At 67.3% G+C, this 57,671-nt stretch carries 49 protein-coding genes and 1 riboswitch (2 of these 50 cut by a window edge); of the genes, 24 read left to right on the top strand and 25 right to left on the bottom strand.

Going from position 1 to position 57,671, the window contains the following annotated elements; genetic code table 11:
- Nucleotides 1–88 carry the final stretch of a TetR/AcrR family transcriptional regulator gene (locus tag IT779_RS26440; RefSeq protein ID WP_196152132.1) on the top strand. It extends 659 nt beyond the left edge of the window, so the window shows 88 of its 747 coding nt (coding positions 660–747); the start codon falls outside the window, past its left edge; its stop codon occupies nt 86–88.
- A 153-nt stretch (nt 89–241) separates the two neighbouring features.
- Here IT779_RS26440 and IT779_RS26435 read toward each other — a convergent pair whose 3' ends face one another.
- From IT779_RS26435 to IT779_RS26415, 5 genes are all read right to left on the bottom strand, one after another.
- Entirely contained in the window at nt 242–4,156 is a 3,915-nt protein-coding gene (locus IT779_RS26435) for a P-loop domain-containing protein (RefSeq protein ID WP_196152131.1), read from the bottom strand.
- 107 nt (nt 4,157–4,263) lie between these two features.
- Entirely contained in the window at nt 4,264–5,235 is a 972-nt protein-coding gene (locus tag IT779_RS26430; RefSeq protein WP_196152130.1) for a glycine betaine ABC transporter substrate-binding protein, read from the bottom strand.
- A complete protein-coding gene (locus tag IT779_RS26425) occupies nt 5,232–6,017 on the bottom strand; it encodes an ABC transporter permease (protein WP_196152129.1) in 786 nt (261 codons plus the stop codon). The genes IT779_RS26430 and IT779_RS26425 overlap by 4 nt, the downstream gene beginning before the upstream one ends.
- A complete protein-coding gene (locus tag IT779_RS26420) occupies nt 6,014–7,234 on the bottom strand; it encodes an ABC transporter ATP-binding protein (RefSeq protein WP_196152128.1) in 1,221 nt (406 codons plus the stop codon). Before IT779_RS26420 ends, IT779_RS26425 begins: the two co-directional genes overlap by 4 nt.
- On the bottom strand, nt 7,221–7,877 hold the full coding sequence (locus IT779_RS26415) for an ABC transporter permease (RefSeq protein WP_196152233.1): 657 nt from the start codon (nt 7,875–7,877) through the stop codon (nt 7,221–7,223). The genes IT779_RS26420 and IT779_RS26415 overlap by 14 nt, the downstream gene beginning before the upstream one ends.
- Nucleotides 7,878–8,025: 148 nt before the next feature.
- Between IT779_RS26415 and IT779_RS26410 the strand changes: the two genes are divergently transcribed.
- Entirely contained in the window at nt 8,026–9,522 is a 1,497-nt protein-coding gene (locus IT779_RS26410) for a glycosyltransferase 87 family protein (RefSeq protein ID WP_332838971.1), read from the top strand.
- Here IT779_RS26410 and cobN read toward each other — a convergent pair.
- On the bottom strand, nt 9,486–13,337 hold the full coding sequence (cobN, locus tag IT779_RS26405) for a cobaltochelatase subunit CobN (RefSeq protein WP_196152126.1): 3,852 nt from the start codon (nt 13,335–13,337) through the stop codon (nt 9,486–9,488). The two genes, IT779_RS26410 and cobN, sit on opposite strands and share 37 nt — an antisense overlap.
- A gap of 32 nt (nt 13,338–13,369) precedes the next feature.
- Nucleotides 13,370–13,491: riboswitch (cobalamin riboswitch) on the bottom strand.
- Complete coding sequence (locus tag IT779_RS26400; RefSeq protein WP_196152125.1) at nt 13,468–14,121, bottom strand: TetR/AcrR family transcriptional regulator; 654 nt, start codon at nt 14,119–14,121, stop codon at nt 13,468–13,470. Its footprint overlaps the riboswitch before it by 24 nt.
- A 201-nt stretch (nt 14,122–14,322) precedes the next feature.
- On the opposite strand from IT779_RS26400, the gene IT779_RS26395 reads away from it, so the two are divergent.
- Complete coding sequence (locus IT779_RS26395) at nt 14,323–15,888, top strand: MFS transporter (protein WP_196152124.1); 1,566 nt, start codon at nt 14,323–14,325, stop codon at nt 15,886–15,888.
- A gap of 25 nt (nt 15,889–15,913) precedes the next feature.
- Nucleotides 15,914–17,086: a precorrin-3B synthase gene (gene cobG / locus IT779_RS26390; protein WP_196152123.1), complete on the top strand. Its 1,173-nt coding sequence runs from the start codon at nt 15,914–15,916 to the stop codon at nt 17,084–17,086.
- Between the two features lie 260 nt (nt 17,087–17,346).
- On the opposite strand, the gene IT779_RS26385 is transcribed toward cobG, so the two are convergent.
- Complete coding sequence (locus tag IT779_RS26385) at nt 17,347–17,925, bottom strand: TetR/AcrR family transcriptional regulator (RefSeq protein ID WP_196152122.1); 579 nt, start codon at nt 17,923–17,925, stop codon at nt 17,347–17,349.
- Between the two features lie 596 nt (nt 17,926–18,521).
- Here IT779_RS26385 and IT779_RS26380 point away from each other — a divergent pair.
- On the top strand, nt 18,522–18,740 hold the full coding sequence (locus tag IT779_RS26380) for a hypothetical protein (RefSeq protein ID WP_196152121.1): 219 nt from the start codon (nt 18,522–18,524) through the stop codon (nt 18,738–18,740).
- A gap of 112 nt (nt 18,741–18,852) precedes the next feature.
- Nucleotides 18,853–19,335 (top strand): MarR family winged helix-turn-helix transcriptional regulator, encoded by a 483-nt coding sequence (locus IT779_RS26375; protein WP_196152120.1) that lies wholly within the window; start codon nt 18,853–18,855, stop codon nt 19,333–19,335.
- 117 nt (nt 19,336–19,452) lie between these two features.
- Here the strand turns inward: IT779_RS26375 and IT779_RS26370 are convergent, their stop codons facing one another.
- The gene (locus IT779_RS26370; protein WP_196152119.1) at nt 19,453–20,628 is read right to left on the bottom strand and encodes a TetR/AcrR family transcriptional regulator; all 1,176 of its coding nucleotides are present in this window, start codon (nt 20,626–20,628) and stop codon (nt 19,453–19,455) included.
- Between the two features lie 676 nt (nt 20,629–21,304).
- On the opposite strand from IT779_RS26370, the gene IT779_RS26365 reads away from it, so the two are divergent.
- Both IT779_RS26365 and IT779_RS26360 read left to right on the top strand, forming a co-directional pair.
- Entirely contained in the window at nt 21,305–22,555 is a 1,251-nt protein-coding gene (locus tag IT779_RS26365) for a cytochrome P450 (protein WP_196152118.1), read from the top strand.
- A 44-nt stretch (nt 22,556–22,599) separates the two neighbouring features.
- A complete protein-coding gene (locus IT779_RS26360) occupies nt 22,600–23,694 on the top strand; it encodes an NAD(P)-dependent alcohol dehydrogenase (protein ID WP_196152117.1) in 1,095 nt (364 codons plus the stop codon).
- A 126-nt stretch (nt 23,695–23,820) separates the two neighbouring features.
- On the opposite strand, the gene IT779_RS26355 is transcribed toward IT779_RS26360, so the two are convergent.
- The 3 genes from IT779_RS26355 to IT779_RS26345 are packed head-to-tail and all read right to left on the bottom strand — an operon-like array spanning nt 23,821 to nt 28,855.
- Complete coding sequence (locus IT779_RS26355; protein WP_196152116.1) at nt 23,821–25,413, bottom strand: AMP-binding protein; 1,593 nt, start codon at nt 25,411–25,413, stop codon at nt 23,821–23,823.
- On the bottom strand, nt 25,410–27,623 hold the full coding sequence (locus IT779_RS26350; RefSeq protein WP_196152115.1) for a 3-hydroxyacyl-CoA dehydrogenase NAD-binding domain-containing protein: 2,214 nt from the start codon (nt 27,621–27,623) through the stop codon (nt 25,410–25,412). Before IT779_RS26350 ends, IT779_RS26355 begins: the two co-directional genes overlap by 4 nt.
- 20 nt (nt 27,624–27,643) lie before the next feature.
- Nucleotides 27,644–28,855, bottom strand: coding sequence for an acetyl-CoA C-acetyltransferase (locus IT779_RS26345; RefSeq protein ID WP_196152114.1), 1,212 nt, complete (start codon nt 28,853–28,855; stop codon nt 27,644–27,646).
- A gap of 226 nt (nt 28,856–29,081) precedes the next feature.
- Here IT779_RS26345 and IT779_RS26340 point away from each other — a divergent pair, with 226 nt between their 5' ends.
- Nucleotides 29,082–29,726, top strand: a complete 645-nt coding sequence (locus IT779_RS26340) for a TetR/AcrR family transcriptional regulator (protein ID WP_196152113.1) — start codon at nt 29,082–29,084, stop codon at nt 29,724–29,726.
- 221 nt (nt 29,727–29,947) lie between these two features.
- Here the strand turns inward: IT779_RS26340 and IT779_RS26335 are convergent, their stop codons facing one another.
- From IT779_RS26335 to IT779_RS26325, 3 genes are all read right to left on the bottom strand, one after another.
- The gene (locus IT779_RS26335) at nt 29,948–30,919 is read right to left on the bottom strand and encodes a zinc-binding dehydrogenase (RefSeq protein WP_196152112.1); all 972 of its coding nucleotides are present in this window, start codon (nt 30,917–30,919) and stop codon (nt 29,948–29,950) included.
- A gap of 74 nt (nt 30,920–30,993) precedes the next feature.
- Nucleotides 30,994–31,185: a ferredoxin gene (locus tag IT779_RS26330; RefSeq protein ID WP_196152111.1), complete on the bottom strand. Its 192-nt coding sequence runs from the start codon at nt 31,183–31,185 to the stop codon at nt 30,994–30,996.
- A 12-nt stretch (nt 31,186–31,197) separates the two neighbouring features.
- A complete protein-coding gene (locus tag IT779_RS26325; protein WP_196152110.1) occupies nt 31,198–32,136 on the bottom strand; it encodes an HpcH/HpaI aldolase family protein in 939 nt (312 codons plus the stop codon).
- A 228-nt stretch (nt 32,137–32,364) separates the two neighbouring features.
- Between IT779_RS26325 and IT779_RS38895 the strand changes: the two genes are divergently transcribed.
- Both IT779_RS38895 and IT779_RS26315 read left to right on the top strand, forming a co-directional pair.
- Nucleotides 32,365–33,603, top strand: coding sequence for a cytochrome P450 (locus IT779_RS38895; RefSeq protein WP_196152109.1), 1,239 nt, complete (start codon nt 32,365–32,367; stop codon nt 33,601–33,603).
- A gap of 57 nt (nt 33,604–33,660) precedes the next feature.
- Nucleotides 33,661–34,128, top strand: coding sequence for an SRPBCC family protein (locus IT779_RS26315; protein WP_196152108.1), 468 nt, complete (start codon nt 33,661–33,663; stop codon nt 34,126–34,128).
- A gap of 6 nt (nt 34,129–34,134) precedes the next feature.
- Here the strand turns inward: IT779_RS26315 and IT779_RS26310 are convergent, their stop codons facing one another.
- The 5 genes from IT779_RS26310 to IT779_RS26290 form a co-directional block, all read right to left on the bottom strand.
- Entirely contained in the window at nt 34,135–35,028 is an 894-nt protein-coding gene (locus IT779_RS26310; protein ID WP_196152107.1) for a LysR family transcriptional regulator, read from the bottom strand.
- A gap of 233 nt (nt 35,029–35,261) precedes the next feature.
- Nucleotides 35,262–36,623: a cytochrome P450 gene (locus IT779_RS26305; protein ID WP_196152106.1), complete on the bottom strand. Its 1,362-nt coding sequence runs from the start codon at nt 36,621–36,623 to the stop codon at nt 35,262–35,264.
- A gap of 156 nt (nt 36,624–36,779) precedes the next feature.
- Nucleotides 36,780–37,652 (bottom strand): NAD(P)-dependent oxidoreductase, encoded by an 873-nt coding sequence (locus tag IT779_RS26300; protein WP_196152105.1) that lies wholly within the window; start codon nt 37,650–37,652, stop codon nt 36,780–36,782.
- Between the two features lie 273 nt (nt 37,653–37,925).
- Nucleotides 37,926–38,483 (bottom strand): TetR/AcrR family transcriptional regulator, encoded by a 558-nt coding sequence (locus IT779_RS37255; protein WP_332838982.1) that lies wholly within the window; start codon nt 38,481–38,483, stop codon nt 37,926–37,928.
- 56 nt (nt 38,484–38,539) lie between these two features.
- A complete protein-coding gene (locus tag IT779_RS26290) occupies nt 38,540–38,791 on the bottom strand; it encodes a hypothetical protein (protein WP_196152104.1) in 252 nt (83 codons plus the stop codon).
- Between the two features lie 300 nt (nt 38,792–39,091).
- Between IT779_RS26290 and IT779_RS26285 the strand changes: the two genes are divergently transcribed.
- The gene (locus tag IT779_RS26285; RefSeq protein WP_332838970.1) at nt 39,092–40,453 is read left to right on the top strand and encodes an aldehyde dehydrogenase family protein; all 1,362 of its coding nucleotides are present in this window, start codon (nt 39,092–39,094) and stop codon (nt 40,451–40,453) included.
- On the opposite strand, the gene IT779_RS26280 is transcribed toward IT779_RS26285, so the two are convergent.
- Complete coding sequence (locus IT779_RS26280) at nt 40,419–40,757, bottom strand: phytanoyl-CoA dioxygenase family protein (protein WP_196152102.1); 339 nt, start codon at nt 40,755–40,757, stop codon at nt 40,419–40,421. The two genes, IT779_RS26285 and IT779_RS26280, sit on opposite strands and share 35 nt — an antisense overlap.
- A gap of 239 nt (nt 40,758–40,996) precedes the next feature.
- On the opposite strand from IT779_RS26280, the gene IT779_RS26275 reads away from it, so the two are divergent.
- The 8 genes from IT779_RS26275 (at nt 40,997) to IT779_RS26240 (ending at nt 50,689) form a co-directional block, all read left to right on the top strand.
- A complete protein-coding gene (locus IT779_RS26275) occupies nt 40,997–42,082 on the top strand; it encodes a phosphotransferase family protein (RefSeq protein WP_196152101.1) in 1,086 nt (361 codons plus the stop codon).
- Nucleotides 42,079–42,900, top strand: coding sequence for a phytanoyl-CoA dioxygenase family protein (locus IT779_RS26270; protein ID WP_196152100.1), 822 nt, complete (start codon nt 42,079–42,081; stop codon nt 42,898–42,900). Before IT779_RS26275 ends, IT779_RS26270 begins: the two co-directional genes overlap by 4 nt.
- Before the next feature lie 643 nt (nt 42,901–43,543).
- Entirely contained in the window at nt 43,544–45,949 is a 2,406-nt protein-coding gene (locus tag IT779_RS26265) for a sensor histidine kinase (protein WP_196152099.1), read from the top strand.
- Nucleotides 45,927–46,352 carry a roadblock/LC7 domain-containing protein gene (locus IT779_RS26260; protein ID WP_196152098.1) on the top strand — a complete coding sequence of 142 codons (426 nt, stop codon included), beginning with the start codon at nt 45,927–45,929 and terminating at the stop codon, nt 46,350–46,352. Before IT779_RS26265 ends, IT779_RS26260 begins: the two co-directional genes overlap by 23 nt.
- Nucleotides 46,349–46,723, top strand: a complete 375-nt coding sequence (locus IT779_RS26255) for a DUF742 domain-containing protein (protein ID WP_196152097.1) — start codon at nt 46,349–46,351, stop codon at nt 46,721–46,723. The genes IT779_RS26260 and IT779_RS26255 overlap by 4 nt, the downstream gene beginning before the upstream one ends.
- A 316-nt stretch (nt 46,724–47,039) precedes the next feature.
- Nucleotides 47,040–48,782: an N-acyl-D-amino-acid deacylase family protein gene (locus tag IT779_RS26250; protein ID WP_196152096.1), complete on the top strand. Its 1,743-nt coding sequence runs from the start codon at nt 47,040–47,042 to the stop codon at nt 48,780–48,782.
- A 4-nt stretch (nt 48,783–48,786) separates the two neighbouring features.
- Nucleotides 48,787–49,455 carry a TetR/AcrR family transcriptional regulator gene (locus IT779_RS26245; RefSeq protein ID WP_196152095.1) on the top strand — a complete coding sequence of 223 codons (669 nt, stop codon included), beginning with the start codon at nt 48,787–48,789 and terminating at the stop codon, nt 49,453–49,455.
- 253 nt (nt 49,456–49,708) lie between these two features.
- The gene (locus tag IT779_RS26240) at nt 49,709–50,689 is read left to right on the top strand and encodes a PaaI family thioesterase (RefSeq protein ID WP_232542107.1); all 981 of its coding nucleotides are present in this window, start codon (nt 49,709–49,711) and stop codon (nt 50,687–50,689) included.
- Nucleotides 50,690–50,993: 304 nt separating this feature from the next.
- Here the strand turns inward: IT779_RS26240 and IT779_RS26235 are convergent, their stop codons facing one another.
- Both IT779_RS26235 and IT779_RS38065 read right to left on the bottom strand, forming a co-directional pair.
- Nucleotides 50,994–51,323 carry a hypothetical protein gene (locus IT779_RS26235; RefSeq protein WP_196152094.1) on the bottom strand — a complete coding sequence of 110 codons (330 nt, stop codon included), beginning with the start codon at nt 51,321–51,323 and terminating at the stop codon, nt 50,994–50,996.
- A 44-nt stretch (nt 51,324–51,367) separates the two neighbouring features.
- Nucleotides 51,368–51,538 carry a hypothetical protein gene (locus IT779_RS38065; protein WP_232542106.1) on the bottom strand — a complete coding sequence of 57 codons (171 nt, stop codon included), beginning with the start codon at nt 51,536–51,538 and terminating at the stop codon, nt 51,368–51,370.
- A gap of 449 nt (nt 51,539–51,987) precedes the next feature.
- On the opposite strand from IT779_RS38065, the gene IT779_RS26230 reads away from it, so the two are divergent.
- On the top strand, nt 51,988–52,401 hold the full coding sequence (locus IT779_RS26230) for a nuclear transport factor 2 family protein (RefSeq protein WP_196152093.1): 414 nt from the start codon (nt 51,988–51,990) through the stop codon (nt 52,399–52,401).
- Between the two features lie 70 nt (nt 52,402–52,471).
- Here the strand turns inward: IT779_RS26230 and IT779_RS26225 are convergent, their stop codons facing one another.
- Entirely contained in the window at nt 52,472–53,689 is a 1,218-nt protein-coding gene (locus tag IT779_RS26225; protein ID WP_196152092.1) for an ABC transporter substrate-binding protein, read from the bottom strand.
- Between the two features lie 316 nt (nt 53,690–54,005).
- Between IT779_RS26225 and IT779_RS26220 the strand changes: the two genes are divergently transcribed.
- The 3 genes from IT779_RS26220 to IT779_RS26210 are packed head-to-tail and all read left to right on the top strand — an operon-like array spanning nt 54,006 to nt 57,552.
- Nucleotides 54,006–56,009 (top strand): ABC transporter permease, encoded by a 2,004-nt coding sequence (locus IT779_RS26220; protein ID WP_196152091.1) that lies wholly within the window; start codon nt 54,006–54,008, stop codon nt 56,007–56,009.
- A complete protein-coding gene (locus IT779_RS26215; protein ID WP_196152090.1) occupies nt 56,006–56,839 on the top strand; it encodes an ABC transporter ATP-binding protein in 834 nt (277 codons plus the stop codon). Before IT779_RS26220 ends, IT779_RS26215 begins: the two co-directional genes overlap by 4 nt.
- Complete coding sequence (locus tag IT779_RS26210; RefSeq protein ID WP_196152089.1) at nt 56,836–57,552, top strand: ABC transporter ATP-binding protein; 717 nt, start codon at nt 56,836–56,838, stop codon at nt 57,550–57,552. Before IT779_RS26215 ends, IT779_RS26210 begins: the two co-directional genes overlap by 4 nt.
- 18 nt (nt 57,553–57,570) lie before the next feature.
- Here IT779_RS26210 and IT779_RS26205 read toward each other — a convergent pair whose 3' ends face one another.
- A protein-coding gene (locus IT779_RS26205; RefSeq protein WP_196152088.1) for an enoyl-CoA hydratase/isomerase family protein crosses the window boundary here: on the bottom strand, nt 57,571–57,671 show its final stretch. 697 nt of this gene lie beyond the right edge of the window; the window shows 101 of its 798 coding nt (coding positions 698–798); its start codon lies beyond the right edge, outside the window; it ends in the stop codon at nt 57,571–57,573.

Genomic DNA, 57,671 nt, shown 5'->3' with positions numbered 1-57,671 from the left:
CTGCGCGCTCGACGGACTCGCCGCACGCCTGCGCCAACCGGGCGAGAATTATGGCGCGAGTACCGAATCCACGTCACACCACGGCTGATCCGGCGCTGTTCGTCGACCGACCCGGCTGGACCTACAGCGGGAGTGACGAATTCACGCCACATCGCGGGGCGAACCCACGCTCGTCGCCGACTGTCCGACGAGAACTACAGCGCAAGTCGCGAATCCACATCGCGCTACCGCTCGGCCTGCGCTATTCGTCGAGCAACTCGGTGACCAATTCGTGCAGCAGTGGCGCGTCGATGAGCGGCAGAACCTTCAGTGGGACATCCCATCGGTCGAGCGACCATGCGCGCGCCAGGAAGCGCCTGCTTCGGCTTCCCTCGGCGCCGTCGGACGGTGCCGTCGAACGTCGGCTCACGATGCCCTGCTCGATGGATTCGTCGGCACCGGACTCGAGCACAGCCGCGACCGCGGCGAGGTCGGTGAAGACGTGCGCTTGCAGCAGCTGGCTCCGCATGTCGCGGGCGAGAGCGGCGGCGCGGTCGACGAGTCCGATCGCCCTCTCGGGTTCGATACCGGCCACGACCACGGCCAGGCGAAGCAGATCCTCGGGTTGGTGATACGACGTGGCGCGGTCGAGGATGAGGGCTTCGGCGCGCACGCTGAGCCGAGCAGCCCGGTCCCGGTCGAGCGGGGCCACCGCCGCCGCGAGGTTCGTGAACGCCGAGGCCCGCGCGTTCGAATGGACGAACCCTTCGACGATGCTGTCGGCGAGGATTTCGGCGCGATCGGGATCGCGGGCAGACAGCGCGACGGCCAGGTTCGCGAGCGCTGGCGTGCGGTCTTCGGGGATGAAGATGCTCGCGACGAGAGCCTCGGCGCGGGCCGGATCGAAATTCGCCAGCACGGGGACCACTCGAGCGACGGCATTCGGGTATTCGATCCGGTGGACACCACTTCGGAGGTCGGCCTCCGCGCGGTCGATGAGCCCGGCGGCCCGGTCGGAATCGGAGGGCCACAACGACATCGCCCGGTGGGCCAGCGCCTCGGACCGGTACAGCCCGGGAAGGTCCTGGATCAGCGACTCGGCTCGGTTCGGATTCACTCGCGCCATCGCGCTCGCCACATCGGCGAAAGCGAACGCTCGCTTGTCCGGCTCGCGAATGCGCTCGGAAACCTTCGCCGCGCGGTCGATGATCCGCTCGGCGCGGTCGGGGTCGACATCGATGGCATGGCGGGCCAGAAAGTTCAGCGCGGCGCATCGGTCCGCTGGATCGGGAATATCGTCGGCGACGACCTCGGCGCGGTCGAGGACTCGGTGAGCGCGCTCGACATCCATCCCGGCCAGTATCGCGGCCGTGCGGGCAAGTGCGTTGATCCGTGGCCGCGAGTCGAGGATGGCGTCGGTGCACGGATCGGCGCGATCGATGAGCCGCCGAGCGAGCGGGGCGTTCGTCCCGACCACCGTCCTCGCCAGGGCGATAAGGGATTCGGCCGCGAGGGCGGCCGGGCGGGATTCTCGGGTGAGCTTCTCGGCGTGATCCGCGAGCCGAACCGCACGGTTCGTATCCGTGCCCACCATCGCGACCGCGAGCCGCGCGAGGGTATCGGCGCGCTGTGCCGGACTGAGGACCTCTGCGGTCAAGGCTTCGGCGCGGTCGATGTCGAACCCCGCCACGGCGACGGCCAACCGCGCGAAGGCTGTCGAACGCTGCCACCAGACAGACAAGGCGCGCGCCAGAATTTCGGCGCGGTCGCTGTAGCGAACGGCACGGTCGCGATCCGACTCCACCGTCGCATCGACGAGCTGGGTCAACATCTCGACCAGATCCGACGGGTCTCGCAGGCTCCCGAGATGGGATTCCGTCTCCTCGACCAGGCGACCCGCGCGCTCAGGATCCGTTCGCGCGATCACCGCAGCGAGCCGAGGGAGGACACCGTACCGCGCTTTCCAATCGTAGAGATTGCCCACGAGGGCCTCCGCGCGGTCCGCGAGATCCATGGCTCGCTCGGGGTCCGCACTCACCACCGCCGCGCAGAGCTCGACGTAAGCCCTCGCACGCCACTGCCGGGGATCGGTGCGCTCGGCGATGACTTCCCCACGATCCGGATTCGCGCGTGCCACCACCGCCACCAGCTGATCGAACACGTCCGCGCGGCGGCCCGGCAGCGAGACCTTCGGGACGAGAGTCACGGCACGCTCTACGAATTCGAGTGCGCGCTCAGTGTTCGTCGTCATCAGCACCGCCGCCAGGCAGACGAGAACCTCGATCTCCACCTCCGGCCGCATATATCGGTCCATGAGGGTTTCGGTCCGATCGGCGAGTCGGACCGCGCTCGCGGGATCGGTATCGCGCACTTCTTCGGCCAGATGCGCGAATGCCTTCGCCTGACGTTCGGGATCGCGAATGCCGTAGGCGAGGGCTTCAGCGCGGTCGAGTCGGCCGAGCCGGGCGAACAGCGTCAGCAACTCGGTGGGAATGTACTCGTTGCGGTTGTGCAGGTCGTCGCGATGGCGAGCGAGGCGCGCGGTGGCGAACAGGTCGGGATCGGGTTGTTCACGGATGTGGTGCTGCACGGTGCGGATCTCGTCGAGCGCGATCGCGTCGCCGCCGGTGTGCGCGCGCATCCGGTCGTGCCGGGCAGCATCGACGGCCGCGGCCGTCATGCGCGGAAGGTCGTCGTGCTTGTCCAAGACCGTGAAATAGCGGCGGAGCAGGAAGTCGGGGGTGCGGTCGGGCCAGGCGAGGTTGCGGTAGCGATCGGCCCAGGCGTGGAACTCTTCGAGGCATGTGCCGATGTAGGCGACGCCGAGCTCGGATTCGGCGGTGCGCTGCAAGGTCTCGTGGGCGAGCGCGTACACCGGGTCACCCTCGTCGGGACCGGAATAGGCGGACAGGGTGCGCAGGCTGCGGCCCGCGACCACGTGCAGCAGTTCATGGATCCGGAACGGCGCCGTACCGGTGAGATCGGCGAGTTCGGAGGCGGTCAGGCCGTTGGCGGCGGTGATCAACGCGAGCAGGTCACGGTGCTCGACCGGGCCGCGCAGCAGAGCCCTGAGTTCCGCGAGGGCCTTGGCCCGGATATCGGCGGCGAACGGCGATGCGGCGAGTGGGTGCGGCGCGGTATCGGCCAAGGGGTGGCCGTGCGGGATGGGCAGGGGCGGACCGTGGCGGCTGGACACGATGACCCGCAGGTTCGGATCCGGTCGCGACGGCAGCAGAGTCACGATCGGTGGTGTGCCGGTGTCCTCGTCCAGTCCGTCCACGACCAGCACCAACCGGCGACCCGCGGCGGCTTCGCGGCGCGCCGCGAGGGTGAGCAGTTCGGCGCGCAGACCGTCGCGGTCGATGGTCGCCGCGGCGATCGATGCGTGGTGATCAGGAAGCAGAACGGCGAGTTGCCCGAGAACCGCGGCGGTGAAAGCGGTGTGGGTGTTCTGATCGGCGAGCCGATCGGTGACGAAGAATCCGATCACCGTCACCTTCGACGGCGGGGACAGGGTGAACCACGACAGTAGCGCGGTCTTTCCCGCCCACGGCTCCGCTTCGATCCACAGGTAAGGCTGTTCCCCACGACAGAAATCGGTGAGTTCGCCGAGTTCGTGTTCCCGGTCGAGGAGTCCGTTCACCGGGGCGAGGAACTCACGTACCTGAGAGATGTAGTGCGATCTGCCGTCGTGGAATCCGCCGGATGGCACCACGCCGACGTGGAGATGGTGCGTGATCCGCAAATCGCCTCCGACGGTGACGCGTTCGAAGTCGTAGATCGACGCGGCGGACCCCGACGTACCGCTCACCGGAGGGTGTGCGGCATCACCCGCGGTGATGCCGTCGACTTCGATATTCCCGCCGAAACGACCTCCATCCACCTCGACCGCGGTCCCCGAAGAATGGATCCCGTGAACCAGAAGCCCGCCACGGGCCTCGACCTTTCGCAGCAGGATTCCCCGTGCCCGCCCGCCGCCGGCGGCTGCGGATCGCAGCGATCGCGTCCACCACGCCACCGCGAACACCCCGATGATCAGCACCGCGACGCTCGCCCATATCCACAGCGAAAAATCTCCGTTGGTCACGTAATTCACCGCCGCCGCGGGCCCCGTCGAGATCACGGCGGTTACCGCCGTCGGCACGGCTGCGCGAGCCAGTACCCGTCCTGAAGCCACACCGACCTCCCACCCGAAACAGTGGGATCCATCCTCACCGCCGCACGGCTGGAAAACCAGCGGAAGCCACCCGCAGGCAACCGATCTCTACATCGCGACGGGCGGAGTCAGGGCTTCGTCACGAATCCGCGGGCGATCATCCAGTCGCGCGCCACTTCCGCGGGCTCGCGGCCCTCGACGTCGACCTGGCGGTTGAGTTCGGTCGCGACCTCGTTGGTGAGCAGTCGTGAGATCGGTGTCATGATCTCGGCGACGGACGGGTACGCCTCGGCGAAGTCGCGGCGCATCACCAGTGCCGCATTGTATTTCGGGAAGAAGGAGCGGTCGTCGGTCAGCAGTACGAGGTCGAGGGCGGGGATTCGGCCGTCGGTGGCGGCGACCGAGCCGAAGCGGCACTGTTTGCCGTCGGCGGTGGCCTGGTAAACGACCGCGTCCTGGACGATCTGGCGGCGGGCCGCGCCCACGTCGATGCCGTAGGTGCGCGCCATGCCGGGATATCCGTCCTGGCGGACGTTGAATTCGGTGCCGACGCAGGTGGTCGCCGCGCCCGGGTCGGTCGCGATCAGGCGGGCGTAGTCCGAGAGGGTGCGGATGCCGTTCTGGTCGGCGACGCGGCGACTGGTGGCGAGGGCGTAGGTGTTGTTCATCGGGGCCATCGCCGTCCACACCATGTCGTAGCGGTCCAGGTCCTCGGCGCGCACGGCCTCGAACTGACCCGCCTCGTCGGCCACCGGAATCTCCTTGCCCAAGTAGTTGATCCAGCCGGTGCCGGTGTAGTCGTAGGCGATATCGATCTGGCCGTGCACCTGGGCGTCGCGCAAGCTGTTGGAGCCCTGGATATTCGTGAGGTCGCGCACCTCGGCGCCCGCGGCCAGCAGTGCGAATTCGATGATGTAGCCGAGGATGTTCTGTTCGGTGAAATCCTTGGAACCCACCGTGATCGGGACGCCATCGAGGTCGGGCACCGGGGCGATGCTGCCCGGGCCGACGCGCAGCGGCACCGCGCCGCCCGATTGCAGTCCGCACGCCGCGATCAACGCGAGTCCGAGGGTGGCCGCCAGTGCGCGCAGTGTTCTCATCGCAGTCCCCTCGGTCCGAGGAATGCCTCGGCGAGGGCGCCGAACCAGTCCACGAGCAGCGCCAGCGCGACCGCGAGCACCGCGCCGACCACGAGGGTGACGTTGTCGCGCAGCTTGTATCCGGTGTCGATGAGGATGCCCAGACCGCCCGCGCTCACCAGGAACGACAAGGTCGCGGTGCCGACGGCGAGCACAAGGGCGGTGCGCAGGCCCGCGAGGATGTAGGGGACGGCCAGTGGGAATTCGATGCGCCGCAATACCGTCGCGGGCGACATGCCCTGGCCGCGACCCGCGTCGACCAGAACCGGGTCGACCTGCTGATAGCCCAGGATCGTGTTGCGCAGCACCGGAAGCAGTGCGTAGAAGGCGATGGGTGCGACGCCGATCCAGAATCCGGTGGTGCGGGTCAGCAGATAGAACAGCACGATCAGGCCGATGGCGGGTGCGGCGGCGCCCACGTTGGCGATGCCGACGAACAGCGGTGCGAGGCGGCGGAATCCGGGGCGGGTGAGCGCGGTGCCGAGCGGGACTCCGATCGCTACGACGATCAGCACCACCGCCGCGGTGATGAGGATGTGTTCCCTGGTGACCGTCGCGATGGTGTTCGCGTTCAGGCTCGCCTTCTGGGTCGCGGTGAGGTCCCGATCGAACGCCCACACCAGGACGCCGACCGTCAGCAGGGCCACCACGGCGGGTTGCACAAGCAGTCGCGTGAATTCGCTTTTCGTACGCGCGGTATCGCGCGTGGCCGGGGCGCCACGGGTAGCGGTCACGCCGGTCATGCCTTGGCCTCCGATGGCCTCTCGGCCTGGTCGGGCGCCGGACTCTCGACTTCGTCACGCGTCGATCCCCGGACTGAATCTCGCAGTGTCGACAGATGCGCGACGAGGGTCTCGACGGTGATCAGCCCGACATAGGCTCCGTCAGGCGCGACTACCACGGCGGTCGCCGACGCCTCGGCCAGCAGCGCGGCGAGCGCGGCCTGCAAAGTCGCCTCCGTCGACACGGTCGCCTCGACAGCCGTGCCCGCCGCGTCGAGCGTCGATGCCGTGTGCGCCTCGGCGGCGGTGACGCGTCGCAGCGGCCTACCGCGTTCGTCGAGCACGATCACCGTCGACCGATCACCCGAGGCCGTGCGCAAGGTTTCCACGGAATCGGTGGTGCCGACGGTTGCCCCGCGTTCGAGGGGGACCTCCCCGACGCGAGTCAGGGTGAGCTGTTTGAGCGAGGCGTCCGTACCGACGAAACCCGCGACGGTCTCGTCGGCGGGTCGGGCCAGGATCGCGGCGGGGGTGTCGTATTGGAGAATGCGGGAGCGGTCGCCGAGAACCGCGATGCGGTCGCCCAATTTCACGGCCTCGGCGAAATCGTGGGTGACGAAGACGATCGTCTTGCCGAGTTCCGCTTGCAGGCTCAGCAATTCGTCCTGGAGCGCGCCTCGGGTTATCGGGTCGAGCGCGCCGAAGGGTTCGTCCATGAGCAGGACCGGCGGGTCGGCGGCCAGTGCGCGCGCCACCCCGACGCGCTGCTGCTGCCCGCCGGAGAGTTTGCGCGGATACCGGCCGCGATACTCGGCGGGATCCAGGCCGACCAGTTCGAGCATGGCGTCGACGCGCGCCGCGATCCTGCGGCGGTCCCAGCCGAGCAGTCCCGGCACGGTCGCGATGTTCTTGGCGACCGTGAGGTGCGGGAACAACCCGGCCTGTTGGATGGAATAGCCGACGCCGCGGCGCAGCCGGTCGGGGTCCATGGCGGTGACGTCCGCGCCGCCGATGGTGATGGTGCCCGAGGTCGGTTCGACGAGACGGTTGATCATGCGCATGGTTGTGGTCTTGCCGCAGCCGGAAGGGCCGACCAGCACCACGATTTCGCCGGCGGGTATGCGCAGCGACACTCGGTCGACGGCCGGATCGCGCTGTCCCGGGTAATGTTTGGTGACGGCGTCGAGCACGATCTCCGCCCCGGATACCGCCGGGGCGCCGGGTTCAGTGTCGGTCACGGATTCCCCTCGAGGTGGTGAGGCGCCCGACGAGTACCAGTACACCGTCCAACGCCAGGGCGAGCAGGATGACGAGGACGGTGCCGGTCAGCGCCTGCGGCACGGCGTTCGGACTGCCGACGCGCGACAGTCCGGAGAAGATCACATTGCCAAGTCCAGGCCCCTTGGCGTAGGCGGCGAGCGCGAGGATGCCCATGCTCATCTGGGCGCTGACCCGCATGCCCGCCAGGATGGACGGCCACGCCAGCGGGAGTTCGATCGCGGTCAGCACCCGCAGCCGGTTCATGCCGACACCGCGCGCGGCGTCGGTCACCGACGGGTCGACCGAGTCGAGTCCGACGATGGTGTTGCGCAGGATCGGCAGCAGTGCGTAGACGACGAGTGCGATGATGGTCGGCCCGACCCCGAGCCCGAAGATCGGGATCAGCAGGCCGAGCAGCGCGAACGAGGGCACCGTCAGGGCCGCGCTCGCCGCCGCGGTGGCCGCCGAGGAGCCGAGCGGACTGCGGTACACCGCGATCCCGATCAGCACGGCGACGACGGTGGCCAGGAGCAGGGACTGCACCACCGCCGACACGTGCAGATACGAGTCGACGGCCAGTTGATGCCTGCGCGTGACGACGAAATTCCACAGTGTGTCCAGGACCGCACCTCCCCGTCGCCCGGCGGGCGGAAGACTTTCTCGCCGAGAATGCCCGCACCGCCGCGAACGAAACCTACCCGATCCCGACCGTGCGGGATAGCCTCCCCCACCGAGGATTTCGGCGTAGCGGCGGCTAGGCTGCGGCGTTGTGCGCGGGCTGTCGTTGGTAGCGAAGGTGTGGGCGGTGTGGGCGGTCACGCGTCTGCTCATCGTGGTGTTCACCGGGGTGACGGCGCTGCCGCACAGCGTGTGGGACGCCTCGGCCGCCGACATCACGCTGTATCGGACCTGGGCCGGGGACATGGTGTCCGGGCACGGGTTCCCCCTCACGGACGAGCGGTGGCAGTATCCGCCGCTGACCGGCGCGCTGCTGGTCGCGCCGTGGCTGCTCGGCGGCGGGCACGCCTACAACTGGTTCTTCTTCGCAGTGGTCGCCGCGGCCGACGCGGGGGCATTGGCGCTGCTGATCCGGGCGGCACGCCGCGAAGGCAGCGCATCGGCACCGCGCGAAGGCAGCGCATCGGCACCGCGCGAAGGCAGCGCATCGGCACAGCGGGGGCCGTGGATGTGGGTGCTCGGCGTGGCGCTGGTCGGTCGAGTCTGTTACGGGCGAATCGATCTCGTGGTCGCGGTCGCGGCGATCGCGGCGCTGCTGTGGGTAACGCGCAGGCCGCTGGCGGCGGGGGCGGCCGTCGCGGCGGGGGCGTTGCTGAAGCTGTGGCCGGTGCTGGTGCTGCTCGGCCTGCGCGGGCGTGCGCTGCGGCCGGTGAGTGCGGCGGCGGCCGGTATCGGAGCCGTGACGGCGGCGGCGCTGACGGCGTGGAGTCCGGGGGCGTGGTCGTTCCTGCGGTTCCAGTCCGAACGCGGCCTGCAGATCGAATCACCCGCCGCCACACCGCTGCTGATCGCGCGGTGGATCCACGGCGGCTGGACCATCACGCACCGCTACGGCGCCGAGGAACTGTCGGGTCCGCTGGTGTCGGCGGTGGCGCGCGGATGCGTGCTCGCCACCCTCGTCGGCGGCGCGGCGCTGCTCGTGGTGCGCCTGCGATATCGGCCGCCCGTCGCGGATCTGGCGTTGTGCGCGGTGCTGCTCGTCATGGTGACCAGTCGCGTGCTCAGCCCGCAGTACGTCGTGTGGGCGGTCGCGGTCGCCGCGGTGTGCGCCCTCGATCCCCGCACGACCCAACGCCCCGTCTTCGCGGTACTGCTCGCTGCCGCGTTCGCGACCCAGGTCGAATTCCCGTTCGTCTACGACCGGGTCGCCACCGGAAGCCTGCCCGGCGTAATCGTGCTGACGCTGCGCAACGGCCTGCTGCTGTGGGCCGCAGGGTGGTCGGCGCTGCTACTGTGCCGCAGGTCCGCACCGGAGTCGCCCGACACATCGGCGATCGCCGACGAAAGCCGCAGCGGCGGGCAGGCATCGGACAGCGCACCCGTGCGCTCCGGTGCCGTGGTGGACACCGGCACCCCCGCACCGGATCGCCGGACGTCTCCACCGCACGCCGGTAGCGGGCGACACGACGCAGGCCCCCGCACGTATGGCGGTCGACGCGAACCCACGACCCGACGCGGCTACTTACGGCACCCCGCATCGCAGACGTTCGCCTACTCGAGTTCGCCTTCTGTCTCCAGGTACACCTGACGCAGCCGATCCAGAGTCTCGGCTTCCGGGGCCGACCACATGCCGCGTTCGGCCGCCTCGAGGAGGCGTTCCGCGATGCCGTGCAGCGCCCACGGGTTCGACTGCTCCATGAACTTGCGGTTCACGTCGTCGAAAACGTAGCTCTCGGTGAGCTTCTCGTACATCCAGTCGGCGACCACGTCGGTGGTGGCGTCGTAGCCGAACAGGTAGTCGACGGTGGCGGCCATTTCGAAGGCGCCCTTGTAGCCGTGCCTGCGCATGGCCTCGAGCCAACGCGGGTTGACCACGCGCGCGCGGAACACCCGCGAGGTCTCCTCCGACAGGGTGCGGGTGCGCACGGCGTCGGGGCGGGTGCTGTCGCCGATGTAGGCCTCGGGGTTGCGGCCGGTGAGCGCGCGCACGGTGGCGACCATGCCGCCGTGGTACTGGAAGTAGTCGTCGGAGTCGGCGATGTCGTGTTCGCGGGTGTCGGTGTTCTTGGCGGCCACAGTGATTCGGCGGTAGGCGGTGCGCATGTCGTCGGCGGCGGGCGCGCCGTCGAGGTCGCGGCCGTAGGCGAATCCGCCCCACGCGGTGTAGACCTGCGCGAGGTCGTCGTCGGTGCGCCAGCTCTTGGAGTCGATCAGCTGGAGCAGGCCCGCGCCGTAGGTGCCGGGTTTCGAACCGAAGATCCGCGTGGTCGCGCGGCGCCGGTCGCCGTGTTCGGCCTGATCGGCGTCGGCGTGCGCGCGAACGTAATTGGATTCGGCGGGTTCGTCGAGGTCGGCGACCAAGCGCACCGCGTCGTCGAGCATGGCGAGCACGTGCGGGAAGGCGTCGCGGAAGAAGCCGCTGATGCGGACCGTCACGTCGATGCGCGGGCGGTCCATTTCGGCGAGCGGGATCGCCTCGAGGGTGGTGACGCGGCGGCTGGCCTCGTCCCACACCGGCCGCACGCCGAGCAGCGCGAGCACCTCGGCGATATCGTCGCCTGAGGTGCGCATGGCCGAGGTGCCCCACACCGACAGGCCCACCGAGCGCGGGTACTCGCCGTGGTCGTCGCGATAGCGGCGCAGCAGCGAATCCGCCATGGCCTGACCGGTTTCCCAGGCCAGCCGCGACGGCACCGCCTTGGGGTCGACGGAGTAGAAGTTGCGACCCGTCGGCAGCACGTTGATCAAGCCGCGCAACGGCGACCCGCTCGGCCCCGCGGGCACGAAGCCGCCGTTCAGGGCGTGCAGCACCCGCTCGATCTCGATCCCGGTCTGACGCACTCGAGGCGCTACCTCCGCAGCGGCGAAGCGCAGCACCGTGCCGACCGCGGCGAGCCGCGAATCGGACTCGACAGCACCGAGGGCAGATTCGGCAGCGAACCGCAACTCGGATTCCACAGCAGGCCGGACCTCGGACTCCGCGACGGACCGAACCTCGGATTCAGCAGCACCGGGAACGGATTCGGCAGCAAGCCGCAACTCGGATTCCACAGCAGGCCGGACCTCGGAGCCTGCGGCGGGCCGGACCTCGGAGCCTACGACACCAGAGGCAGATTCGGTGACGCCGAGGGCGGATTCGGTGATGGCGGCGCTGAAATCGCGCAGAATCCCGTCCACCGCGTCCACCGACCACCCGGTGGCCTGCAACGCGCCGACCAGCGCACGCGCGGTGGCCTCGGCGGTGTCCACCGAAACGCGTGCGGCGGCGCCGGATTCGTCCAGTCCGAGCGCTTCGCGCAGGCCGGGCACATTGCGCTCGCCGCCCCACAGTTGACGCGCGCGCAGCATGGCGAGCACGAGGTCGAGTTCGGTCTCGCCGGACGGCGCCTGACCGAGAATGTGCAGGCCGTCGCGGATCTGCACGTCCTTGATCTCGCACAGCCAGCCGTCGACGTGCAGGAGCATGTCGTCGAAGGATTCTTCGTCGGGCCGCTCGGTGAGGCCGAGGTCGTGGTCCATTTCGGCGGCGCGCATGAGGGTCCAGATCTGCTGCCGGATGGCGGGCAGTTTCGCGGGGTCGAGCGCGGAGATGTTGGCGTGTTCGTCGAGCAGCTGTTCGAGGCGGGAGATGTCGCCGTAGCTCTCGGCCCGCGCCATCGGCGGAATCAGGTGGTCGACCAGGGTGGCGTGCGCGCGGCGCTTGGCCTGGGTGCCCTCACCGGGGTCGTTCACCAGGAACGGATAGATCAGCGGCAGGTCGCCGAGCGCGGCGTCGGTGCCGCAGGAGGCGGACATGCCGAGGGTCTTGCCTGGCAGCCATTCCAGGTTTCCGTGCTTGCCGAGGTGCACCATGGCGTCGGCGCCGAAGCCGCCATCGGCCTCGGGCGCGCGCAGCCAGCGGTAGGCGGCCAGGTAGTGGTGGCTCGGCGGCAGATCGGGATCGTGGTAGATCGCCACCGGATTCTCGCCGAAGCCGCGCGGCGGCTGCACCATCAGCACGAGATTGCCGAAACGCAGTGCGGCGATGACGATCTCGCCCGCCGGATCGCCGGAGCGGTCGACGTAGAGTTCGCCCGGCGGCGGACCCCACGCCTGCACCACGGCCTCGCGCAGATCCTGCGGCAGAGTGTCGAACCAGCGCGCGTAGGTAGCCGCGCCCAGACGAATCGGGTTGCCGGCCAACTGTTCCGCGCTCAGCCAGTCGGGATCCTGGCCGCCCGCGGCGATCAGCGCGTGGATCAGCGCGTCGCCGTCACCCTCGGCCAGACCCGGGATCTCCCCCGGCGCGCCGAGATCGTAACCGGCCGAACGCATCGCGTCGAGCAGCCGGATCGCGCTGGCCGGGGTGTCGAGGCCGACCGCGTTGCCGATGCGGGCGTGCTTGGTCGGATAGGCCGACAGCATCAGCGCGATCCGCTTGTCCGCCGCGGGAATTCGGCGCAGTCGCGCGTAGCGCACGGCGATACCAGCCACTCGCGCCGCGCGTTCGGCGTCGGGAACGTAGGTGGACAGGCCGTCGGCGTCGAATTCCTTGAAGGAGAACGGCACCGTGATGATGCGGCCGTCGAATTCCGGCACAGCGACCTGGGTCGCGACATCCAGCGGCGACAGGCCGTCGTCGTTGGCCTCCCACTGGGAGCGGCCGCTGGTCAGGCACAGTCCCTGCAGGATCGGCACGTCGAGTTCGGCCAACGCGGCGACATCCCATGCCTCGTCCTCGCCGCCCGCCGACGCGGTGGCCGGTTTGGTGCCGCCCGCGGCGAGCACCGTCACCACCAGCGCGTCGGCGCGGCGCAGGGTGTCGAGCAGTGCGGGTTCGGCGGTGCGCAGCGAGGCGCAGTACAGCGGCAGCGGCCTGGCGCCCGCGTCCTCGACGGCGGCGCACAGCGCGTCGATGTAGCCGGTGTTGCCCGCCAGATGCTGGGCCCGGTAGTAGATCACCGCGACGGTGGGCGCGGATTCGTCGGCGGGGCGCGCGGCGCGGTCGAGTTCGCCCCAGTTCGGCAGGTGCACGGGCGGTTCGAAGCCGTGTCCGGTGAGCAGCACCGTGTCGGAGAGGAAGTTGTGGAGTTGGCGCAGGTTCTCCGCGCCGCCCGCGGCCAGGTAGTTGTGCGCGTCGGCGGCCACACCGCCCGGCACGGTGGAACATTCCATGAGTTCGGCGTCGGGGGCGATCTCACCGCCGAGGGCGACCAGCGGGATTCCGTGGGCGCGCAGCGCGTCGAGCCCGTCCTCCCAGGCCCGCTTGCCGCCGAGGATGCGCACGATCACCAGGTCGACCCCGTCGAGCAGCGCGGGCAGGTCCGCCACCAGCAACCTGGCCGGATTGCCCCAGCGGTACTCGGCGCCGCTGGCGCGCGCGCTCAACAGGTCGGTGTCGGACGTGGACAGCAGCAGGATCACGGGTGACCTTCCTCGGGTGACGCGCCCATCGGGGGTTGCGGTGCTCGCCGGAGAGGGTCTGGCTGTTCACAGTGGCGCGACCGCACCGGAATTCCACCGGTTTCCTCGTCGCCCGCCGAGCAACCAGATGCTACCCGGCGGCGAATCCCGGAATTCTCGGGTGTCCCGCGTCCGATTCGGCGACCGTGCGGGCGGCGGCGCGCGCGGCGAGGAAGTCGTCGACGATCTGGGCGCACTGGGCGTGCGTCGGCGCGCCGAGGCCGATGAGTTTGGTGAACACCAGCGGCCCGACCAACTGGGAGAGCGCGAAGAAGATGTCGAAGTCGCCGAGTTGCGCGCGCGCCTCGGCGGTGTCGAGGACCAGGTCGAACGGCACCCGGTACTGGTCGATGAGGCGGCGGCTCAGGGAGGTGAGTTCGGGGCTGTCGGCGCCGCGCTCGGCGCCGGTGGCGAGCCAGGCCAGGGTGGAGATCTGCAGCGGCGCGTCGTGGATCGCGTCGGCTTGACGTTCCAGCAGGGCGATGAGACGGTCGCGCAGCGGTCCCGGCGGCGGGGTCTCCAGCACCGGCGGCAGCAGTCGCTCGATCGTGGCCGCCCGCAACTGCACGGCGTTGTCGAAATGTCGATACAACGTGGTCTTGGCGACCTTCGAGAGCTTGGTCACACCTTCGACGGTGACCGCTTCCAGCCCACCGGATTTCAGGAGCGCGACCGACGCGTCGAGCAGCCGGTTGCGCGAGCGCACGCGACGGGGGTCGATTGCGGCCTCATCCTCACCGTTCATACCGACCCCTCACCGTTCATATCGACAACAGCCTTCCGCACCGCCGCTCCATTGTCATTGTCCTCGTCCGGCGGGCGAATACGGCGGGCAGGCCGAGCCGCGACCGGGCCGGGACGTGGCCGAGGTCACGCGGGCTATCGGTGCACGGCGAACTTATGCTACTGCTAGTAGCGCAGCGATACCGAGAGTTTCGGAGACCCGATGGATGTCAACCGACGCGGTGGCCTGACCGGCGTGCATCGCTGGCTGCTCACCCTGTCCTGCCTGGCCGTGACCTTGGTGATCGCCTCGATGGCGGCCCTCTACACGGCACTGCCGGAGATCGCCGCCGACACCGGCGCCAGCCAGGTCCAACTGACCTGGATCGTGGACGGATACACCCTCGCGCTGGCTTGTCTCGTACTGCCCGCGGGCGCCCTCGGCGACCGCTACGGACGCCGAGCGGCCCTCATCGCGGGCCTGATCGTGTTCGCGCTGGCATCCGCGCTGCCGCTGCTGCTCGACAGCCCCACCTGGCTGATCACCGCGCGCGGCCTGGCGGGCGTCGGCGCGGCCCTGGTCATGCCGTCCACCCTGTCGCTGATCACCGCGAGCTTCCCCCCGGAGCGCCGCAACGGGGCCATCGGGCTGTGGGCGGGCGTCGCGGGCGTCGGCGCCATCCTCGGCATCCTCGGCTCGGGAATCCTGCTGGAGTACTGGTCCTGGATTTCGGTGTTCGTCGGCATGACCGCCGCGGGCGTCGTCCTGTCGATCGCCGCGTTCACCGTCCCCGAATCAACCGACAGCGCAAGGCCCGCGTTCGACCCCTTCGGCGCGGTGACCGGCGCGCTGGCCGTCGGCGCGATCGTGGTGGCGGCGATCGAGGTGCCCGCGCGCGGCTGGCTCGCCCCCGTGGTGCTCGTCGCCGCCGCCGTCGCGGTGGTCTCGGCGATCGCGTTCGTCATGATCGAACTGCGCGTCGCCTACCCGCTGCTCGACGTGCGCCTGTTCGCCGACCGCGGCTTCGGCAGCGGCACCGCCATCGTGGCGCTGCAGTTCCTGGTCGGGTTCGGCATGTTCATGCTGATCGTGCAGTATTTCCAGCTGATCTTCGGCTACCGCCCGCTGGTGTCGGCGCTGGCCATGGCGCCGATGATGCTGCCGATGGTCACCATCTCGGCGTTCGCGCCCCGGCTCAGCGAACGGATCGGACTGCGCCTGCCCGCCGCGGGCGGTCTGGTCTTGATCGGCATCGCGCTGATCGCCCTCGGCGGGGTCGGCGTCGACGCTTCCTACGTCGACATCCTGTGGCCGCTGCTCATCATGAGCACCGGCATCGGCTTGTGCACCGCACCCGCCACCGCCGCGATCATCGCGGGCACTCCGGTGGCGAAACACGGCGTCGCCGCCGCGGTCAACGACGCGGCGCGCGAAGTCGGCGCGGCCATCGGCATCGCCGTCGGCGGCAGCGTGCTCGCCGCCGGATACAGCGACCGCATCGCGCCCGCGCTGCCCCGCCTGCCCGAGGAGGCCAGGGGCCCGGTCGAGGATTCGCTGGCCGCCGCGCTACAGGTCGCCGAACGCGCGGGGCCGACGGGGCAACCGCTGGCCGACTTCGCCCGCGAAGCGTTCGTGTACGGCATGCACCACTCCGCCGTGGCACTGGGCTGCCTGACCCTGGTCGGCGCGGTCGGCATCGCGATCTGGGCGCCGGGCCGTCGCCGGACCCCCGAACCGGCCGCAGCCGTCCCCACCTCGGAACGGCAGGAGCAGACCGTCGCGAGTTAACGGCGCGCCGTAGGCTGGCGGTGCCATGACCCGACGCGCTCCCGACTCCTGCCCCGGCGTGCTGCGGCTGCACCGAGCGGCCGACGGCCCGCTGGCCCGCATCCGCCTGCCCGGCGGGCAGCTGACTCCCGCGCGGCTGGCCGAACTCGCCGCGATCACCACCGACCTGGCCGACGGGAACATCGAACTCACCTCGCGCGGCAACCTCCAGCTGCGCCGGGTCCGAGACGCCGCCGCGCTCACCGATCGGCTCACCGCCGCCGGGTTGCTGCCGAGCCGCACCCATGAACGGGTGCGCAATATCGTCGCCTCACCGCTGTCGGGACGTCTCGGCGGACTGGCCGACATGCGTGATCTGGTCGTCGCACTGGACGAGGGTCTGTGTGCCGCACCGGAACTCGCCGAGCTGCCGGGGCGGGTGCTGATCACCTTGGACGACGGGCGCGGCGATGTGAGCGCGCTGTCCGGCGACATCGGAGTGCACGCCGTCGGGGCCGACGAATTCGCGCTGGTGCTCGCGGGCCGCGACAGCGGGGTGCGGATCGGCGCGGCCACCGCGGTCGACGTGCTCCTGACCGCCGCCCGCGGATTTCTCGCGCTCGACTCCGGTCAGTGGCGGCTGCACGACATCACCGACGGTCCCGCCCGCGTACTCGACCACCTCGGCCTGACACCCGCCGTCGAACCCCTCGAGTTTACTGCGGCACAAGATGATCCGATCGGCTGGTTGACCCAGGACGACGGCGCGGTCACGCTCGGCGCGGGCGTGCGACTCGGCACGCTGCCCGCGCGCACCGCCGAATTCGTCGCCGCGGTCGACCATCCGATTCTCGTCACCCCGTGGCGCGGTCTACTCGTCACCGATCTCGACGAATGGGCCGCCGAACAGGTGGTGCGCGTGCTGGCTCCGATGGGGTTGATCTTCGATGCCGAATCCCCGTGGCTGCGGGTCAGCGCGTGTGCGGGCCTGCCCGGATGCGCGAAATCGCACACCGATGTCCGGGCCGACGCCTCCGACGCCGTCACCTCCGGCCGCGTCCTCGATGGGGAGACCGCCCACCCCACCGAGCCGATATCCGCCGGCAAGATCACGGTGGGCGGCCGTCAGCACTGGTCGGGATGCGAGCGCCGGTGCGGTCGTCCGCGCGGCGAAGTCACCGATGTCACCGCCACGCCCGATGGGTACCGGATCGACTGATTCCATCTCGGCCTGCCAACGGGCATGGACATGGTTCCGCCGCGGACTCCGACCACGAACGGGTGGTCGGTGTGGACCCACAGCGGACCACCCGACCAGCCGGGCCCGAGGTCTTCGCGCAGCCTGCTGACGGAGGTGCCGCGCGCGACACTCCGGGCCGAGCCGCTCCGAGCGGACCTCCCGTGCCGGTTCGCGACCGGATTGTTCGATCATCCTGTGCACAGCGCGATTTCGAGGTGCGTCCGGCGCCGAAGGCGCCGTCACCGGATGATGCCGCGCAGGAGCAGATCGATGACCTGCCCGGCGGGCTGATGCGTGACCCTGGTGAGCACGCGATAGAGCAGTCCGCCGAAGAGGGTCTCGGACAGGGCATCCAGAGATACATCCGAACGGATCTGGCCGAGTTCGACCGCGACGGCGAACCGCCGGGCCAGCGCCTGCCGTAGCGGGCCGGTGATCAAGGCGTAGAGGCGATCCGCCTCCTCGTTGCTCTCCGCCGAGGCGGCGGTCCAGCCTCGCAGGATCGCAGCCGCCCTCGGATCGCGCAGCAGTCGCAACCGACCTTCCCACCATGTGGCCAGGTCCGCCGCGAAGTCTCCGGTGTCCGGCGGGGCGAGAACCTCACTGTCCATCAACCCCTCGGTCACCGCCTCGGCGACCACAGCGGCTTTCGACGACCACCAGCGATACAGTGTCGGGCGACCGACCCCGGCACGGGCCGCGATGGCTTCGATGGTCAGCGCCTCGTAGCCACTCTCGGCCAGCAGATCACGCGTCGCCTGCAGGATCGCCCGGTGCGCCCGGTCGCTTCTGGGCCGACCACCTCGATTGGTCGTCATGACCGCAGGCTGACAGGCCACGAAACAACACCCGATACAACGCCGTTCGCATGACGCACCACGTCCGTTGAGACCTCCACATGCCGACGCCCACACCACAGCCGATCGCCGTCGATGACCTCCGATACAAAAAAGGTTTCACAACGTATTGAAACCTGGGGTTCGTGCCGGCGAGGCTCTGCGCCGGAACTTCTCGAATACGACGCTGTCCGCGGTCGCGACGCTCGGTCGGACATTGCGAACTCACCGGGCACGATCCACCTCGGGTTCGGGAATGTGGAAACTGTTCGCGGCCCTCGCCGCGCGCGGCTACCTCGTGGTCCGGTAGTGGCGGTCGATACCCGATTGCCCGAATCCGCTGCTTCGGTACTGTTGGCGGACAACGGGATTCAGATGGCGCGCAAATGCGGCAGTCGCTGCCGTATCTGATTCCATATCGGCGAGCAATGGACTGTTCAGACGAAGGCCCTTCGAATCGGTGCGTAATCCGAGTCATAACCATCGGTTGTCGCCGCAGTTGTTGGACTTACCTCGGCAGAAGTCACAAGCTGGAACAGTCGACCTGTTGTGAGTCGATTGGTGCAGGAGGACGAAGTATGCGCGCACGAGTCGAGGACGTGGTCGACTTCTTCGCGAAGTGTCCGCGATGCGGCTATCACGCCACCGCCACCCGGACCGTCCGTGAACTGGATTCGGGTCGGATCGAGACCGAGATGCGGGCCACCTGCGGGCTGCCATGTGGATGGGAGCAGACCGTAGGAGCCGTACCGCCGCCGCACCGTTCCCCCGACACCGATCGAGGGCATTGGTGGTGATCGACCGCACCGTCCGTGGCAGGTATGGAATCGGCCCGCGACTCGGAATGAGCACGACATCGAGATCCGCGGCCGCGCAGACCTGACGCCTGTTCGAGTGGAGTTCGAGACAATGCATTCCGAATCGGTTCGCCTGCTCGAGTTCGAAGCGATGGTGTTGATGCTGCACCAGCTCAGAATGGACCGCTGCGGCGCTGTCGACGACCTCGAGCGCAGCGGCTACCTCGTGCTGAACTGGCTCCGCGCCCGCGGTCCGCTGTCGATCAGTGAGCTGAGCGAGTCGTTCTCGGTGGACAATTCGACCGTGTATCGACAGACCGCGACGCTGCTACGCCTCGGATTGGTCGAGCGCATCAGCGATCCCGGCGGCGGCATGGCCCGCAAATTCCGCGTCACCCCCTCGGGCGACCGGAGTCTCGATCGCGCACGCCACCGAAGAACCGCGATGCTTCGAGAGTTCCTGGGAGACTGGGACATCGAGGAGATCGCCGACTTCGCTTCCCGCCTCGCGCGATTCAATGCCGAGGTCGAACGCTACCGCCGCGAACAACACCCCGCGCGCGAAGCGACCGAGAGCGAGGCCATGTCCCCCTGACTTCTCGAAGGTGCCCGACGCGTCCGGGGTGCGCATCTTCCCGCGCTACTCGTTCGACGAGCAGATGGTGCACCGGTGGCGTAGTGCGCAGCCGCGTGATCGACTGGGAGAAGCACGTTACGGCGAGAACCCACGCTCGTCGCCCGCGCGCCCGTCGGCACTGGCTACGAGCAGTGCGATGAACACCTCCATGACCCTCCTCACCTCCGGGAAATTCCCGCCGTAGGAGATCACTCCCGTTGTCAGTGAGCCGATCAGCGCCCACAACATCGTCGCGGCGTCGCCCGCGCTCGGCACACGCACCGCGGACAGATCGCGCAGCAGGGTCTCGCGTGCGGTCGCGATGACCTCGCCCAGCACAGCTTGGACACGTTCGTCCCCGATGGAGTACAGCAACACGTTCACGCGGAAGAACTCGGGATCGGCTTCGAAGGCGTCGAGCGCGGCGCGGACTCGCGCCGACACCCGCGCTTCCGGGCGCAGATCATCCCTATTCGCGATGACGCCGCTATGTGTGAACCAGTCCCGGATCACCTCCGCGTACACGGCTTCCTTCGACGGGAAGTACCGGTACAGGGTGCCCAACGAGATATCGGCGTCCCTGGCGATGTTCGTCACGTGGATCTGCTCGTAGGAGTTCTCGCGCAATGCCTCTCGCGCGCATTCCACGATCCGCCGTCGACGCCGCTGCTTGAAGGTCGGCAGTTCCGCGGCGACCGGCGCGCCGGCGTCGCTGTTGACCTTGTGATCTCCCGTGACGGGCGATATCGGGTCCCCGACCGAGAGTCGGATCATCTGGTCGACGAGGTGATGTGCGTCGGCGAAGGCGGCGCCGTGGTAGACCGAGGCCATGACCGCGGCGTGCACGATCGCCTGCATGATGACCGCGGCATCGCGCGGCGCCACCCGCGTGGAATCGATGAAATCGTCGTGGAAGTACCGATGGGTGCGTGCGCCGACATCGAGGAGTTCACTCTTCACCACCGGGTCGGAGCTGGAGAACAAGGTGACAGCGAGCCTGAAGAACTGGGGACTCTCGGCGAACGCGGTGATCATGGCGTGGGCGCGGATCCGGGCGCGTTCGGGGCCGACCGCGGTGCTCGCGCGTAGGTGATTGGCGTCGACCCATTCCCGGAGCACGACGGCGTACAGCGAATCCTTGGACGGAAAATAGCGATACAACGTCGCCTTGGCCAGGCCTGCCGCGCGTGCCACGTCGTCGATCTTGATTCGGTCGAACTCCCCGACCGCGAGGCAGTCGAACGCGGCATCGACGATCTTCCGGTAACGCACGCGGCGCTGCACGGGCTCGCCGGCAGAAACAGAACTCCGAGTCTCATCGGATTGCCGCGAACGTGCCGACGTCATCGAATCACACTCCGTCTCTCTCGCATCGCCGACACCACACCGCGATAACTACGTGGCAGGCCGCAGGTCACCCGACCTCGACCATCGTAGCCCTTCCCTGCGCCGAATATGCCAGGTAGAAGGCAATCAGCGCGGTCCACCGACCTCGATCGCGCATCGTCGAGCGGACAACGCGACACGGTTGCCACATGCCGAGCGGACCTCTAGGCAAATTTGCCGCAGCGTATTGAAATGAGAACCTAAGTCTTGTTAATCTCTGTGAGCGGTGTCACCGGCTGCTCCGTCACGATCCGGCCGCACCTGATGCCCCGATGCGTGGGCGCGCGTTCAAGGAGAACCACCGAATTGCCCCTTCCCCAGACGCCGATGGATGGCGAAACCGTCAGCAGCGCTGATACTTTCGCCGCCGAGGCCCGTTCGACCGGTGCGTCGTTCGCGCGGGCCCCCGCCCGACCTGTCGTTCGGCGGTGCCGAGTCGAGCGGGAACGGCCAGTGCGGGCTCGATGAACGCACCCGATTCCAGGCGGTCACCACCGCGGCCACCGCGAGCTGCTCGCGAAGCATCCTCCGATCCGACAGCAGAGTCCGACAGGAAACCATCATGGAGTTGTTCAGTACCAGCCACCCGTTCACCACCGATATCGATATCTCGTCGTCGGCGTTCTGGGCGCGGCCGTTCGCCGAGCGGGAGAAATCCTTCGCCAGGCTGCGCGCGGAAGCGCCGGTCAGCTGGCACCCACCGGTGGCCTACCACTCACCGCACAACCAGCAGGGTTTCTGGGCGGTCACGAGGGCGGCCGATATCACCACGGTCAGCACGAACAGCGAAGTCTTCCAGTCGAAGTACGGAACCACACTCGACCCGACCGACCCCGCGGGTGCGGCCGCCAGCTTCTTCCTCGGCATGGACCCGCCCGAGCACACCCTCTACCGCGGCCTCGTCAACGCGGCGTTCACCCCGAAGCAGATCAAACGCATCGAATCGAGCATCGTCGCCAACGCCGAGTCGATCGTCGACGACCTGATCGGTGCGGGCGATATCGACTTCGTGGAGCGCTGTTCGTCGCGACTTCCGATGGAAACCATCTCGGACATGGTCGGCGTGCCCGAGGCCGATCGCAAACGCGTCGCGCGGGCCGCGGAGAATCTGGTCGGCGGTCTCGACGTGGCGGGACTCGAAGGTGAGGCCAAGCTCCTCAAGCTGATGGAGGAGGCGGGGTTCCTCTTCACCATCGCCAAGGATCTCGCGGTATTCCGCCGCAAGAATCCCGGCGACGATCTGATGACCAACCTGGTCGAGGCCCGCATCGACGGACATGGCCTGACCGATGATCACATCGGCGCTTTCATGCTGCTCATGAGTGTCGCGGGCAACGACACCACCAAGCAGACCACCACCAGGTCGATGCTCTCCTTGAGCGAGCATCCCGATCAGCGGGACTGGCTGATCGAGAACATGGACGCGGTGATGATGCAGGCGGTCGACGAGTTCGTTCGCCACGCCACCCCCGTGATCCAGTTCTCACGCACCGCCTCGGTCGATGTCGAACTCGGCGGGCAACAGATCGCCGCGGGCGACAAGGTCGTCATGTTCTACTGCTCGGGCAATCGCGACGAGACCGTGTTCACCGACCCGGAAGTCTTCGACCTCGGCCGCCCGCGCACCCGCCATGTCGCATTCGGCGGCGGTGGAGTGCACTACTGCCTCGGCCACAACGTCGCGAAGGTCCAACTGCGCTCGATCATCGGCGAACTGCTGCGCAGAGTGCCGAAGATCGAATTCGGCGAACCCGTGCGGCTGGTCAGCAATTTCATCAACGGCATCGAATCCCTGCCCGCGCACATCAGCTGAATCCCTCTCTCTCCCAGTCATATCGAAAATCTCGAAGGAATCCAGTGACCACGTCGCTCTCCGCCGTCATCCGCGACCCCGCGGCGCCGTTCTCGATCGAATCGATCCACCTCGACGATCCCGGTCCGGCGGAGGCATTGGTCCGCATCGTGGCCACCGGGTTCTGCCACACCGATCTCGTCGGACGTAGTGGACTGCTCGGCGAACACTTCCTCCCGGCTGTCCTCGGGCACGAAGGAGCGGGCATCGTGGAGAAGGTGGGAGTCGGGGTCACCTCGGTGGCGCCCGGCGATCACGTGGTGCTCAGCTTCGATTCGTGCGGTGTCTGCGCGTCCTGTCACGCCGGGCGCCCCACCGATTGCGAGGCGTTCGAGGCGCGCAACCTCCTCGGGCTCACGCCGGACGGCCGCCGCACCGCCCGTGACGCGGCGGGTGCGCCGATCACCAACCGCTGGTTCGGGCAGTCCTCGTTCGGGCAGTACGCCCTGGCGACCGAACGCAATCTGGTGAAGGTCCGCGACGACGTCCCGCTCGAAAAGCTCGGTCCGCTCGGGTGTGGCGTGCAGACCGGAGCAGGTTCCGTGCTGAACGTGATGCGGCTCGGCGCGGGACAGTCCCTCGCCGTTTTCGGCGCGGGCGCGGTGGGTCTCTCGGCGATCATGGCGGCCAAACTCTGCGGTGCGGGTGAGATCGTCGCGGTCGATCTCAATTCGGATCGGCGCGACCTCGCGCTCGAACTCGGCGCGACGCGCGCGGTGGACGGCTCGGACGGCGATGTCGTCGCCGCCGTACGCGGCGATTCGGGCGGACTGGATTTCAGCTTCGACACCACCGGCGTCGCGGCGGTGATGGCCAACGCCGTGCGCGTGCTGCGCAGGCCGGGCGCCTGCGTGCTCGTCGGGTCCGGCCTGGAGATGCTGACCGTGCACCCGTCCGAATTGACCGGCAAGACGGTGACTTTCAGCTACGAGGGCGGAGCGGTTCCGCAGAATTTCATCCCTCGTCTGATCGACCTGTGGCAACGAGGTCTGTTCCCGTTCGATCGATTGATCGACACCTACGAGCTCGCCGATATCTCCCGGGCCGAGGTCGACGCGGCGGCGGGCGTGACCGTCAAGCCGGTCATCGTGATGCCCTGATTCCGCCGACGCGTGCGCGGGCAGAGCCGACGCGATCTGCCCGCGCGCGTCGACATGACCCGAACACACGATGTCCCCCGCTTCCGAGGAAACAGGGGACATCGGCGTTATACGCTCAGCCGTCCTTCAGGACGTCGGGTCGGCGGACGCGGCGCTCGCGTTCACGAGGGCGTCACGGACCTCGCCGCGCCGCATCTTTCCGGTGGCCGTGCGCGGCAACACGGACTCGAAAACGATGCGGCGCGGCACCTTCGGGCCCGCGATCCGTTCCTTGGAGAAGACGCGCAGTTCCTCGGCCAGTGCGTCCCCGGCGGCGTAGCCGGGATTCAACTGGACCGCTGCCACGACGTTCTGGCCCCACTCCGGGTCGGGCACGCCGACCACCGCGACATCGGCGACCGCGGGGTGCTCCGCCAGCGTCTGCTCCACCTCGGCCGGATAGACATTGACCCCGCCGGTGATGATCAGGTCCACGCGACGATCCTGGATGTAGAGGTAGCCGTCCTCGTCCAGATAACCGATGTCGCCGCAGTTGATGAACCCGTCGGCGCCGACGCTCTCGGCGGTCTTGTCCGCGTCGTTGTGATAATCGAAGGTGCCACCAAGGGATTTGAAGAGAATCGTCCCGCTCTGTCCCTGGCCGACGTCCGCGCCGTCCTCACCGACGATGCGGATCGCGTCCGGATCGGGACGCCCCACGGTGCCGGGGCGTTCGAGCGCCTCGTTCGGGCTCACACAGCAGACGAAACCTTCGGTGGCTGCGAACGACTCCCAGACGACCGGGCCGAAGTACTCGATGGCGCGCGCCTTGAGGGCGGGCGCGAACTTCGCGCCCGCGACCAGAATGTGGCCGAGGCCGGACAGATCGAGATCCGCGCGCACCCGCTCGGGCAGCGCGAGCATCCGATGGATGTGCGTCGGAACCGCGTTGATCAGCGTGACCCCGTATTTCGGGATCGCACGCAAGACGTGCTCGGCCTCGAACTTCTCGAGGATGACGACCGTGAATCCACGGTTGAGCGCGTTCCACGTATTGGCTCCAGGAGCCGCGTGGTAGCCGGGCGAGAACAGCATCGCGACACCCGGGTCCCCCTCGATTCCGAATTTCGCCAGGAAGAACCCGGCGCCCGCCGCCAACACCTCCGGCGAGATGCGCAGCAGCGAACGACGCACGCCCTTGGGCCGTCCCGTCGTGCCGGAGGTGTAGTACATGAACGAACCGGCCATCCGATTCGCGGGATCATCGGCGGCGCCGAGATCGCGGAGATCGGTGTACGGTCTCCACCCGTCGACGCCGCTGCCCTCGACGAAGCGCTGCTCGGCCGGGATGGTCGGCGTCGCTTCGATACTCTCCGCCAGTTCCGCGGCGGCGACCAGCGCCTTCGCTCCGGAATCCCGCAGGATGTACTCGGCTTCCGCACCGGTCAGGTGAGTGCTGATCGGTACCACGAGAACGCCGAGTTGTAGTGCGCCGGTGAAGAATTCCCATTGCGCGACACTGTTGTACTGCCAGCTCGCCACGGTGTCGCCCGCGCCGATGCCAAGTGCGCGCAACTGGTCGGCGATGCTGTTGGCGCGGCGCCGCAACTGCCCGAAGGTGACGGACTCCCCGGTCGCGTCGCTGATCAAGGCGGGACGATCGGGGTGGTGCCCGCCCCAGGCGTACACGCCCTGATCGTGGAAACTCGGATCGTCGTAGATCGGTTCCGGATCGCTCATGCCGACCGTCCCGCCGCGAGTGATTCGGGCGCACCGGGAGATACGACGGCCATCGGACCGTAGAACGTCCAACCGTTGCGCGCCATCGCACGCAACAGTTCCGGCGCCGCGAACTTGTCGCCGTGCGCGTCGCGTAGGCGATCGAGTCGGGCGAGGACCTCGGTGATGCCGATCTGATCCATGGCGACGAACGGTCCTCCCAGGTGCGCGGGGAATCCGACGCCGAGCGTCGCACCGAGATCACCGTCGGCTGGACCGAGCAGCACACCTTCGGCGAACGCGCGCGCCCCCTCCGCGAGCTGCGCGTACAGGATGCGGACCTGGACCTCCTCGATCGTCGGCTGGACGGGCAGCGGCGGGATCGCCTCGGACAGGCCCGCCCACAGGCGCTTCGATCCGTCCGCGCCGTAGTCGTAGAAGCCCTTGCCGTTCTTGCGACCTCGCCGGTCGTACTTGCCGACCAGGAACGCGCCCAACTCGTAGTCGGCCGCCTTCGCGTTCTCGTCCGCGCGCACCTTCTCGATCAGCGCGGCCCGACCCACGTCGATGCCGATCGCGTCGGTGACGGTCAGCGCGCCCTGCGGCATGCCAACCATGCGCGCCCCGTTCTCCACCAACGCGGGCAGCACGCCCTCCTGCACCATGCGCATGCTCTCGGTCAGGAACGAGCCGATGAAGCGACTGGTGAAGAATCCCCAGTTGTCGTTCACCACGATCGGGGTCTTGCGCAAGATCTGCGCGAGATCGAGGGCGTGCGCCAAGGTCCTGTCGGAGGTCGCGCGCCCCCTGATGACCTCCACGAGCGGCATCCGCTCGGCCGGGGAGAAGAAGTGCGTACCGATGAAATCCGCCGCCCGCTGTGTCAGGTCGGCGAGGCCGGTGATCGGCAGCGCCGAGGTGTTGGAGGCCAGCACCACGCCCTCGGGCAGGTGTTTCTCGATTTCCGCGTACACCTCGCGCTTGACGCTCTCGGACTCGAAGACCGCCTCGACGACGAAGTCCACGTCGGCGAACGCGGTGAAGTCGGCGGTCGCCTCGATCCGGCCGAGTATCGCGTCGCGCTTGTCGACGGTCGACCGCCCCTTCTCGACGTCACGGTTCAAGCGCTTCTCCGCGTAGCCCTTGCCCGCGCGAGCCTTGTCCTCGGTGGTGTCCAGCAGCACCACTCCTAGACCTGCCTTCGCGGCGGCCAGCGCGATCCCCGCCCCCATCGTGCCCGCGCCCGCGATCCCCAGCCGCCGGATCTGCGCCTTGGGGATTCCGGCGGGACGGGCCACGAGTTTGTCGGCGGCCTTCTTGCTCACGAACATCGTGCGGATGATCGCCTTGGATGTCGGGTCCTCGAAGATTCGCTGGAAGTACTTGCCCTCGAGACGCACCGCGGTATCGAACGGAAGCCGGATGCCTTCCCACACCGCGGCCAGGATGGCGCTCTGCGCGGGCGCAGTCCCGAAGGTCTTTGCCCTGGTCATGGTGTTGCCGAGGAAGAAGACCCGGCCGACCTCCGCCGACGCCGTCGGCAGACCACCGGGTACCCGGTAGCCCTTCTTGTCCCAGGGCTGGACCGGATCGCCCTCCTCGAGCAGCCACCGCTCGGCCTCGGCACGCGCCTGCTCCGCGGGCAGCACCGCGTCCACGATGCCGAGATCCTTCGCCTGGCCCGCCGGGACGAGTTTGCCCTGGAGCATCAGTGGGACGGCCTTCTCGACGCCGATCAGCCTCGGTAGTCGCTGGGTGCCGCCGCTGCCGGGGATCAGACCGACCTGGGACTCGGGAAGGCCGAGCACCACGCCGCGGTCATCGACGGCGACCCGGTAGTGGCAGGCGAGGGCCAGTTCCAACCCCGCCCCCGCGGCGACTCCGTTGATCACCACCGCGACAGGTTTGCCGCAGGTCTCCAACTTGCGCAGCGCGTCGGACAACGCCTGTTGCAGGTCGAGTCGCTCGGCGGGGGACAACGCGGCAGCGGGACGCGCACCGTTGCTGTCCATCTCCTTGAGATCGGCGCCCGCCAGGAAGGTGTCCTTGCCGGAGACGAGCAGAATGCCCTTCGCCGCGGCGTCGGCGGCAGCGCGGTCGATCGCGGCGGCGAGGTCCGCCATGAACCGACTTCCGACGGCGTTCACGGGCGCGCCGGGAACATCCATCGTCAGAGTGGCGACGCCGTCGGCGTCGACGGCGTATCCGATGCTGTTGGTGTTGGTCGTCATATCTGTGTGTGCCGTCCTGCTCAGACTCGTTCGATGACTGTCGCGATGCCCATGCCGCCCGCCGCGCACAAGGTGGCAACGCCGGTGGCCAGTTCTCGGCGCTCGAGTTCGTCGAGCAGGGTGCCCAGGATCATCGCGCCCGAGGCTCCCAGCGGATGACCGAGGGCGATGGCCCCGCCGTTGACGTTGAGCCGGTCGTGATCGACTCCCATCTCGTCCATGAACACGAGCGGGACGACGGCGAAGGCTTCGTTCAACTCCCACAGGTCGATATCGGCTACCCCCATGCCCGCGCGCCGCAACGCTCGTCGGCAGGTTTCGGGCGGTGCGTCGAGGAACAGCAGCGGATCCGAGGCGTGCGTCACCGACGACTTGATCACCGCACGGGGGCGCAGGCCGGTGCGCGCACCGAATTCGCGATTGCCGATCAGCACGCCCGCCGCCCCGTCTACGACACCCGAACTCGAGCCCGCCGTGTGGACGTGCTGGATCTCGGACAGGTGCGGGTAACTCTGGATGGCGACGTCGTCGTAGCCGAGTTTCCGCCCCTCGAAGGCGAAGGCGGCGGGCAGGGCGGCCAGCCGTTCGAGGGTCGCGTCCGGGCGCAGATGCTCGTCACGGTCGAGCACGACGGTGCCGATGATGTCGGTGATGAGTACGAGCGCACCGTCGAAGAATCCGCCCGCCTGGGCCTTGGCGGCGCGTTCCTGGCTCGCGAGGCTGTAGCTGTCGAGGTCGGGACGGTCGACGCCGCGCAGTGTCGCGAGCAGGTCGGCCGCCACGCCCTGCGTCATGAACGGATGTTCGGCGGAGAACGCGGGGTCCACACCCCACGCGCCACCACCGCCGGTGCCGGGTGGCACCCGGGACATGGATTCGTACCCGCCGCCGATCGCGGCGTCCGCCCATCCGGCGCGAATCTTGGCCGCCGACACGGTGACCGCCTCCAGCCCCGAGGCGCACGCCCGGTTCAGGTGCAGCCCGCCGACGGTGTCCGCGAATCCGGCCGCGATCGGCGCCATCCGCACCGTCGTCGCGCCTGCCTCCGCCCCCGGACTGACCACGCCGAGCACGACGTCGTCGATCGCGTCGGGGGCGAGATGGTTGCGTTGCTTCAGCGCCGCGAGCACCTGGGTGATGAGACCGATCGAGGTGATTTCGTGCAGGGACCCGCTCGGTTTGCCGCGTCCGCGGGGCGACCTCGCGTGGTCGTAGATGAAGACTTCGTCCATGAATCTCTCCGTTGTCGTCGATGAATCGGCGCGGGGCGGGACAGCGTGCGAGCCGTCGTCGCGGCCGTGCGTGGCAGGCGGTGATCGCGCGGCGCGGCGGCCGGTCGAATAGAATTAGACTCTAACTTCAGTTGTCACCCGACGTCCACAGTCTGAATCGACCCCATCGCGCCACTATCGTGGCTTCAACCGACCACCTACTCGCGCCGATCGAAACGGGGAGCCCATGCCAGGCCGCACCGCCGGGAAAACACCACCGGAGGCAGACCTACCCGAATGGCAGCTCGCCCGCCGCGGACTCATCGTCACGGCCGCGATCGACCTGCTCGTCGAGCGGAGCTACGACCAGATCCAGATCCGCGACGTCTCCCAGCGGGCCGGTGTCGCCCTCGGCACGCTGTACCGCTACTTCGAATCCAAGGAACACCTCTACGCGGTGGCTCTCATCGAGTGGGTACGGCCGATGCGCGAACCGTCGCCGCACCCAGGCAAGGACGCGGCGACCCGACTGCGCTCGAAATTGCATCTACTCGTCGCCGCCAACAAGAAGTACCCGAACTTCCTCGCCATGCAGCACTCCCTGCACGCGAGCACCAACCCCCTCATCCACCAACTACTCGCCGAGTACCAGCAGGCCGGATTCGACTGGCTGGTCAGCGAACTGGATGTGTTGGAGGAGGAACGCGCACGAGACCTCGGCCTGATGTTGTGGGGCATCAACAATGCGGTCTTCACGCGCATCCGGCTCTCCTTCGGCTCCTACGACGATGCCAAACGGGTAGGCGACAAATTCATCGACCTCATCGCCCCGGAGCTGCACGAGGCCGAGAAGTCCACCGCACCCGCCGATTCCGCCGCGGCGGGCGACTAGGCCGCCACCTCTCCCGACCCTCGGAAGTGGCCGCCAACACACCACCCATCACGTGAACGGACGGAACCCGATCCATCCAGGATGCCGCCCTCGCAATCGGACCACTGCCGTGGCACGGATTCCGCGAGTTCCTCGACGGAGCGCCCGGGTGATACCCGCGGCGCGGTCGAGGGCGGCCGATCGGCGCGCCATGATCCCGCCTCGCGCGTCACCACGATCGGTCATGCCATATCGATCGAGATCTTGAACTGTCCCTTGCGCGGCGCTATCGCGGCGATGAAGGCCGCCTCGACATCGGAGGCGAGGAAGACGTCACTGACATAGACATCGCGCAACTCCGGATGCTTCGCGAGATAGCGGCTCGCTTCCTCGAGCACGCGCCTGCGTTCGATCGTCGCGCCGGAGCGCAGGGTGAGATTCTTGCGCAGCAGCGACATCATCTCGAAGGGATAGACCTGGTCGTCCGGAATGCCGAAATAGTAGATCTCGCCACCGAAAGCGACCGCGTCCAGACAGTTCTTCATGGTGGTCACCTGGTGTCCGACCGCCTCGACCACCACCTGTGGACGGTCGCGGGCATCCAGCGACCCGGCCCAGAGATTCGCGCTGGCGGTGACCACCTCGTCGACGCCGAAGATCGAGCCCGCGTCGGTGCGATCGACGCGATCGACGCCGATCACATGCCTGGCTCCTCGGCTCTTGAGGACGTGGCTGAACAGCAATCCGATCGGACCCTGGCCGATGACCGCGACCGTCTTGCCGGTGACGTCGTCGAGTTGATCCACGGCGTACAACACACAGGCCAGCGGTTGGAGCATCACCGCGGTGGACGGTGCGATGTCGGTGTCGTACCCGGCGAGACCCTCGCCGTCGCTGATGATCACCTCGGCCAGTGCGTCGAATCCCGATGCCCAGCCGACGACGAGATCGCCCTTGTCGTGATCGGAATGCTTGGAGGCGATGACCTCACCGACCACCTCGTGCATGGGGAATCCGGGAGCGCTGGTGACCCACCGTCCCTGATTCTTGGGGTGCGGGAACGGGGCGCCCTTGAAGTTCGGCAGGTCGCTGCCGCAGATGGCGCCCGCCCTGGTCGCCAGCAGTACCTGTCCGGGCGCAAGATCCGCGGCACCGGGCGCGGGCACCTCGACCGTCTCGAATCTACCTGGTGCGCTGAGCATCTGAGCCCACATATCTGTCCTCTCTCACGCCGTCGCCACGTCCCACCGATCCGGGTCACGGTCGGTGTGATGCTGTGGGTGACGGATCAGGGCTCCAGTCGCAGCGCCCGCTTGGGGCACACGCGTACCGCGGAGTCGACCCTGGCGCGCTCGGCGTCATCGATCTGGTCCTTGAGCAGTCGCAGTTCGTCGTCGTCATCGATCTCGAAGACGGTCGGAGCCTCGATGGCGCACACTCCGTTGCCGTCGCACAGACCCCAGTCGACAATCACTTTCATGGAGGTTCCTCGTCAGTTCGATGGTTGGGCTGATATCGCGTCGTCGGCGTGGGCGGCGACCCCGGTGCCGAATCGTTCGTTCCATTCGCCGATGCGGTGTGCTTCGGCGGCGAGTCCGGCGCGCACGTAGCCGACATCGCTGCCGAGGGTGACCAGTCGCACGCCCGCCGCAAGCAGTGCCTCCGCGTGCTCGGGACCCATCCCCGCCGCACCGACGAAGACGCCCTGCGCTTCGGCGGCCTCGACGACGGACGCCACGGCGTGCGCCACGACCTCGTTCGCGGGATCGGCGCCGCGCAGGCCGACTCCGAGAGCGAGGCCGAGATCCATCGGACCGATGAACAGGCCGTCGACCCCCGGAGTCGCGGCGATCTCGACCACGTTCTCCAGTCCCTCCGCGGTCTCGATCATCACCAGGCATGTCACCGAGTCCGAGGCGCCGTCCACGCCGTAGAAGTTGCGAACAGGACCGAACGATCGGGTCCCGAGGGGCGGATAGCGCATCGCCTCCGCGGCCGCGCGCGCCTGCCGCGCGGTGGAGACCATCGGCACGACGACCCCGATAGCGCCCAGGTCGAGGGCGCGCATGATCAGGCTCGGCTCGTTCACCGCCACTCGCACCAGCGACGCGCCCCCGCCGAGTTCGACGGCCTGGATCGTCGGCAGCAGATTGGCCGCGTCGATTCCGCCGTGCTGCATATCGAGCAGCGCCCAGTCCAGCGGTCCACGTCCGATCGCCTCCGCGGAGATATGCGAGGGACCGGCGACCCAGATACCGTAGGACGGGCGCCCATCGGCCAGCGCGCGCTGGATGACATTCACTGCTATGACCTCGATCTCGGGTTCGGCGGATCTCGTCTCCGTTCGGCCTTCGGCGCGATCCCACCGCGGTCCGACGTGCCTACCCAGTGTGTGACCGCCGCCGTCGGTATCGCCAATACCTGTGGCCATGCCTTTCGGTTATCGAGAACGAGAGTTCCGAGGATCGCGCCCGATCGCCGATAACCGACAGTTATGCATCGGGTTTTTGGACAGATGTCCCGGCGTCGCCACATAGTGAATCAACGCCGACGCACCCGCGGCGTCGTTCGACGGTAGGAGTCTGATGATCATCGACGAAGCGGACCGGGCCCACGGTGTCTCGACCGAGACGACCCGTGACGACAAAGGAGCGACGAGGTGAACATCGCCGTCGACAATTTCGTGTACGACCCGTTCGCGCCCGAGGTCATGAGCAATCCACTGCCGTATTACGAGGTGCTGCGCGAGCATTTTCCGGTCTACTACGCAGAGCAGTACGATACGTTCTTTCTCTCACGATTCCAGGACGCGCTGGACTTTCTGTCCATGCCGGCCAATGTATTCGTGACAAACGAGGGCTCGGTATTCAACAGGCCGGTCCTTCTCCGCCACAACACCGCCGCGACATCCGATCCGCCCACCGCCCCCGCGATGGGATCGCACCTGAACTACGGCGCGCCGATCTACGAACTCGTCCGGCAGGCGCACGGGAAGCAACTTCGGCCCGGCCACGTCAAGAGATTCGAACCGTTCGTGCGCGCCATGGTGCGTTCGAAGCTCGACGAGCTCATCGAGCGTAAACGCTTCGATCTCGTACACGAGTTCGCGGGCGTGATCTCCGCGTCGACGATCTGCCACCTGTTCCACATCCCGGTCGAGAACGCCACCGACGTACTCGACAACATCAACGCCATGACCCGAACCGACACCGACGGATTCGTGGAGGCGCGCGCGCATCAGTTCGCTCTCCTCGAGTATGTGCGCCCCTTGGTGGAGGCGCGCCGCGCCGAGGGACCGGACGGTAGCTGGCCGCTGGTCGACGGCATGCTCGAATTGCGCGTCGAGGGCCGCGAACTCACCGATATGGAGATCGCGATCAACCTGATGTGCGTGATGGTCGGCGGAACCGAGACGCTGCCGAAGGTCGCCGCGCACGGACTGCTCGAACTGCGACGCCACCCCGACCAGCTCGCCGAGGTCCGGGCCGACCTGTCGAACAACTGCGCGGTCGCCGCGGAGGAGATGAACCGGTTCTGCGGCCCCGCGCAGTGGTTCGGCCGGACGGCGCGGGAGAAGACGGTGGTAGCGGGCCAGGTCGTCGAACCGGGGCAGCGCGTCGTGTACCTGACCCAGTCCGCCAACCGCGATCCGCGGGAATTCGACCGACCCGATCAGTTCCGATGGAATCGCAGCATCCCGCGAACACTGGCGTTCGGATTCGGCCAGCACTTCTGTGTCGGTATTCACCTGGCGCGTCTCGAGGAACGGATAATTCTGCAAGAATTCCTGTCGCGGATCGACGACTACGACATCGATGTAGACGAAGCGACCCGCAATCCCGCGACCTTCCAATGGGGCTACAGCCATATGCCCGTGATCGTTCGCAGCACCTTCTGACCGCGAGCAGAACAGCTCGCGCACGACTATTCCCCCACCCGAGAGGCGGCGATCACCGTGGGTATCGTCCAAGTCAGTTCCGAGACCGCGTTCCAGAACAGCCCCGAGGAGGTCTACGACTTCGTCACCGATCCGCGCAACTGGGTCGAGGTCTATCCCGGTTCCGAGATGATCGAGGGCGTCGAACGATTGCCGCTCGAGGTGGGCGATATCTGGCACGAAGCAGGCGACAGTCCGCATCGCTACTCGTGGCGCCTCGTCACCGCCCACCGGCCGTGGCGCTGGGTATTCCAGTCGCACGGCGCGCTCGCACACGACCGCGAGAACGGGACCGGTGGCTACACCGGCATCATGACCGTTTCCTACTCGTTCCTGTCCCCCGGCGAGGGGGTCACGGTGTTCCACCGGAGCATGACCCTCGAGGTGCCGAAGGGCGCCGAACTTCCCCCCGGCTTGATCCGCAATTTCGATCCGACCTACATCGATCGCTATCACGCGGCCGTGAAGAAGGCACTCAACGGCTGACGTCGGTCAGTTCGCCACATCCGTCACGGTGAGCGCGTTCCACGCGCTCACCGTCGCGCGTACCAGGTCACGGACCTCGACGCGCGATTCGTCCTCGGCCCGCCACACCACGCAGTACTCGGCGGGTGGCTCGCCCTCGAGCGGAACGAACGTGACGCCGGAATGCGGATACCAGCGCGCCACCGATTCGGTGAACGCGCAGATGCCCAATCCGCTCGCGATACCGACGAGCGTCTCGTCGATGGTGGTGACGACGCGGGATTGCCCGTGCCCATGAGCCGCACCCGCGCCATTGAACGCGGAGCCGGCGGTGGGCACCATGAACATCGTCTCGCCGGTCAGATCGCTCGGGTACACGGTCTCGCGAGACGCGAGTCGATGCCCCTTGGGCAGCGCGACCACAGTGGGCTCCAGCCCGAGTCGATGGAATTTCAGACGCCGCAGCTGCTTTTCCTGAGGAAGCCAGATCAGCCCGATATCGGATTCGCCGCACTCGACGCCCGCGCCCTTCTTCGACCAATCGGCGCGTCGCAATTCCAGATGAATGTCCGGATGGGCGCCCGCGAACAGCTCGATGATCTTGCGCAGCATGTCCTGCCCCGGAGCGAGCCAGAAGCCCAATGTCAGCGTGCGAGTGGAATTCGTCGCCCGCCGCACCTCGTGCCTGGCTTCCTTGTCGAGTTCGATGATCTTCTGGGCGTACCCGAGCAACGCCTCTCCGGCCGCGGTGAGCGCGACGCCGCCACGGCGGCGGATGAACAGTTGAGCGTCCAATTCACGCTCCAGACTGGCTATCTGCTTACTCAGCGCGGGCTGGGTGATGAACAGACTCTCCGCTGCCCGGGTGAAATGCAGCTCACGGGCCGCGACGACGAAATAGCGCAAATCCCTGGTGTTCACCAGCATGCCTCCCGGATCATCCTCGGAAGCTCGCGTCCGCCTACACGAACCTGCGGTCCGGACATCGCCCACGACCTCCGCACGCTGAGCCTACTCGCCCGCGGAAACGCGAAGAGTGGTATCGCCGGTGCGCGATTCGATCGCTTCGACGTCGTCCAACTCGACACCGAACCTTTCTTCGAACGCACCTCGGGTGACCGGATCGACGGCCGCCCGAAGCGCCGCGGCGGCCGTCAGATCTTGGCCGCGGCCTTGTTCCGCGTGACCGGTTCGGCAAGTCGCTGCTCGTCGACGATCTCCTGCATGCGCGCGATGGTCGCATCGAGGCCGTCGCCGAGCCGTCTGCCCGGTGTGAAGGTCGCGGGCAGTTTCCGCATGCCGTTGATGATGCCCACCGAGGGATAGTGGACCGCGCCCGCCTCGTCGCACACATAGTCGGGCATCCGCTCGAGCACCTGGATCAGCATCCGCTTGAACAGATTTCGCGCCACGTTCGAGCCGATGCAGCGGTGGACGCCGAGTCCGAAGCTCGCGTGCCGGTTGCCGGTGCGATCGAGATCGATGGTGTGCGGGTCGGGGAAGATCTCCGAGTTGCGGTTGGCCATGGCCCAGGACAGCCACAGACGGTCGCCCTCCTCGAAACGCACTCCGTCGATCTCGGCGTTCGCTGTGACGGTCCGCCCATTCCCTTGAGCGGGTGTGTAGAAGCGGAGGAACTCTTCGGTCGCCGAGTCGAGCATCGTATCCAGATTCTCGCGCAGCCGCCTGCGTTCGTCCGGATGCTGCGACAGCCACTCCAGCGAGTGCGCGGACAGCGCCGTCGTCGTATCGAATCCACCACCGATCAGCAACTGGCACGAGCCGAAAACATCGATGTGCGGCACTTTTTCGCCGTTTCGGGTCAGCGTGTTCAGTGCGTCGACGAGGCCGGGCCGAGGTTCTTCGCGGATCCTCTTGATCCAGTCGCTGAGGTGCACCTCGGACTCACGCAGGCGTTTGATCACGCCCACGATCTCCGGTGAGGTCGGATCCGTGTAGACCGAGGCATGCACCGGTTCGCAGAAGATGTCCCAGTCGGCCAAGGGCATACCGAGCAACCCCATCGTCACCACGGCGGGCACGATGTTCGCCAGGTCGTCGATGAAGTCGATCCGCCCGCTCTCGATGACCTCATCGATGCACGCACGGGTGACCTCGTCGATCACCGGCACCCACCGCGCGACCGCGGCAGGAGACAGGTACGGGTTCAATTGCTTCCGGAAGTCCTGCTGCTCGGGTGGATCCATCTCGATGAATCCGCTGCGGTTTCGGTCCATCGAGTAGTTCGGGATCTGAATTCCCAGGTAGCCCTTGCGCTCGCCCTTCCCGTCGAAGTCGCTCGAGAGGAGTTTCGGGTCTCGGACGACCGAGAACACCTGTGGCATGTCATTGGCGACCCAATAGCCGCCGTAGGAGTCGGACCACGCGATCGGGCACTTGCCGTGCAACTCGTCGGTGCGCTCGACGAACGAGTCACGAAAATCCACGGTGTGTCGCTCGAAACCGATCGGGCACCCCTTCGTACCCGGTGTGCTTTCCGTACTCTGTTCAGTCATATTCGTTCCTCAGCCGATTACAGTTCGGATATCGCGCGCTCTCGGCACGAATTGATCGCGGCGCGGACGCGGGATCCGCGTACACCTGCTCTGTTGTGACGAATGCGATCGCCACCGAGCGTTCCTCTGCTTGTTGTGGAACAACGGACCGGGGACTCAGCCGACACGCGGGTGCCCCAACCGCCCCAAGGCTCCGTCGGCGGCGCTCCATACGAGCCCACGCGAAACATCGCCGTCGCCCAGCAATTCCGCCAGGATCCGGACATCCTTGCGCAGCAGGGGTCCCGCGGAGCCCGACAATGCGGCGAGGCTCCCGCCGAGTTGCCCGAGCAACGACATCGCATAGCTCGCCCCCGTGCCCTTGGCGACGACATCGCCGAGTGCGCGCGGATCCAGTCCGAGGGAACCCGCGATGTCCAGGATTCCCGCCGACATCTCCAACTGCGCGGCGAGCGACATGTTGTTGAGGAGTTTGGCGACCTCGCCGGTCCCCAACTCGCCCAGATGCACGACAGGGTCGCCGTAGGTACGGAACACGGGCTCGCAACGGGCGAAGACCTCGGGCGCCCCGCCCGCCATGACCACAAGGCGGCCCGCCACCGCCGCCGGTGCGCCGCCACTGACCGGCGCGTCCACGACGGCTATCCCACGCTCAGCGGCCAGTTCACCCATCCGCACACAGGTGGCCGGGTGCACCGTGCTGTGAATGGCGACGATGCCCCCGGGCGCCAGTCCGGACAGGACACCGTCCGGCCCGGTCAGCACCGCCTCCACACCCGCGTCGTCGACGACGCAGACGCAGACGAGGTCGCTTCCCGACGCCAACTCCGCCGCTGTCGCGGCGATGACGGCGGGCGTATCCGCATAGGGCTCCAAGCTCTGCGGGCGCCGAGCCCAGAGCGTGGTCGGATAGCCGCCTTCGATGATGCGCCGAGCCATCGGGGCGCCTTGACTGCCGAGCCCGATGAAGCCGACTCGAAGCTTCGCGACCGCCTCCTGAGCCACACCGACTTCTGTCGCCTCGGTCATGAATCTCCTCTCGTGACCGATCAGCACGTATCGGTCGATGCAGCTAGCCACGATACACGCGAGTGAAACATCTGACATAAAATTTCGCAAGCATTCAATGAAGTGAATTACTGTTCACATATTGCGCCGATGCCGGGCGAGGCGCTCTGTGGTTCTCGACGTTCCCAGTTGCCTCCGGATCAAGTTGCCGGGCGTCCGTGCGCGGCAGTTCCGCACGGAATACGACCTCCTCCAGGGTCTTCGACGAACGCGGGCGCGTCGCGGTTACCTCGCTCAGGAGCGGGCATCGAAGCGATAGCCCGCGCCCGTCAGGAGCAGATCGATGAGTTCACGGACGTAGGTTTCCGAGTGAGCCGCCATATGCCGTCGCCGTTCCGGCGGCGTGGTCATGACTCGCATCATCAGACCACCGAGCAGCGCGTCGAGAAAAGCTCTGGGCTCGATGCCGGTGAGCACGCCGCGGGCGATCGCCTCCTCGATCCAGCTCAGCCAGTTCCTGGTGTGCGGTCCCTGGAGCTTGTCGTAGTAGATGTCGCGGATCTCGGGATTCGCGGTGGCCTCCACCAGCAGTCGGAACGCGATCGTACCTTCGGGCTCCGACCATTCGGCCAGGGTCTGGAGCGCGACGGCGGTCAGCAGCTCCCGCAGCGAGGCATGGTGTTCGAAGTCCAGACTCGCGACCGGCACGGTCAGTGCCGCGAGCAGGAGATCGGCTCGGGATTCGTAGCGGCGATAGAGCGCGTCCTTGCTGACGCTCGCGTGCACGGCCACCGCGCGGAAATTGAATCCCGACCAGCCACGCTCACCGTAGACAGTGCGCGCGGACTCGATGATCCGGCGATCGACGTCGGCATCGCGCGGGCGACCGGCGCGGACCGGCGCCGCGGTCAGCTGCCCGCCCCTTCCGCGAACGCCACCGAATCTCCGAGTGCGGCCACGACGATGGAAATCGGACCGCTCGTGACCGTCCCCGGAACGGCCGTGAGATGGAGGACGACACCACCGTCGCCATCCAACCGTTCGAGAGCCGCGCCGATGCTACCGGGATTCGCCATATCGCAGAACACGTGAGTCGGTTCGGGGGTGGAGACCGCTGGAAAGACTTCCAGCGATCGACTGGTCATCTCCGCTGCGGTCACGACACACTCCTACGGCTCAGTGATCTGCCTCACGTCGAGGTGGACGAGTTCGAGGGTAATACCGACCATCATGGTCGGCAAGTCCCCCTGTGCGCCGGGTACGATCGGACCACCTGAACCAAAACGTAGACAATTGAACGACAGTTCAGCTAGGTTCGTGTCCATCGTGACCGCCACGCCGGATCGTGCGCGGAACCGGAACAGGCGTCCGCTCGAAAGTTCCGGACGTGCTGCGAATCATCGAAAGTCAGGAGTCGAACCATGACCGCGTCGACATCGGCAACCCCACGGAGCACGTCGGTGGCCGACGAGGTACAGGCCGCACGGCTGGCGTTCGAATCCGGTAGGACGCGGCCCTTCGCCTGGCGAACCGACCAATTGCGCGCCCTCGAAACGATGCTGGTGGAACGTTCGGAAGAACTCGAACAGGCGCTGCTGCACGATCTCGGCCGCAAGCCGATCGACGGTTACGTGACCGACGTCTACTCCGTACGCACCGAATCCGCGTACGTCCGCAAGAACCTGCGGAAGTGGACCCGCGACCGCAGGGTACGCACGCCGCTGACCATGGGGCCGGGCCGCTCGGTCGTGCACCGACAGCCCCTCGGCACGGTACTGATCATCGCGCCGTGGAACTATCCGCTGCACCTCGCGCTCATGCCGCTCATCGGCGCCATCGCCGCGGGCAACTCGGTGGTGCTCAAACCCAGCGAACTCACACCGCGGTGCTCGGCGGCGCTGGCCGAGTTCCTGCCCAGGTACCTCGACTCCGACGCCGTCAAGGTCGTGGAAGGCGGCGTGGACGAGACCACCGCGCTGCTGCGGGAGAAATTCGATCACATCTTCTTCACCGGCAACGAGACGGTGGGCAAGATCGTGATGGCCGCGGCCGCCCAGACGCTCACCCCGGTCACGCTGGAACTCGGCGGCAAGTCGCCGGTGTGGGTCGACGACACCTTCCCGATCGAGAAGGCCGCGGACTGGATCGCCTGGGGCAAGTGCACGAACCTCGGGCAGACCTGTGTCGCACCGGATTATGTTCTCACCACACCGGAGATCCGCCCCCGCCTGGTCGACGCGCTGCGCGAGTCGATCCATCGGCTGTACGGCGATGACCCCAAGTCCAATCCCGACTACAGCAGGATCGTCAACGAGCGGCACACCGCACGCCTGATCGGATTGCTCGATTCGGGGACCGTGGCACTCGGCGGTGGCCACGATCTCGCCGACAGGTACATCGAACCCACTGTGCTGGTTGACGTCCCGCTCGACGCGCCCGTCATGCGCGAGGAGATCTTCGGGCCGGTACTGCCGATCGTCACCGTGCAGAATATCGGTGAAGCGGCGGCGATGATCCGCCGCAACGACCATCCGCTGGCCGCCTACGCGTTCACCACGTCAGCCGAGGTGCGGGCCGCCCTGATACGCGAGACCACCTCCGGATCGTTGACCATCAACGCCCTCATGCTTCAACTGGGCATTCCCGACCTGCCCTTCGGAGGGGTCGGCGCCAGCGGCATGGGTTCCTATCACGGTGAGCAGAGCGTTCGCACCTTCAGCCACGAACGCTCGATCTTCCACCGGCGCAACGTCTCCGACTTCCTGCTGCGCTTCGCCCGCCCGCCCTTCACCGAGCGGAGCGAGAAGCAACTCCGCCGCTGAGGCCGAACAGACTCCCGGCGCTGCCCGACATCGACTCGATGGTCTCGAAGGGCAGCGTCATCGACCAATTCATCTGCCGGCGAAGGAAATCGACCGAGTAGCAGGCGAACAGCATCGCAGGCTGCTCGTCGGCGGTGACATGCGATCCCGAGGTGTGCCACACCCGACCGTCCATGGCGATCAACGATCCGGCGGGCGCGGTGTGAGCAGACATCCGATCGGCGACATCGGCGGGTAGATCGGCCACGCGGGTGATTCGGTGGCTGTCGGGCGGATATCTGGTGGTTCCGTCGGCTTCGTGCACACCGTCGAACCACCGGATGATGTTGATCGCCCACCGACAGAAGTGCCTACCCGATCGCTATCGAATCTCATACGATAGCGGATACCATACTGGCGGATGTGGCCGATCCGGGTGACCTCGGATGTGCACCGCACGACGATCCGATCCGTCGTGAAGAGTTCACTCGCCTTTCCCCACAATATTTTTCACGTATCAGGCGACTTACATCCAGTCGCCTGTCGACCGATACGAGAGCGATCATGAGCACATATTCGCCGATTCCCGCGAAGCCGGACGACGTGACCGCGAGCTGGATGTCCACGGTCCTCACCGCCGCCACCGCCACCCCCGTGACAGTGCACGAGGTCACTGTCGGCGCGGTCGGCACCGGGCAGACGGCCGCGACCTATCGTGTCGAGGCGACCTACTCCGGGCAGCCGGATCTGCCTGCCAGTTTCATCGTCAAGTTGCCCTACCAGGATCCCGAAGTGCGCGCGCGGGTTTCCCCGAGCTACCGGTCCGAACATGCCTTCTACACCGAGGTCGCCGACACCGTGCGGGCGCCGGTGCCGCGGACGTTCCATTGCGAAATCGGCCAGGACGGTGCGGATTTCGTACTGCTGATGGAAGATCTCGCGCCCGCGACACAGGGCGACCAACTGGCGGGATGCGACATCGACAGCGCCCGGTTGGCCGTCGAGGCTCTGGCCGGACTCCACGGCCCGCGCTGGTGCGACCCGAGCTGGCAGGCGTTCACGGGAGCCACCATGCCGAAGCCGGACGCGGCGACGGCCCGAGGTATGGGCGATATCGCGGCGATGGCCGCCGATATGACGCTGGAGAAGCTCGGACACGCCATGTCGGCGGAAACCGGACAAACGCTGCGTGCGGCCAACGCGCTGGTGGCCGACTGGTTGATGCTGGAGCCGGACCGGTTCTGCCTGCTGCACGGCGACTACCGGCTCGACAACCTCCTGTTCGACCCGACGGGCACCCGAGTGACGGTCGTGGACTGGCAGACTCTCACCGTGGGACTGCCCGCTCGCGACCTCGCGTACTTCGTCGCCACCGGGCTGTTGCCTGATGTCCGCGCCGCGGCCGAGTCCGATCTCGTGCGTGACTACCATCGAGCGCTGTGCGCCTACGGTGTCGAGGACTACGGCGAGTCCGACTGTTGGCGCGACTACCGGCTCGGTTTGTTGCAGATCCCCCTGCTCACCAGTTTCGGCACCGCGTTCTCCGCCTCGACCGACCGCGGCGACGAGATGATGGTGGCGATGCTGGAGCGAGGATGCCGGGCGATCCGCGAGCTGGGAAGTCTCGAACTGATCCGAGAACTCTCGTGAGCGCGCACGTCACCGAGGGCCCCGTGCCGACCCGCGACCTCGAAACGGCGGACCACGACCTGGCCGAGCACGGAGTCTGCGTCGTGCTCGACGCCATGGAGACCTCGTTTCACGACGAGGTGCGCCGGGCGCTCTACCATGCGGCCGACGGCGATGTGCGGCGCGCGCGCACGCGCGACTACGCCTACGGCGGCGACGATCACGTCAATCAGCGGCTGTGGAACCTGCCGAGCCGCGACCCGGTGTTCTGCGAGTTGGCCGAGCACCCGCTCGGCCTGCGCTTCGTCGAGCAGACCCTGGGTTGGCCCGCGCTGCTGTCGAGCATGTCGGCCAACATCACCGCGGGCGGCGGGGGGAGCATGGTCGTCCACGCGGACCAGGGATACGTGCCGGAGCCGTGGCACCGCCCGCACGGCATCAATATCGCCTGGTGTGTCGATGATTTCACGCTGACCAACGGCGCGACGAGATACGTGCCCGGCAGCCACCGTCACCAACGCAATCGGCGCGCGGACGAGGAACTCGGCGAACTCGCACCGCTGGTTGCGCCCGCGGGCTCGATGATCGCCATGGAAGGGCGCCTCTGGCACACCAACGGCGCCAACACCGACGACACCCGACGCGCGGGCATCTTCGCCTGGTATACCCTGCCGATCTATCTGCCCCAGGAGAATTGGTTCCTCTCCGCCAGCCCCTCGATCCGCCAGTTCGGTTCCGACACGCTACAGACACTGCTCGGTTTCCGACCCCGAGTGCTGGGTCGCATCAACGGTCTGGATCGGCTGGAACGCGTGGCCGATGTCGATGAGAAGAGCTGACCGCGCGCACGACTGCACCCCGAGGGCATGTTCGACCCGGTGACCTAGGTAGACGAACTCGAGGACCTCGAGCTCGCTGACCGCAAGAAGATCATGGGCGGCAACCTCGCCCGACTGATCGGCATCGACCCCGACTCCAAGGCCCTGCCCGAGACGAGCACAGCCACGACGAACGCCTGATCAGCGGCGAGTCCGCTGCCCACCCCGTACAGGAGACGTCTTGAAACCGTTGGATTCCGAGGACGATTCGGCCAGCCGAGGCGGACAGCGCTCAACACGGGGCCGTCGCGCCCCGCTGTCGAAGCGTCTGACCGCGGCCCTGCTCAGAACACGGTCGATACTGATCAGCGCCATCCGTTCCCGTTGATGCCCGGTGGTACGCGGCTACGACGCCACCGGCTGGTCGTTCTCGGTCGGAGTGGGGCCGATCTCGTGCGCGGGCGGCCGGCTTTTCGACCGAGCGCCGCCGATCTCCGCAGCCACCCGACAAATCGCCGTCCCGTAGCTCGGCGATAGCTCGATGAACCGCTGGCACAACCAACAGTTATGACAACAGTTCTTGGACACGGGTGGCGGCGCCAGCCCATAGTCATCCCGAGCCGTGCCTACCGCCGGTGAGTGAAGACCGGCAGGAGGCACGCGGATGAGCACAGACGAACGGGAGCCCGCGAACGACGACCGCGAGCACGCCTCGAGCTCCCCCGCCGCCGGTGCGCGGTCCGAGCGCACGCTCGGAATTCGCGGGAAGGTACTCGCGATCGCCCTCGTCCCCAGCCTCACCCTGCTCGTCCTCGGTGTCGGCGTCGCCGCTTCCTTGGTGAACAGCGGACGACAGGCCGAGAGTTTCGCCCAAGCGCAGCGCAGCAATCTCGAACCCACGCGCGACCTCGTCGCGGCGGTGCAGCGCGAACGCTCGCTATCGATGCGGCAACTGGCGGGCGAAGAGATCGATCCCGGCGTGCTGGGCGTGGCACGGTCGCGATTCGACAGGGCGATGCGCGAGGTTCAGTCGGCCCAGTCGGTTTCCACGGCGCTCGGCAGCGCCGAACAGGACACGTTGACAGAACAAGGCAAGCAGTTGAACGCCCTACTGCCCGCCCTGCGCGCGGGCGTCGACGCGCGCGCCGCCACGCCGTTCGACGTCTACCGTTTCTACAGCGGACTCCTCGACGGTGTCGCGCAAGTCGGCTCGAGGCTCATCAAACACAATTCGCCGGACGTGTCGGCGGCGGTCGAATTGACCCAGAGCAACGCGCTGCTTCAGGTCATCGAAGCGGTTTCCCGAGTCGGCGCGCTCACCGCGGCGATCGCATCCGATGACCGGCCCCCCGCGGAACTGTCGAGCGAGTTTCGAAATCTCGTGGGCTACTATCGAGTCGAAATTGCCCGCGTACGAGGAGTTTTCGATTCAGAGGACGCCACCCGCCTCGATCGGCTCACTGCCTCGCCCGCGTGGGGACAGATGACGGCTGTGGAACAGGCGCTTCTGGAGACTCCGCCCGCCGGAACCACTGGCAGACAAGCGCTTCCGTTCAGCGTCGAGGATTGGCGCACGGCGACCGATCAGTTCGCGGGCGACCTCACGAGCCTGTGGATCGATCAGAACGAGCGATCGCAGCGACGAGCGGCCGATGCCGGTGCGCTGAACGCGCGGAATTCGCTGTTGGCAGGCATCGGGATCACCGTGCTCACGGTCCTGATGATCCTGCTCTCGCTGTGGCTTGCCAACCGAATCATCAACCGCCTCGAGCGTCTGCGCGCCGAGACACTCGCCCTGGCGCGAGTGCAGCTGCCCGACACCGTGCGACGCCTCAGCGGAGGTGAGCGCATCGATCCGGGCTCGGCGACCGCACAGCTCGACTTCGGCCGCGACGAGATCGGAACGGTGGCCGAGGCGTTCACCATCGCCTACGCCGCCGCGGTCGGCGCGGCCGTCGAGGAGGCCAACACCCGCGCGGGCGTCCGCTCGGTGTTCCTCGAGATCGCGCACCGCAGTCAGGTCGTCGCACGCCGCCAGCTCGAGATCCTCGACGAAGCCGAGGCACGCCAGGAGGACCCGGCTCTGCTCGAGACCTTCTTCCGGCTCGACCACCTCGCGACCCGTCAGCGTCGCAACGCCGAGAACCTGATCATCCTCGGCGGTGGCCGTCCCGGCAGGCAGTGGCGCAATCCGGTCCCCTTACTAGACCTCGTCCGCAGCTCGATCGCGGAGACCCTCGAATACGCCAGGGTCAACACCGCCAGGCTGCCCGCGGTCTCGGTCGTCAGCAGCGCCATCGCGGACCTGATCCACCTGCTCGCCGAATTGATCGACAACGCCACCATGTTCTCGCCGCCGGAATCACGGGTGGAGATCACCGGCAACACCGTCGGGCGAGGAGTCGTGATCGAGGTCGGCGACCAGGGACTCGGCATGACCGACGAGGACATGGCGCAGGCCAACCAGACCTTGAGCAGGCCGACCGATTTCGGTTTCGCGAACCTGTCGCAGGACTCGCGGCTCGGACTGTTCGTCGTCGCTCAGCTCGGCTCGCGGCACGGCATCTCGGTGCGCCTGAGGGAGTCCGACTACGGTGGCATCCGAGCGGTCGTCCTACTCCCGTCGGCGATAATCGTCGACATCCCGGTCGAGGACTACGCGCCGGGCGAGTACGCCGGTAGTCGATTCGCACCGTGGGAGCACGTGAGCGCGGAACAGGCGACTATGACGCCCGCGCTCCCTGACACCCCCGCCGCATCCCGTGGCATCGCCGAGAGACCGCACGTGCCGACTCCGGAAGCTGTCGCCGTGCAGGACACGGCGACACTGCCACGGATCCAGGACGCGCGCCCCGAACTGCCGAAGCGTCGCAGACAGACGAACCTGGCACCGGAGTCGACCGCGATCCGCCCGGAACGGGGCGCGAGCACACAGGTCACCCGCAGCCCCGAGCAGGCGCGGAATCTGATGTCCTCCATCGAGAACGGAACCAGGCAGGGTCGGCTCGACATCCCCGAGCCGGACTCCAATGATCAGGAGGGTAACGGTGCAAGCTACTTCCGCGGGTGATCTCGATTGGGTTCTCGACGACCTGGTCGAGCGGCTGGCCGATGTTCACCACGCCGTCGTCCACTCCGACGACGGGCTGCTCCTCGGTCGGTCCAGCTCGTTCGCACGCGCGGACGCCGAGCAATTCGCCGCGATGTCGGCCGCGCTCTACGGCCTGGCACGCAGCGCGGGCAGGCGTTTCGACGGCGGAGCCGTGCGGCAGGCCGTCATCGAACTCGACCGTGCGGTGCTGTTCGTCACGGCGGCGGGCAGCAACGCGTGCATCGCGCTGCAGGCGGGTGAGGACGCCAACCCCGGAATGGTCGCCTACGAGATGAACAGCACGGTCCGGCGCGTCGGGCCGCACCTGTCCATCGCGCCGCGCCACGTCCGGTCGGAACAGATCCCGTTCCCGAGACCATGACCGAGGACGAGGAGTTCTGGTTCGAGGACGTGTCGGGACCGCTGATACGTCCCTACAGCCTGACCCGCGGGCGTACCGTCGGCAGCGGCAACGATCTCGACATCCTGACCCTCGTCGGCACCGCGCGATCGAGCCCTCGGCCGCCGCGCGCTCAGCCCGAGCATCTCGCCATCCTGCGACTGTGCCGCACACCGCACGCGATAGCCGAGGTCGCCGCTTTGTTGAAGCTGCCGCTCGGAGTCACCAAGATCCTGGTCGGCGACCTCGTCAACGACGGAAGTCTGGTCTGCCGCGCTCCCGTGAACACGGCGGGGCCGAGCAGCGACCCCGACCTGCTGCACACGATCCACCGTGCCCTGCGCGAGCTCTGAGGCGCCGCCCCGGTGCGGTTCACCGGGACCGAAGCCACGCGTAGGCGAGCCCTTCGGATGGCTTCTGGTCATCTGAGGCCCGTGAGCGTGCGGACATCGCCGTCGTCGTGGATCGCCTGATGGGCGTGCCTGCGCGACCGCCACGGCCGTCTCGTGGACCGACGTCGAAATGACGGATCTCGGGCTCGGGATCGACATCGGCTGATTCCGCCTCGACTGCGCACTACTCGAGTTACGCTCTGTCACACAAGGCTTGAGTTACATGCTGTATCAGTAGTTGAGAACGGCGTGTTCCAGGCGAAACAGGAGGCAGCCAATGCGATTCCACTTGCTGATCAAGGGCGGAACCGTGGTCGACGGAACCGGGGCTCTGGCCTACGACGCGGACGTCAGGGTCGATGACGGCCGCATCACCGAGATCGGAACAGACCTCGAGGCGGCGGCAGGCGAACGGGTAGTCGACGCGCGCGGCTGCTACGTCACTCCCGGCTTCATCGAGACCCACAATCACTGGGACGGCGGTGTGTGGTGGTCGCCGAACATGGAGCCCCTGCCCGCCTACGGTGTCACGACCTCCATCAACGGCAACTGCGCCTTCTCGATGGCGCCCGCGCCCCCGAATCCCGTTGATCAGGAAGACCTCATCGACATCTTCAACTTCTTCGAGGACATCCCGGAGGAGCCGATGAAGAAACTCGTTCCGTGGGATTGGAGCCTGTGGAGCGAATACAAGACATCGATGCAGCGCAACGTCCGGGTGCCGGTCAACTTCGCGGCATTCTGCGGCCACATCCCGATCCGTTTGACGGTGATGGGCCAGGAAGCGTGGAAACGCACCGCGACCCCGGATGAGATCCAGCAGATGTGCGTCCTGCTCGACGACGCCCTGGCCGCGGGCGCCATCGGGTTCTCGTCGAATCAACTGGACTACGACAAGCACGACCGCCCGCTGCCGTCCCAGTTGGCCGACGATGCCGAATACGAAGCGCTGCTGGGTGTGCTGGCTCGCCACGACGGCGCGACCTTCCAGGTGATCGTCGACCACTTCATGCGGATGACCGGACCCGAGCAGACCGAGCGACTCGGCCGCATCGCCGCGCGCGCAGGCGTTCGCATGCAGTGGGCCGGACTTCCGACCCTGAAATTCCAGGCCGAGATCGGCAAGCGCTCGAAGGAACTGCACGAGCGGTTCAAGGCCGATGGCCTCGATTTCCACACCGGCTACCACCACGTCTCGCCGACCTCGGTGATCAACTTCGGGCGCACCCTGGTTTTCGCCCAGAACGGCAATCAGGTGTGGCAGACCATGATCGACGCCCCGACCTGGGGCGAGAAGAGCGCGATGCTGTCGGACCCGACCTGGCTGGACAAGGCACGCGTCGCCTGGGACGGCGCCTACAGCCACTCCTACCTGCACGACCCCTCCGCGCTCACCTTGCGTGAAAGCGAAACCGGGTGGGGCCCGGTCGGGCTGACACTGGCCGACTACATGGCGCAGACCGGCATCGGGCACGCTTCCGACGCGCTGGCCGACTGGGTACTCAAGAACGGCACCGAATCCGTCGTCCACAAGCGGTCCTGGGAGGTCGACGAGTCCGTCATGCTCGAATTGCTGCGGGATCCCAACTCGGTGGGCAACATCTCCGACGCGGGCGCGCATGGCAAGATGTTCTGCGGAGCCGGTGACAACGTGTACCTGCTGACCGATTTCGTCCGGGATCGGGGCCTGCTCACGATCGAGGAAGGCGTCCACGTGCTGACCGGCAAACTCGCCGCCTTCTTCGGGCTGAACCAGCGGGGCACGCTCGAAGTCGGAAAGGTCGCCGACATCACCGTCTTCGACCTCGACGAGATCGAGCGGCGCCCCGAAGAGAAGATCTACGACGTATGGGACGGACGCGGCGGCCGCACCTACCGGTACACGCGCGCTGCGGCGCCGATGCGGATCACACTGGTCAACGGCGTGCCGACCTTCGACAACGGCGCGTTCACCGGACGTTTCCCCGGCGAGTTCGTCGGTCCCGAGAAAAGCGGCGTGATCGCCGCGGCGTCCCAGTAGGTATATGGCGACCGGGCCGGAGCGGGTTCACAGAACGCCTGACGACGGCGATATCCCGGATCCGCGCGTCGCAGGCCTGGTCGCCTTCCATCGGCAACGCAAACAGGACAGTCGCGCTCGCATACTCGCCGCCGCGGCGAAGAGTTTGTGCGAACGGGGCTACTTCAGCGTCTCCGTCGAGGACATCGCGACAAACGCCCAGGTGAGCCGCATGACCTTCTACCGGCACTTCCGAGGAAAAGCCGATCTGGCGGCACATCTGTTCGAAAGCGCCGCCGAATCCGCGATGCCGCTCTATCTGCGCATCACGACCGTGGACAGCAGGCAACGACGCTGCGTGATCGACTGGATCACAACCATATTCGAAGCCGATCAAGCCGACAGCAGGCTGCTGCGGGTCTTCGCCCAAGCCACCGCCGACGACGGCGATTTCACCCCGCGCGCACAGCGATTCATCGCCGATCTCATCCGTGCGCTCGGCATCTCGATCCCCGCTTTCCGCGTCGACCCCGACAATCCGGCCCAGCGGCGACGATGGCTCGAGGCGTGGCTGCTGCTCTACGAGATACTCGACCAGAGCAGCCATGCGGCCTTGGCCTCCGGCGTGGCCGACGACCCGCTGGTTATCGAAATCCTCGCCGACCGCTTCCTGGCGTTCGTCACCGCGGACTGACCACCACCGGCAGGCGACGTCGCCGATCTGTCGCCCGACCAGCCGGCTTCGACCGATCGGCCGGTCACCGTACATGGACGCATGTGGCGCGAATTCATCTCGGCTGTGGTCGGCGTCACCGCTGCGCACGACGTGAAACATGACCACCGGGAAGTCCCATGAGGTACGGTTCATCGCATTGAACTATGGTTCATCACAAGGTCGGCGCCTGCGGCTCGGAGGCGCCTGTTCGGGTCGACGGGATCGAGGGACCATGCACGACGCAGTCATCGCGGCCGAGGCATGCCCTCCCGATGACACGACGCTCAGCGCTACTTCGCCCGCGGCTACCGGACAGCAGCCCGTCGCGACCGGCTTCATCGCCGATTTCGGCCTGGTCTCGGTACAGCTCGACCGCGAACGCTCGCTGATCCGCTGCGATCTGCACGACAAGCTTCGATCGCACGCCGGGACGGCGCCCGTCGGGTTGCTGGCGACCGTGATGGATATCGTGACCTCCGATCCGGCTCTCGTAGCGGCGGTCCCCGATTGGACCGCTACGCAAGACCTCGCATTACACGCGGCCGAATGGATCACCGAAGGACCCGTCGTGGTCGACAGCAGGTTGATCCGTGCGGGCAAGAGGGTCGTCGTCGTCTCCGCCGACGTCTACGACGGCAACGGCTGCGAGGATCTGTCCGAGTTGGCGGCCGCGATCGACTCGGGATCGGCGCGGAAATCCCGCGGCGAACCCACCCTCGCCGCGCGCGGACTCGTCACCTTCGCTCGTCTGCCCCGTTCGGCCGCGCACGATGCGGACGCCTATACCCCGGATCGGTGGATCGGGAGAGTTCGCACTCATCCGGTGACCGCGATCGAGGAGTCGCTCTTCTCGAGATTGGGTATCCGTGTCGTCGACGGCGCGCAGGGCATACTCGAACTCGACCGTACCCCGTTCGTCGCGAACCAGATCGGCACGATCATGGGCGGAGCCCAAGCTCTGCTCGCGGAGTGCGCCGCGCAGGCGATGCGCCCCGAACTGGTCGCGGCCGACATACAGATGAATTTCCTCGCCCAAGTCAGAGTCGGACCCGCGCGAACCTACGGCAGTGTGATCCGAGACGCGGCCGATCACAGTGTGCTGAGCATCCGGCTCGTCGACGCGGGCGCCGACGACATGATCCTTGCCCTGACCACCGTGACACTGAGCAGACCCGGCTCGCTCGTCGATCGGCCGATCCGATCGACGCGGTGACTTTCCGCGTTCGGGCCAGGCGGCCCGACTCCGCCTCGACGCCATAGCCATGGCGCACAACGGGACCGAGGACGGCGGTGAGCCACGATACCGACGAGCGGGATGGCCATCACCGTCGAATTCGACACCGCGGGGCGCGCCTACCTATCCGAGGGAGGACCCGAGACGATCGGCACGGTCGGCCCGATCCTCACCGCGCAGGCCGCACTCGGCACATGGGCCGACACCCCCTGCGCCGTACCTTGTCGGTCACACGGTCCGAGATCGTGCACAGCCTGGAACGTCACTCGCCAGGCGACTCTTCCTATTTGGTCGGTAGCGCGTTCTGGAGACCACCGACGTCGGTGATCTTCCAGTCGGCGTTACGGTCGATGGTCAGCGAATACGTCACCGTCGTCACCGCGCCGTTCGCGCTCTGCACACTGGTCGAATTCACGTTCAGGTAGACGTTGACCTTGTAGACGCCCCCGGACTCCGCGGTGACCGCGGCGGACAGTGGCGTGGCGGTCGATGTCCACTGCAACGGGAGCAGGATCTGTTGGAGTTGCCGTGCGCCTGCGTCGAATTCGGCGGCCAACTGCGGGGTTGTCCCGGCCTCGAGACTGCCCAGCCAGGCCGCGATGCTCGGTGGCACGGGCGATCCACTTCGGCTGTACCAGGGAATGTCGGGTCATGAAATCAGATCTCCAGATCCGCCGCGACCGCATGGCTCGCAGCGCCGAAGATGTCGCCGAGCGAGAGTTCGAATGCGATGTGGGCGGCACGTGATGTGCTGACTGCCAGGGGAATTCGAGTGGAATTGAATACGGTAGCGGGTACCGTATTCGATTTACCATCGGCGATCAACACTCGACTATTTGCGAGTACCTTTTCGGGTCGACTCGGTCGCGGCCATAACCATCGGTTGTCGACACGGTTGTTGGACTAATCGTGTCGGAGGTCACACAGTGGAAGCGCGAGCTTACGAACGGAGTCATCGATGCAGGTGGGTCACCCTCCGCAGACTTGCCGAAGTCGTCGCCTCGATCTCCCGGCGACTACGTGCCGCCGACCCCACGCCGGGCGCCGCGATCCTGATCGTCACCCCGCTCGACAACGCCGCCGTGACCGCCTGTCTCGCCACGCCGGTCGAGGCCGAAGCCCGACGATCCGGCGCCACACGATGTCGACGCCTCGGCCATCGTCCTGTTCACGTCGGGACGACAGGAAATTCCAAAGGCGTTGTGCACAGCCTCAATACGATCCGCAGCGGGGGCGCTACCGTATCGAAATTACGAAATCAGCAGCTGGAGGCAACGATGGCCGAGGAGACTGTCGACGGCGCCGTGATCGACCGGTGTTTCGCGGGCCTGGAGGCAGGTGACGTCGACGCGGCGCTCGCGTGCTTGGCACCGGACGCCACCGTCTGGCACGGCTTCGACCGCGTCGCGCACGATCTCGGTGGCGTCCGCGCGGGGTGGGAGAAACTCGTCGCGGGCACATCGCACCGGGCTGTCGTCGACGTGCGGCGGGCGCCGACGCCGACCGGCTTCGTCCAGCAGCACTTGCTCACCATGCGCACCCACACCGGCATACGGCTCGCGTGGCCGGTGTGCATCGTGGTGCGCATCCGAGCGGGCCGCATCAGCCGCATCGACGAATATGTCGATCGCGCAGGGCATTTCACCCTGTCCGAAGACCGTGGTCGCACCGATCCGAAGCTCGGGGAATAACCCCCGTGCCCGAGCGTCGTGGATGACGGGCTCGACCCGTCCGTCCACGACGCCGGGGCGCCGACCGCTACTAGAGGCGTGTGCCGCACAAGGGGGTGCCGTTGGGCACGGGGACGAACCCGTCGCCCTTCAGGTCGACCAGGTAGACGCAGTCCTTTTCCGAGTTGAGCGTCGCGAAGTCGGCAGGGGCGGCCAGCAACCCGCTCGCGTCCCAACTGCGGTCACCGCGCAGCGCGGAGGTGAACTTGGCCTGCGACGCGTCGCAGCCCGCTGCCTCGAGTCCGTAGATCATCAGGTCGGCGGCCAGCCATCCGTAGGTCTGCGAGAAGGTGGGCACACCCGACGGCGAACCCGCGTACTGCTTGAGCGCGTCGGCGAACTTCTGTGTCGCGGGCGTGTTCATCTCACTCGGTGCGGTCTGGCTGACGAAGGTCATGCCCTGGGCGGCCTGCACCGCGGGCGGCGAGGCCAGCAGATCCGCACCGTATCCGGTCACCGAGACGATGCTCTTCAGGTTGACGCCCGCTTGCCGCAGGCCGCCGACGATCGCCAGCGAGGTGTCCGGGTTGATCGGCAGGTACAGTGCCTCCGCGCCGGAGTTCTTGATACCGAGCACGATCGCTCCGACGTCGGCGGAACCGATCGCGAGCGTGTCGTTCACATACGCGCGGCCGATGCCCGCCGCATCGGACGAGCGCAGCGCCTGGTTCATGCCCTCCTGCGACGCCTTGTTGTCGTAGGAGACCGCGGCGACCTTGGTGATCCCCATGGCCTTCCAGTAGTCGCCCATCGTCGTATAGGTGTTGGCGAAGTCGGGAACCTTCTGCACGGCGGCGAAGAGGTTGCTGTCGGTCTCCAGCCACTGGGGCGCGGAATCGAAGGCGCCACCGATGGCCGGGGTGCCCTTCGCCGAGGTGGTCATGTACTTCGCGGCGCCGAAGAAGTACGGGCTGACTTCGAGGACCGCATAGGCCTTGTCCTGCTGTACGAGCTTCTGCGCGCCCGCGAGCGCGCCCTGCGGACTCGACTGGTCGTCCGCGGTGACCAGGTCGAATTGCAGGCCCGAACACTTGCCGCCTTCGGCCTTGTATGCCTGCAACCTGGCTTCGACTCCCGGCTTCGCGCCGACGAAGCCTGCGCTGGCGGGACCGCTCAGGGTCGTGAGCAGCCCGACCTTGACCGTTCCGCCCGCGCTGCCCGCGCCGGAGTCGTTGTCGCCGCCGCATGCCGCGACTGCGAACATGACGGCGCACAGCACGCCTGTCATCCGGACCGCACTCTTGCGCATCCCTTCACCAACCTTCTTGCTCAGCTGTGGCCTCCGCCACTCGCCGGATGCCGGTTGCCACACTGCCTTAAAAACATGAAAGTGTCATCGATATCGAAAAAATTCGCTCGACATTGCCCGGAGCTGCATCGAGACCAGCATGGGGCATGCCTCGGTCTTGACAAGCACAGTGGGTCAGGTCACATAATCAGACCCGGTTCGACGTTCAGAAATTTACTTCGAGGTTCATCGAAGCGTATGTCTCGCTCACTCGCCCGCCCGCGACCACGAGATCCGGCCGGTGTCGCGGCGATCCCTCGAAGGTCTTGGAGGTTTGGTGCTCTCGTACATCCTGGCCGGACTGGCGCTCGGCTCCATCTACGCGATTGCCGCCGGTTCCCTGGTGATCACGTTCGTAGCGTCGGGTGTCTTCAACCTGGCCTTCGCGGCGATGGCCTTCGCGGTCGCGCGCTGCTTCTACTTCCTGAACACCGAACAGGGCTGGGCGATATTGCCGTCGGCATCGGTGTCCCTCGGTGTCTTCGCGCCGCTGCTCGGAGTGGTGTTGTACGGACTCCTGTTCCGCCACTTGCGACTGCGGTCCACGCTGATCAAGCTGGTGGCGACGATCGGCCTTTCGGTGGCGCTGCCGCCGCTGGTCAATCTGATCTTCGGCCAACTCGTCAACGTCACCGCGCCGGGCTTGGCTCCCCGGCCGCTGCACGTCTTCCATGTCTTCGGCACGGCGGTCAACGCCGACCAAGTCGTCGCCTACCTCGGGCTACTCGTGGTTCTCACCCTCGGGGTCGGCGTGCTCCGCTTCACCGAGGTCGGCTTGAAGATCCGTGCCCTGGTCGATTCCGAGGCCATGACCTCGCTCAGCGGTATCAGTCCCGGACGCGTCTCGGTGGGCGTGTGGGCGGCCAGCGGAGTGCTCGCAGGATTGGCGGGCATCCTCGTCGCGCCGACCTCCGGGCTCTCGGCCGAAGCCATGACCGGCGTCATGGCCACCGCGTTCGCCGCCGTGGTCGCGGCGCGCTTGCGCAGCCTGCCGGTGGCGATTCTGGTGGCCGTCCTCATGGGTGTCGCGACCGGTGTCGTGCAGAAGTTCATCGATCCCCAGAGCGCCTTCGCGGCCAAGGCGATCCCCAGCGTGCCGTTCGCGCTGATGCTGGTCTTCCTGCTCTACCACGCGTTCCGCGGGCAAGCGGGAGATGTCGTCGCGGGCGGCGGGCTCGACCGAGCGATCAGCACCCAGAGCAGCGCCCCCGTCGCCGTCGCGGGCGGCGACGTCCGCACGCGGCGTATCCGACCCGGACTCGTGGCGGGCGCCCTCGTCTTCGTCGTCGTGGCCGTGCTGCCCTCGGTCATGGACGAGTACTGGACCGGCCTCGTCACCGCAGGCATCTGCTGCGGCATCGCGTTGCTGTCCTACACCCTCGTCGTCGGCGAAGGCGGGATGGTCTGGTTGTCCCAGATCACCTTCGCGGGCATGGGAGCCGTGCTCGCGGCCGAGTTGACCGCCAACCGGGGGTGGTCTCCGCTGCTCGCAGTCGTCGTCGCGGCCCTCGTGGTGACCCCGGTCGGCATCCTCATCGGCGTGCTCACCATTCGCCTCGGCGAACTGTACGTGGCCCTGGTGACCCTCAGCTTCGGACTCCTCGTCACCACGTTGCTGTTCACCCAGGACTCCATCTACCAATACGGCATCGGAGTCGACATGCGGCGACCCGAGTTCGCGGCCGACTCCACGTCGTTCGCCTACCTCGCACTCGGCGCGTTCGCGATCATCGGTCTGCTCATCGTCAACGTGCGCCGCTCGACGACAGGCCTCGCGGTCGGAGCGGTGCGCTGGAGCGAGAACGGCGCGCGCACCATCGGTCTCAGCGTGGTGCAGACCAAAGTCGTTCTCACCGCCCTGGCCACCTTCGTCGCCGCGATCGGCGGCGGCTTCCTCGCGATGAACTTCCAGTCGACGCTGCCGGACAGCTTCAACCCGTTCCTCGGACTGGTCTGGCTCGCCGTGCTGGTCACCATCGGATCGCGCTCGATCGTCGCCGCGCTCGTCGCCGGGCTGCTTTTCTACCTGATGCCCGGCGTGTTCGCCAGTTACCTGCCCTCCGACCTCGCCAAGGTCCCGGTCATCCTCTTCGGTCTCGGCGCCATCTCCGTCGCCCGCAACCCCGAGGGGGCGATCGCGCAGATCGGCAACGACCTCGGCGGCCTCCTGGCGCGGCTGCGGCGCGGCGGCGCGAGCGCACGCTCAGCCGCTGCCGATCCGCCGACCGCGAACGAAGTCTCGTCCCATGCCGAACACATCAAGGTCGGAGGTCAGGTATGAGCGCCGAGCCGAACGCGACGCCCCGCCTCGAGGCCCGCGACATCACCATGCGGTTCGGCGGACTCGTCGCGCTGGATAATGTGTGCCTGTCGGTCCCGCCCCGGTCCATCGTCGGACTGGTCGGCCCCAACGGCGCGGGCAAGAGCACACTGTTCGGCGTGCTGTCGGGTCTGCTGAACCCGACGGCGGGCACCGTGTTCATCGACGGTGTCGAGATGACCGGGAAGTCGGCGCAGGCGCGCGCCGCGCGCGGCATGGCGAGGACCTTCCAGCATCCCGAACTGTTCCTGTCGCTGACGGTGCGCGAGCACATCGTGCTGGCCGACCGTATCCGCCACGCCAAGCGCAGGGTGTGGAGCGATCTGCTGACCGGACGGGGGCTCGGCAAGCCGGCGGCAGCCGAGAACCAGCGCGTTGACGCCCTGCTCGACGCGCTCGGCCTCGGACCGATCCGGCATCGCTGCGTGGGCGACCTGCCGCTCGGCTCGTGCCGATTGGTCGAGGTCGCGCGAGCGCTCGCGGTCGAACCCACCGTGCTGTTGCTCGACGAACCCTCCTCGGGGCTCGACGTCCGCGAAACCGGCGAACTCGCCGACGTCATGCAGCGAGTCGTCGCCGAGCGCGGGGTGTCGCTGCTGTTCGTCGAGCACGACGTCGAACTCGTGCTGCGCATCTGCGATTCGGTGACCGTCCTCGACTTCGGCATCGAGATCGCGTCCGGCACGCCCGCGCAGATCCGGTCGAATCCGGCCGTCCGCGCGGCCTATCTCGGCAAGGAAATCGAACAGTCGGCGACGGGCGCCGATTGGAATCAGGGAGCGGTTCGATGAGTACGAGTTCACCGCTGCTGAGCGTCCGCGAACTCGCCGTGCGATACGGTTCGGCGCAGGCGCTGCTCGACGTATCGCTCGAGATACCGGCCAACAGCGCGGTCGCCGTCCTCGGCGCGAACGGCGCGGGCAAGAGTACCCTCGCCCGCGCCCTGTCCGGTCTGATCCCGGTCGCGGGCGGCACGGTCGAATTCGACGGCGCCGACATCACCGGTTCCTCGGCGACGAAGGTGCGGCGCGCCGGGATGATCCATCTCCCCGAAGGACGCGGAGTGTTCCCTCGACTGACGGTGCAGGAAAACCTCCGACTGGCCCTGTCCGTGGACAGGATCGGCCGCGCCGCAGCCTTCGAACGCGCGTTCACGTTCTTCCCGGTGCTCGGGCAGCGCCGCAAACAGGTCGCGGGCACCCTCTCCGGTGGCGAGCAGCAGATGCTGTCGCTGGCCCGCGCGCTGATGGTGAACCCGAAACTCGTGATCGCCGACGAGATGTCGCTCGGGTTGGCGCCGAAACTGGTCGACGTCGTCTTCGATGGTCTGGCCGCGGCACGCCGGGCGGGCGTCGCGGTCCTGATGATCGAGCAGTTCGCGAGCCGGGCCATCGCCTTCGCCGACCACTGTGTCATCCTCCAGCGCGGCGGCCTGGCCTGGTCGGGGCCCGCCAGGCAGGCAGGCGACGAGCTCCTGCACCGGTACCTCGGCGGCGCCGCGTAATTTTCGCGCCGTCGCGTGTCAGTTGCCGAGGAATCGCGGAGACCTGTTCTCGCGGAAGGCGAGGATTCCTTCGTGGATATCGGCGGTGGTCATGGTGACCGGCTGGGCCAGCGACTCCC

Source organism: Nocardia bovistercoris, assembly GCF_015674855.1.
Classification (GTDB): domain Bacteria; phylum Actinomycetota; class Actinomycetes; order Mycobacteriales; family Mycobacteriaceae; genus Nocardia; species Nocardia bovistercoris.
Note: the sequence above shows the minus strand (reverse complement) of the source record. Positions and strands in the feature narration are given on the sequence as shown.

Excerpts from the sequence above, each read along its gene's own strand:
- IT779_RS26430 (WP_196152130.1), bottom strand. The coding sequence starts at position 5,235 with ATGAGAACACTGCGCGCACTGGCGGCCACCCTCGGACTCGCGTTGATC.
- IT779_RS26425 (WP_196152129.1), bottom strand. The coding sequence starts at position 6,017 with ATGACCGGCGTGACCGCTACCCGTGGCGCCCCGGCCACGCGCGATACC.
- IT779_RS26400 (WP_196152125.1), bottom strand. The coding sequence starts at position 14,121 with ATGAACGGTGAGGATGAGGCCGCAATCGACCCCCGTCGCGTGCGCTCG.
- IT779_RS26395 (WP_196152124.1), top strand. The coding sequence starts at position 14,323 with ATGGATGTCAACCGACGCGGTGGCCTGACCGGCGTGCATCGCTGGCTG.
- cobG (WP_196152123.1), top strand. The coding sequence starts at position 15,914 with ATGACCCGACGCGCTCCCGACTCCTGCCCCGGCGTGCTGCGGCTGCAC.
- IT779_RS26385 (WP_196152122.1), bottom strand. The coding sequence starts at position 17,925 with ATGACGACCAATCGAGGTGGTCGGCCCAGAAGCGACCGGGCGCACCGG.
- IT779_RS26380 (WP_196152121.1), top strand. The coding sequence starts at position 18,522 with ATGCGCGCACGAGTCGAGGACGTGGTCGACTTCTTCGCGAAGTGTCCG.
- IT779_RS26375 (WP_196152120.1), top strand. The coding sequence starts at position 18,853 with ATGCATTCCGAATCGGTTCGCCTGCTCGAGTTCGAAGCGATGGTGTTG.
- IT779_RS26365 (WP_196152118.1), top strand. The coding sequence starts at position 21,305 with ATGGAGTTGTTCAGTACCAGCCACCCGTTCACCACCGATATCGATATC.
- IT779_RS26355 (WP_196152116.1), bottom strand. The coding sequence starts at position 25,413 with ATGAGCGATCCGGAACCGATCTACGACGATCCGAGTTTCCACGATCAG.
- IT779_RS26350 (WP_196152115.1), bottom strand. The coding sequence starts at position 27,623 with ATGACGACCAACACCAACAGCATCGGATACGCCGTCGACGCCGACGGC.
- IT779_RS26345 (WP_196152114.1), bottom strand. The coding sequence starts at position 28,855 with ATGGACGAAGTCTTCATCTACGACCACGCGAGGTCGCCCCGCGGACGC.
- IT779_RS26340 (WP_196152113.1), top strand. The coding sequence starts at position 29,082 with ATGCCAGGCCGCACCGCCGGGAAAACACCACCGGAGGCAGACCTACCC.
- IT779_RS26335 (WP_196152112.1), bottom strand. The coding sequence starts at position 30,919 with ATGTGGGCTCAGATGCTCAGCGCACCAGGTAGATTCGAGACGGTCGAG.
- IT779_RS26330 (WP_196152111.1), bottom strand. The coding sequence starts at position 31,185 with ATGAAAGTGATTGTCGACTGGGGTCTGTGCGACGGCAACGGAGTGTGC.
- IT779_RS26325 (WP_196152110.1), bottom strand. The coding sequence starts at position 32,136 with ATGGCCACAGGTATTGGCGATACCGACGGCGGCGGTCACACACTGGGT.
- IT779_RS26305 (WP_196152106.1), bottom strand. The coding sequence starts at position 36,623 with ATGACTGAACAGAGTACGGAAAGCACACCGGGTACGAAGGGGTGCCCG.
- IT779_RS26300 (WP_196152105.1), bottom strand. The coding sequence starts at position 37,652 with ATGACCGAGGCGACAGAAGTCGGTGTGGCTCAGGAGGCGGTCGCGAAG.
- IT779_RS26275 (WP_196152101.1), top strand. The coding sequence starts at position 40,997 with ATGAGCACATATTCGCCGATTCCCGCGAAGCCGGACGACGTGACCGCG.
- IT779_RS26265 (WP_196152099.1), top strand. The coding sequence starts at position 43,544 with ATGAGCACAGACGAACGGGAGCCCGCGAACGACGACCGCGAGCACGCC.
- IT779_RS26255 (WP_196152097.1), top strand. The coding sequence starts at position 46,349 with ATGACCGAGGACGAGGAGTTCTGGTTCGAGGACGTGTCGGGACCGCTG.
- IT779_RS26250 (WP_196152096.1), top strand. The coding sequence starts at position 47,040 with ATGCGATTCCACTTGCTGATCAAGGGCGGAACCGTGGTCGACGGAACC.
- IT779_RS26245 (WP_196152095.1), top strand. The coding sequence starts at position 48,787 with ATGGCGACCGGGCCGGAGCGGGTTCACAGAACGCCTGACGACGGCGAT.
- IT779_RS26240 (WP_232542107.1), top strand. The coding sequence starts at position 49,709 with ATGCACGACGCAGTCATCGCGGCCGAGGCATGCCCTCCCGATGACACG.
- IT779_RS26230 (WP_196152093.1), top strand. The coding sequence starts at position 51,988 with ATGGCCGAGGAGACTGTCGACGGCGCCGTGATCGACCGGTGTTTCGCG.
- IT779_RS26225 (WP_196152092.1), bottom strand. The coding sequence starts at position 53,689 with ATGCGCAAGAGTGCGGTCCGGATGACAGGCGTGCTGTGCGCCGTCATG.
- IT779_RS26215 (WP_196152090.1), top strand. The coding sequence starts at position 56,006 with ATGAGCGCCGAGCCGAACGCGACGCCCCGCCTCGAGGCCCGCGACATC.
- IT779_RS26210 (WP_196152089.1), top strand. The coding sequence starts at position 56,836 with ATGAGTACGAGTTCACCGCTGCTGAGCGTCCGCGAACTCGCCGTGCGA.